At 64.6% G+C, this 55,388-nt stretch carries 53 protein-coding genes and 2 pseudogenes (2 of these 55 cut by a window edge); 22 read left to right on the top strand and 33 right to left on the bottom strand.

From position 1 onward, the window contains the following. From ACE103_RS35205 to ACE103_RS35195, 3 genes are all read right to left on the bottom strand, one after another. Window positions 1–69, bottom strand: partial view of an MFS transporter gene (locus ACE103_RS35205; RefSeq protein ID WP_375776760.1) — the 5' portion only. It extends 1,245 nt beyond the left edge of the window; the window shows 69 of its 1,314 coding nt (coding positions 1–69); its start codon is at window positions 67–69; the stop codon falls past the left edge of the window. A 121-nt stretch (window positions 70–190) separates the two neighbouring features. Then, entirely contained in the window at window positions 191–1,000 is an 810-nt protein-coding gene (locus ACE103_RS35200; protein ID WP_375776759.1) for an MBL fold metallo-hydrolase, read from the bottom strand. Next, window positions 997–1,371 (bottom strand): Crp/Fnr family transcriptional regulator, encoded by a 375-nt coding sequence (locus ACE103_RS35195; RefSeq protein ID WP_375776758.1) that lies wholly within the window; start codon window positions 1,369–1,371, stop codon window positions 997–999. The genes ACE103_RS35200 and ACE103_RS35195 overlap by 4 nt, the downstream gene beginning before the upstream one ends. Before the next feature lie 204 nt (window positions 1,372–1,575). Here ACE103_RS35195 and ACE103_RS35190 point away from each other — a divergent pair, with 204 nt between their 5' ends. From ACE103_RS35190 to ACE103_RS35180, 3 genes are all read left to right on the top strand, one after another. Further along, complete coding sequence (locus ACE103_RS35190; protein WP_375776757.1) at window positions 1,576–2,631, top strand: hypothetical protein; 1,056 nt, start codon at window positions 1,576–1,578, stop codon at window positions 2,629–2,631. A gap of 90 nt (window positions 2,632–2,721) precedes the next feature. Then, window positions 2,722–4,269 carry a hypothetical protein gene (locus tag ACE103_RS35185; protein ID WP_375776756.1) on the top strand — a complete coding sequence of 516 codons (1,548 nt, stop codon included), beginning with the start codon at window positions 2,722–2,724 and terminating at the stop codon, window positions 4,267–4,269. Between the two features lie 100 nt (window positions 4,270–4,369). Continuing rightward, window positions 4,370–4,534, top strand: coding sequence for a hypothetical protein (locus tag ACE103_RS35180; protein ID WP_198964611.1), 165 nt, complete (start codon window positions 4,370–4,372; stop codon window positions 4,532–4,534). Between the two features lie 61 nt (window positions 4,535–4,595). On the opposite strand, the pseudogene ACE103_RS35175 reads toward ACE103_RS35180, so the two are convergent. Further along, window positions 4,596–5,239, bottom strand: a pseudogene (locus tag ACE103_RS35175) (glutathione S-transferase family protein). A gap of 150 nt (window positions 5,240–5,389) precedes the next feature. Here ACE103_RS35175 and ACE103_RS35170 point away from each other — a divergent pair. Next, entirely contained in the window at window positions 5,390–5,941 is a 552-nt protein-coding gene (locus ACE103_RS35170) for a TetR/AcrR family transcriptional regulator (protein ID WP_375776755.1), read from the top strand. Window positions 5,942–5,962: 21 nt separating this feature from the next. Here the strand turns inward: ACE103_RS35170 and ACE103_RS35165 are convergent, their stop codons facing one another. After that, complete coding sequence (locus ACE103_RS35165; protein WP_375776754.1) at window positions 5,963–7,168, bottom strand: CaiB/BaiF CoA transferase family protein; 1,206 nt, start codon at window positions 7,166–7,168, stop codon at window positions 5,963–5,965. A 308-nt stretch (window positions 7,169–7,476) separates the two neighbouring features. After that, window positions 7,477–10,482: a bifunctional proline dehydrogenase/L-glutamate gamma-semialdehyde dehydrogenase PutA gene (gene putA / locus ACE103_RS35160; RefSeq protein WP_375776753.1), complete on the bottom strand. Its 3,006-nt coding sequence runs from the start codon at window positions 10,480–10,482 to the stop codon at window positions 7,477–7,479. Window positions 10,483–10,597: 115 nt separating this feature from the next. Between putA and ACE103_RS35155 the strand changes: the two genes are divergently transcribed. Both ACE103_RS35155 and ACE103_RS35150 read left to right on the top strand, forming a co-directional pair. Beyond that, window positions 10,598–11,062 carry an Lrp/AsnC ligand binding domain-containing protein gene (locus tag ACE103_RS35155; protein ID WP_223977468.1) on the top strand — a complete coding sequence of 155 codons (465 nt, stop codon included), beginning with the start codon at window positions 10,598–10,600 and terminating at the stop codon, window positions 11,060–11,062. A 90-nt stretch (window positions 11,063–11,152) separates the two neighbouring features. Continuing rightward, window positions 11,153–11,803: a hypothetical protein gene (locus ACE103_RS35150; RefSeq protein WP_375776752.1), complete on the top strand. Its 651-nt coding sequence runs from the start codon at window positions 11,153–11,155 to the stop codon at window positions 11,801–11,803. 168 nt (window positions 11,804–11,971) lie between these two features. Here ACE103_RS35150 and ACE103_RS35145 read toward each other — a convergent pair whose 3' ends face one another. The 5 genes from ACE103_RS35145 to ACE103_RS35125 all read right to left on the bottom strand — a co-directional run bounded on the left by ACE103_RS35145 (window position 11,972) and on the right by ACE103_RS35125 (window position 16,328). Beyond that, a complete protein-coding gene (locus ACE103_RS35145) occupies window positions 11,972–12,172 on the bottom strand; it encodes a cold-shock protein (RefSeq protein WP_163149424.1) in 201 nt (66 codons plus the stop codon). Window positions 12,173–12,456: 284 nt separating this feature from the next. Further along, window positions 12,457–12,768, bottom strand: coding sequence for a c-type cytochrome (locus ACE103_RS35140; RefSeq protein WP_375776751.1), 312 nt, complete (start codon window positions 12,766–12,768; stop codon window positions 12,457–12,459). Between the two features lie 11 nt (window positions 12,769–12,779). After that, window positions 12,780–13,979 (bottom strand): molybdopterin-dependent oxidoreductase, encoded by a 1,200-nt coding sequence (locus ACE103_RS35135; protein WP_375776750.1) that lies wholly within the window; start codon window positions 13,977–13,979, stop codon window positions 12,780–12,782. Between the two features lie 221 nt (window positions 13,980–14,200). Continuing rightward, window positions 14,201–14,428, bottom strand: a complete 228-nt coding sequence (locus tag ACE103_RS35130; RefSeq protein WP_176529489.1) for a hypothetical protein — start codon at window positions 14,426–14,428, stop codon at window positions 14,201–14,203. A 163-nt stretch (window positions 14,429–14,591) separates the two neighbouring features. Next, window positions 14,592–16,328 (bottom strand): adenylate/guanylate cyclase domain-containing protein, encoded by a 1,737-nt coding sequence (locus ACE103_RS35125; RefSeq protein ID WP_375776749.1) that lies wholly within the window; start codon window positions 16,326–16,328, stop codon window positions 14,592–14,594. A gap of 226 nt (window positions 16,329–16,554) precedes the next feature. On the opposite strand from ACE103_RS35125, the gene ACE103_RS35120 reads away from it, so the two are divergent. Beyond that, window positions 16,555–18,072 carry a glycosyltransferase family 39 protein gene (locus ACE103_RS35120; RefSeq protein WP_375781251.1) on the top strand — a complete coding sequence of 506 codons (1,518 nt, stop codon included), beginning with the start codon at window positions 16,555–16,557 and terminating at the stop codon, window positions 18,070–18,072. 60 nt (window positions 18,073–18,132) lie between these two features. On the opposite strand, the gene ACE103_RS35115 is transcribed toward ACE103_RS35120, so the two are convergent. Next, window positions 18,133–19,872, bottom strand: coding sequence for a sigma 54-interacting transcriptional regulator (locus ACE103_RS35115; RefSeq protein ID WP_375776748.1), 1,740 nt, complete (start codon window positions 19,870–19,872; stop codon window positions 18,133–18,135). 280 nt (window positions 19,873–20,152) lie between these two features. Here ACE103_RS35115 and ACE103_RS35110 point away from each other — a divergent pair, with 280 nt between their 5' ends. Genes ACE103_RS35110 through ACE103_RS35100 form a run of 3 tightly spaced genes read left to right on the top strand, consistent with a single transcriptional unit; the run spans window position 20,153 to window position 22,221 of the window. After that, entirely contained in the window at window positions 20,153–21,382 is a 1,230-nt protein-coding gene (locus ACE103_RS35110; RefSeq protein ID WP_375776747.1) for an acyl-CoA dehydrogenase family protein, read from the top strand. 12 nt (window positions 21,383–21,394) lie between these two features. After that, a complete protein-coding gene (locus ACE103_RS35105) occupies window positions 21,395–21,730 on the top strand; it encodes an EthD family reductase (protein ID WP_375776746.1) in 336 nt (111 codons plus the stop codon). After that, on the top strand, window positions 21,727–22,221 hold the full coding sequence (locus ACE103_RS35100; RefSeq protein WP_342726859.1) for a flavin reductase family protein: 495 nt from the start codon (window positions 21,727–21,729) through the stop codon (window positions 22,219–22,221). Before ACE103_RS35105 ends, ACE103_RS35100 begins: the two co-directional genes overlap by 4 nt. 198 nt (window positions 22,222–22,419) lie before the next feature. Here the strand turns inward: ACE103_RS35100 and ACE103_RS35095 are convergent, their stop codons facing one another. After that, window positions 22,420–23,451: a YcjF family protein gene (locus ACE103_RS35095; protein ID WP_375776745.1), complete on the bottom strand. Its 1,032-nt coding sequence runs from the start codon at window positions 23,449–23,451 to the stop codon at window positions 22,420–22,422. Then, a complete protein-coding gene (locus tag ACE103_RS35090; protein ID WP_375776744.1) occupies window positions 23,448–24,911 on the bottom strand; it encodes a YcjX family protein in 1,464 nt (487 codons plus the stop codon). Before ACE103_RS35090 ends, ACE103_RS35095 begins: the two co-directional genes overlap by 4 nt. Before the next feature lie 191 nt (window positions 24,912–25,102). Between ACE103_RS35090 and ACE103_RS35085 the strand changes: the two genes are divergently transcribed. Further along, the gene (locus ACE103_RS35085; protein WP_375776743.1) at window positions 25,103–25,798 is read left to right on the top strand and encodes a hemolysin III family protein; all 696 of its coding nucleotides are present in this window, start codon (window positions 25,103–25,105) and stop codon (window positions 25,796–25,798) included. A gap of 244 nt (window positions 25,799–26,042) precedes the next feature. Continuing rightward, window positions 26,043–26,837 carry an SDR family oxidoreductase gene (locus tag ACE103_RS35080; RefSeq protein WP_375776742.1) on the top strand — a complete coding sequence of 265 codons (795 nt, stop codon included), beginning with the start codon at window positions 26,043–26,045 and terminating at the stop codon, window positions 26,835–26,837. Between the two features lie 253 nt (window positions 26,838–27,090). Here ACE103_RS35080 and ACE103_RS35075 read toward each other — a convergent pair whose 3' ends face one another. Beyond that, window positions 27,091–27,711 (bottom strand): TetR/AcrR family transcriptional regulator, encoded by a 621-nt coding sequence (locus ACE103_RS35075; protein ID WP_092116509.1) that lies wholly within the window; start codon window positions 27,709–27,711, stop codon window positions 27,091–27,093. Window positions 27,712–27,792: 81 nt separating this feature from the next. On the opposite strand from ACE103_RS35075, the gene ACE103_RS35070 reads away from it, so the two are divergent. After that, window positions 27,793–29,340, top strand: coding sequence for a 4-hydroxyphenylacetate 3-hydroxylase family protein (locus ACE103_RS35070; protein WP_375776741.1), 1,548 nt, complete (start codon window positions 27,793–27,795; stop codon window positions 29,338–29,340). 120 nt (window positions 29,341–29,460) lie between these two features. Here the strand turns inward: ACE103_RS35070 and mdlC are convergent, their stop codons facing one another. From mdlC to ACE103_RS35050, 4 genes are all read right to left on the bottom strand, one after another. Beyond that, window positions 29,461–31,089 carry a benzoylformate decarboxylase gene (mdlC, locus tag ACE103_RS35065; protein ID WP_375776740.1) on the bottom strand — a complete coding sequence of 543 codons (1,629 nt, stop codon included), beginning with the start codon at window positions 31,087–31,089 and terminating at the stop codon, window positions 29,461–29,463. A 275-nt stretch (window positions 31,090–31,364) separates the two neighbouring features. Continuing rightward, the gene (blaBJP, locus tag ACE103_RS35060) at window positions 31,365–32,252 is read right to left on the bottom strand and encodes a BJP family subclass B3 metallo-beta-lactamase (RefSeq protein WP_375776739.1); all 888 of its coding nucleotides are present in this window, start codon (window positions 32,250–32,252) and stop codon (window positions 31,365–31,367) included. A gap of 125 nt (window positions 32,253–32,377) precedes the next feature. Continuing rightward, on the bottom strand, window positions 32,378–32,761 hold the full coding sequence (locus ACE103_RS35055; protein ID WP_223977514.1) for a tautomerase family protein: 384 nt from the start codon (window positions 32,759–32,761) through the stop codon (window positions 32,378–32,380). A 95-nt stretch (window positions 32,762–32,856) separates the two neighbouring features. Beyond that, window positions 32,857–33,363 (bottom strand): winged helix-turn-helix transcriptional regulator, encoded by a 507-nt coding sequence (locus ACE103_RS35050; protein ID WP_375776738.1) that lies wholly within the window; start codon window positions 33,361–33,363, stop codon window positions 32,857–32,859. Between the two features lie 114 nt (window positions 33,364–33,477). Here ACE103_RS35050 and ACE103_RS35045 point away from each other — a divergent pair. Then, a pseudogene (locus ACE103_RS35045) lies at window positions 33,478–34,082 on the top strand (VOC family protein). A gap of 59 nt (window positions 34,083–34,141) precedes the next feature. Here the strand turns inward: ACE103_RS35045 and ACE103_RS35040 are convergent. From ACE103_RS35040 to ACE103_RS35020, 5 genes are all read right to left on the bottom strand, one after another. After that, complete coding sequence (locus ACE103_RS35040; protein ID WP_375776737.1) at window positions 34,142–35,032, bottom strand: MBL fold metallo-hydrolase; 891 nt, start codon at window positions 35,030–35,032, stop codon at window positions 34,142–34,144. Window positions 35,033–35,126: 94 nt separating this feature from the next. Continuing rightward, window positions 35,127–36,179 (bottom strand): histidinol-phosphate transaminase, encoded by a 1,053-nt coding sequence (gene hisC / locus ACE103_RS35035; protein ID WP_375776736.1) that lies wholly within the window; start codon window positions 36,177–36,179, stop codon window positions 35,127–35,129. A gap of 103 nt (window positions 36,180–36,282) precedes the next feature. Next, entirely contained in the window at window positions 36,283–37,137 is an 855-nt protein-coding gene (locus ACE103_RS35030; protein ID WP_375776735.1) for a MaoC family dehydratase N-terminal domain-containing protein, read from the bottom strand. 28 nt (window positions 37,138–37,165) lie between these two features. Further along, complete coding sequence (locus ACE103_RS35025; RefSeq protein WP_375776734.1) at window positions 37,166–38,266, bottom strand: CaiB/BaiF CoA transferase family protein; 1,101 nt, start codon at window positions 38,264–38,266, stop codon at window positions 37,166–37,168. 11 nt (window positions 38,267–38,277) lie between these two features. Next, window positions 38,278–39,447, bottom strand: coding sequence for an acyl-CoA dehydrogenase family protein (locus tag ACE103_RS35020; RefSeq protein WP_092116491.1), 1,170 nt, complete (start codon window positions 39,445–39,447; stop codon window positions 38,278–38,280). 152 nt (window positions 39,448–39,599) lie between these two features. On the opposite strand from ACE103_RS35020, the gene ACE103_RS35015 reads away from it, so the two are divergent. Continuing rightward, complete coding sequence (locus ACE103_RS35015) at window positions 39,600–40,523, top strand: LysR substrate-binding domain-containing protein (RefSeq protein ID WP_223977529.1); 924 nt, start codon at window positions 39,600–39,602, stop codon at window positions 40,521–40,523. Window positions 40,524–40,536: 13 nt separating this feature from the next. Here the strand turns inward: ACE103_RS35015 and ACE103_RS35010 are convergent, their stop codons facing one another. Together ACE103_RS35010 and ACE103_RS35005 are read right to left on the bottom strand one after the other, a co-directional pair. Then, window positions 40,537–41,130 (bottom strand): thiamine pyrophosphate-dependent enzyme, encoded by a 594-nt coding sequence (locus tag ACE103_RS35010; RefSeq protein ID WP_375776733.1) that lies wholly within the window; start codon window positions 41,128–41,130, stop codon window positions 40,537–40,539. Continuing rightward, complete coding sequence (locus ACE103_RS35005; protein ID WP_223977533.1) at window positions 41,130–41,690, bottom strand: thiamine pyrophosphate-binding protein; 561 nt, start codon at window positions 41,688–41,690, stop codon at window positions 41,130–41,132. Before ACE103_RS35005 ends, ACE103_RS35010 begins: the two co-directional genes overlap by 1 nt. Before the next feature lie 365 nt (window positions 41,691–42,055). Here ACE103_RS35005 and ACE103_RS35000 point away from each other — a divergent pair, with 365 nt between their 5' ends. Continuing rightward, on the top strand, window positions 42,056–43,783 hold the full coding sequence (locus tag ACE103_RS35000; RefSeq protein ID WP_223977535.1) for an adenylate/guanylate cyclase domain-containing protein: 1,728 nt from the start codon (window positions 42,056–42,058) through the stop codon (window positions 43,781–43,783). 168 nt (window positions 43,784–43,951) lie between these two features. Further along, on the top strand, window positions 43,952–44,905 hold the full coding sequence (locus tag ACE103_RS34995) for an ABC transporter substrate-binding protein (RefSeq protein ID WP_375781250.1): 954 nt from the start codon (window positions 43,952–43,954) through the stop codon (window positions 44,903–44,905). Between the two features lie 63 nt (window positions 44,906–44,968). On the opposite strand, the gene ACE103_RS34990 is transcribed toward ACE103_RS34995, so the two are convergent. Together ACE103_RS34990 and ACE103_RS34985 are read right to left on the bottom strand one after the other, a co-directional pair. After that, a complete protein-coding gene (locus ACE103_RS34990; protein ID WP_375776732.1) occupies window positions 44,969–45,772 on the bottom strand; it encodes an isocitrate lyase/phosphoenolpyruvate mutase family protein in 804 nt (267 codons plus the stop codon). A gap of 69 nt (window positions 45,773–45,841) precedes the next feature. Next, a complete protein-coding gene (locus tag ACE103_RS34985) occupies window positions 45,842–46,741 on the bottom strand; it encodes an alpha/beta fold hydrolase (RefSeq protein ID WP_375776731.1) in 900 nt (299 codons plus the stop codon). A 64-nt stretch (window positions 46,742–46,805) separates the two neighbouring features. Between ACE103_RS34985 and ACE103_RS34980 the strand changes: the two genes are divergently transcribed. Beyond that, complete coding sequence (locus tag ACE103_RS34980; protein WP_375776730.1) at window positions 46,806–47,360, top strand: MarR family winged helix-turn-helix transcriptional regulator; 555 nt, start codon at window positions 46,806–46,808, stop codon at window positions 47,358–47,360. A gap of 33 nt (window positions 47,361–47,393) precedes the next feature. Here the strand turns inward: ACE103_RS34980 and ACE103_RS34975 are convergent, their stop codons facing one another. The 3 genes from ACE103_RS34975 to ACE103_RS34965 all read right to left on the bottom strand — a co-directional run bounded on the left by ACE103_RS34975 (window position 47,394) and on the right by ACE103_RS34965 (window position 50,556). Next, entirely contained in the window at window positions 47,394–48,668 is a 1,275-nt protein-coding gene (locus tag ACE103_RS34975; RefSeq protein ID WP_375776729.1) for a cytochrome P450, read from the bottom strand. 30 nt (window positions 48,669–48,698) lie between these two features. Beyond that, window positions 48,699–49,970: a cytochrome P450 gene (locus ACE103_RS34970; RefSeq protein ID WP_375776728.1), complete on the bottom strand. Its 1,272-nt coding sequence runs from the start codon at window positions 49,968–49,970 to the stop codon at window positions 48,699–48,701. 202 nt (window positions 49,971–50,172) lie between these two features. Beyond that, window positions 50,173–50,556: a hypothetical protein gene (locus tag ACE103_RS34965; protein WP_375776727.1), complete on the bottom strand. Its 384-nt coding sequence runs from the start codon at window positions 50,554–50,556 to the stop codon at window positions 50,173–50,175. A 283-nt stretch (window positions 50,557–50,839) separates the two neighbouring features. Between ACE103_RS34965 and ACE103_RS34960 the strand changes: the two genes are divergently transcribed. From ACE103_RS34960 to ACE103_RS34950, 3 genes are read left to right on the top strand one after another with little or no spacing between them, the layout of a single operon-like run. Continuing rightward, complete coding sequence (locus ACE103_RS34960) at window positions 50,840–51,988, top strand: DUF898 family protein (RefSeq protein WP_375781249.1); 1,149 nt, start codon at window positions 50,840–50,842, stop codon at window positions 51,986–51,988. A gap of 4 nt (window positions 51,989–51,992) precedes the next feature. Next, complete coding sequence (locus ACE103_RS34955) at window positions 51,993–53,117, top strand: M48 family metallopeptidase (protein ID WP_375776726.1); 1,125 nt, start codon at window positions 51,993–51,995, stop codon at window positions 53,115–53,117. 46 nt (window positions 53,118–53,163) lie between these two features. Continuing rightward, window positions 53,164–53,409 carry a hypothetical protein gene (locus tag ACE103_RS34950; protein WP_375776725.1) on the top strand — a complete coding sequence of 82 codons (246 nt, stop codon included), beginning with the start codon at window positions 53,164–53,166 and terminating at the stop codon, window positions 53,407–53,409. A 15-nt stretch (window positions 53,410–53,424) separates the two neighbouring features. Here ACE103_RS34950 and ACE103_RS34945 read toward each other — a convergent pair whose 3' ends face one another. Beyond that, the gene (locus tag ACE103_RS34945; RefSeq protein ID WP_375776724.1) at window positions 53,425–54,573 is read right to left on the bottom strand and encodes an ABC transporter substrate-binding protein; all 1,149 of its coding nucleotides are present in this window, start codon (window positions 54,571–54,573) and stop codon (window positions 53,425–53,427) included. A 404-nt stretch (window positions 54,574–54,977) separates the two neighbouring features. Between ACE103_RS34945 and ACE103_RS34940 the strand changes: the two genes are divergently transcribed. Further along, window positions 54,978–55,190 carry a hypothetical protein gene (locus ACE103_RS34940; protein ID WP_223977556.1) on the top strand — a complete coding sequence of 71 codons (213 nt, stop codon included), beginning with the start codon at window positions 54,978–54,980 and terminating at the stop codon, window positions 55,188–55,190. A gap of 9 nt (window positions 55,191–55,199) precedes the next feature. Here the strand turns inward: ACE103_RS34940 and lspA are convergent, their stop codons facing one another. Further along, window positions 55,200–55,388 carry the end of a signal peptidase II gene (lspA, locus tag ACE103_RS34935; protein ID WP_375776723.1) on the bottom strand. Its footprint extends 324 nt past the window's final position, so only the last 189 of its 513 coding nucleotides appear in the window; its start codon lies beyond the right edge, outside the window; the stop codon is at window positions 55,200–55,202.

Here is a 55,388-nt window from a genome sequence, read left to right as displayed (position 1 = left end):
GAGCGCATTGCCGATCGTGGAGGAGATCACCACTCGGCGGCGCATCTGCGCCATCGTGTCAGCCTGCATTGGTTTTGCCTCCCCGCTGTCGGCAACGGCTTGCATCGCCGAGCCCATGATTTTTGTCGTTGAGCCGATCCTAGTGCAAAGTGATGGCGGGCCACAACGGGCGGCTTGCCGGGGCCGAGCGTCAATCGTCGAGCTTGTTGAGATCGCGCACCGACTGCATGATCGGCTCGAAATTCGACCGCGCATCGAGCGCGTCGAACAGTTGCGCGGTGTCTTCCAGCAGGGCATGCGAGCGCTGGAGCGCGATCCGCACGTCGTCCTGCGGCGTGTCGGACAGCCGGCCATGACCCGACAGCAGGATCTTCGAATTGAGGCCCTTCAGCCGCTCCAGCGACTGGATGTAGTCGGCGATCGAGCCGGAGCCGAACACGCCGCCCATCACGCCGCCGGGCATCAGCGTGTCGGCGGCGAACAACAGCCCCTTGTCCTGATCGAACAGCGAGATGCAGGCCGAGGTATGGCCCGGCGTGTACAACACGTTGAGGCGGAAATTGCCGAGGTCGATCAGATTGCCTTCCTCGAGCCAGATGTCGATGTCGATCGGCACGTTCGGCTCGTTGAACATCTTGCGCAGCATCGAGAAGTCGTCGCGCAGCATGATCTTGTTGGCGGCGAGCCGGTGCGCGGCGATGTAGGCGCTGCGGTGGAAATGATAGGCCGCGCCGATATGATCGAGATGCTCGTGGCTCAGCACCACCATGTCGATCATCCCGGGCGTTATGCCGAGATGGTCGAGGCAGGCGACCAGCGACGGATAGTTGGTCGACAGTCCGACGTCGATCATGATGGTCCGCTTGCTGCCACGCACGAGATAGGCGTTCGCCGCACGGTTCTTGAAGCGGATCTGGTAGACGTCGTCGGCCGCCTGGATCAGCGTGGCGACGTCGGCCTCGAACAGCGTCTTGAACGGGCTCGGCTTGCGCTCGCTCATGGGGTGGCCGCCGCTCGGTAGGTGACGGCGTTGGACGCGCGCAGGCGTTTCGAGAGCGCATCCATCACCATCAGCGCGAAAGCCGGCTGCTGGCTGACCAGATAGACGAAGCGGGCGTGGTTGATCCGCATCACCCGCGTCGCGGGCGCGGAGGCAATCGCGGTTGCGGAGCGCGCCGAGCCGTCGATCACGGCCATCTCGCCGAAGAACTCGCCCTTGCCGAGGCTGACGATGACCGTCTTGTTTCCGCCATCGATCTTGGCGATGTCGACGGTGCCGTCGAGCACGACAAACAGCTCGCGGCCGGTCGAGCCTTCCTCAAAAATGACGTCATCGACATCAAATTCGTTGATGCACTTCTCGATCGTCATGGCGCTCTCCTGCCTTCTGGCTGGAAGACGGCGGTATGTTAGTCGGGAAAACGCCGCGCGCAAACGGAGCTGACGCAGATTGCCGCATGGCAACATCGCCCAAATCCGGCCCGGAAAACTCCCTAAAATTTAGGTAATGGCGGCGTGGGGTAACCATTTCGCAAGCAATAAAAGTTACCGAATTGTCAACCCAGTCTGGAGACTTTGAACGTGAGTGAGCAGCAGAGCGAGCCGGTCAGCGGTCAAGCCGGCGCCGAGACGGCGGCGAAGAGCGAGCCCGTGATGGCGGCGGCCGGTGTCGAGGCTCCCAGGCTTGCGCCCGAGCAGGAAGAGACCTCGCCAAAGGCCGACGCGCCGAGGATGGACGCGCCGAAGGTTGAATCCCCGAAGGCTGAGCCGTCCCGGCTCGATCCCATGATTGAGGCCAAGATCGACGCGAAGATCGAGCCGACCAACATGGACGTGCCCAAGGTCGAGACCGGCAAGCGGGAAGAGCCGCGTTTCCCGGGCAAGCTGATGATCATGGCGCCCGGTGACCGGACCTGGGACCACGAGGCATCCGCCTCCAAGCAGGGCGCCAAGACAGCAGGCAAACCGGCCGGCACGCGCCGGTTCGGGGCCATGGCCGCCGTGATTGCGCTGGCGACCGTGGCAGGGGCCATCGGCGGTGCGCTCGCTACCGCCGGGCTCGGCCATCTCGCCGCCCCCGCCGCTGCCTCCGTCAGGGATGTGGCTGCCAACGACGCTGCCAAGGACGCTGCCGCCAAGGAAGCGGCCGACGCCGCGCTCGCCCGGATCGAATCCGAGATCACGGCGCTGAAGGCCAGCGTGGAGCAGACCGCCAAGGCCGGCCAGGCCCAGTTCAGCAAGGCGAGCGACCGGATCGAGAAGGTCGAGAAGGCCCAGGCCGAGCCGATCGCCAAGCTCAACAAGCTCAGCGAGACCGTCGATAAGCTCCGAGCCCCGCAGACGACCGTCGCCGCCGCGACGCCGGCCCGCGAGGTGACCGGCTCGATCCCGCCGGCGACTGCCGCGGCAGCACCGGCCGCCCCCAGGCCGGAGGTCGGCCGTATGCCGGTGGTCGACGGCTGGTCGCTGCGCGACGTCGGCAATGGCGGCGCACTGATCGAAGGCCGCGGCGGCATCTACGAGGTTTACGCCGGCGATCCCGTCCCCGGCCTCGGCCGCGTCGACGCGATCCGCAAGCAGGACGGCCGTTGGGTGGTGGTCACCAGCAAAGGCTTGATCGTCTCCCGCTGATCTGCGAAACGCGACGATACCAAGGCGCTTCACCGCGATGTGAAGCGCCTTTTTTCTTGAATAGGGTTTGCCGTGCGGTGTTAGTGGGGCATGAGCCGCGTGCTGAAATGCCTCCTGGTGATGTCCGTTCTGCTCGGTGGCGCCGTGCCCGTACGCGCCGCGGATGATCGCGCGCTCGAGCGCGGCGCGGCGGTGATCGATCCCGCGATCCTGCGCGAGCTCGATCATGACCGCTTTGGCCTCGGCCGGATGCTCGCCCCGGAACGTTCCGCCGCCACGCCGCTGTCGAACCGCGATCTGTTCGGGTTGCCTGCGATGGTGCCGGTGCGCGAGGCGCTCGATCGCGAGTTCAATGGCTATGTCGGAAAGCACAAGGCAGGCCTGCCGAACGAGAGCATCGGCGTCGGCGACGGCTTTGCGTTCCAGCTGTTCGATCGCGCGCTGTTTGAATCCGCTGACGTTCGCTTCGTGCTGTCAGGCATCGTCAACCGCATGGATCGCGCCTATGTGGCGCCGAAAGATTGCGGCGAGATCCGGCTGATCTATCGGTTGACCCGCACCGACGTGCCGCTGATCGGCGAGAACGCGGTGTCGCAGCGGCTGCCGATGACGCTGAACCTGGTGCTGAAGGCGAAGGGTGACGGCAACGACGTGTCGCTGACCTGCCGCGACCTCGCGCGGCGCTGGCTCGCGACCGCAAGCGCACCGCCGGCGATGGACAGGCTGTTCGGCAAGGACGGCCCGCTCGACCTGATCGATGCCCGGAATATCGACCGCATCGAGACCAATCTGCAGATCGCTCACGCGCCGAAATCCGCGGTGCGCGACTTCCGCACCGACTATCTCCTGAAAGTGTTCGACTATGATGGCACGACAAAACGCTTTGCCGAGGCGCCGCTGGAGAACCAGATCGATCGCGATCGCATTCTGGCCGACGAGGCGCTGAAGCGTGACTTCAAGGCGTGGCTGCTCGATCCCAGGCATTTTGCCGAGCTTGATCGCGGCACCGTGTTGATTCCCGACAAATTCCTCGCGCGCGGCGCGGTCGCGCCGACGCCGACCGGTTTCGACGTCGGCGACCTGGAGCCGGAGTTCGGGATGGTGCAGGGCGAGGGCTCGGCCGGCACGGCGGTGTTCTCGGAGAGTGATGTTGTCGGCGCATTGCAGAAGGCCGCGGCGGACGGGACGAATCTGCAAAACATCAAGTCGCTGGCCGGCTTCGAACGCCGCCTCAACGACGTCACCTGCGCCGGCTGCCACCAGACCCGCGGCATCGGCGGCTTCCATTTCCCCGGCGTCGACTGGATGGCGGCAAAGCCGTCGAACTCCACCGTGGTGCCGGCCTCGCCGCATTTCTTCGGCGACCAACCACGCCGCCGCGATATTCTCGCGGGCTTCCGCGACGGCAAGGCGCCGGACTTCTCGCGCGGCTTCTCCAACCGGCCGCAACTGCGCGCCAGCGCCGAGCTTGCCGGCACCGAGTACAGCAACGGCTGGGGCGCGCACTGCTACCTGCCGGGCGACAGGCCGGTCGAGACCGACCGAAGCTTTCGCGGCTGGACCTGCGCCGAAGGCCTCGCCTGCCAGGTCGCGGGCAAGACCTCCCGGATGGGCATGTGCTTCGTGAAGGGGCGGTGATTCCAGCCGGAACCGAAGCGGCTGCGCGTCATTATTTGATGCTACATTGCGGTTCGCGACCACGACCCGAACAGCCCAGCCCTTGAGCGGAGACCGGCCGATGAGTGCTCCCGAGCAGGACAAGCAGCGCAACCGCGAGATCGCGGCCAACGAGGCCGAGCGTCAGGCGGTGAGCGCCGTCCGCGTCAGCAGCTGGGCGATCGGGCTCGCGGTCATCATCGGCATCGTCGTTGTGGCCGTTGTCTGGTCCTGGCTAAAGCGCTGATCCGCCATAGCGTTTTCAAGCGAAGTGGGCACCGGTTCGCGTGAAGAAAACGCGTCAAGACCTAAGCGTAGTGCTTCAGGCGCGCACCGGGCAGCAGGTCATAGGCCGATTTCCAGCCGGGCAGGGCGGCGATGCGGCCGAGCCAGGCGCTGATGTTGGGATGGCTGGTCGCAAAATCGTAGCCGGTCTCGTCGCCGGGATAATGCAGATAGGCCATCATCGAGAAATCCGACACCGTCGGCCGCTCTCCGATCATGCAGGCGTTGTTGCCGACGACTGGTCGAGGATGCCGAGGAAGTCGTCGAGCCGCGCGCGAAAATGCTTCAGCACCTTCGGATCGGCTGACGCCGTGAAGGTGCGCATGAAGCGATAGGTCGCCATGTAGCCGGAGAGCTTCTGGTTGTCCCAGAACAGCCAGCGCAGCAGCTCGAACGTCTCCGCCCGCGTTTCGCCGCCGAATTTTCCGTATTGCTCGGCAAGCTGCAGCAGGATCGGCGCGGTCTGGGTGCGGCGCTCACCGTCGACCTCGAGCACCGGAATCTCGCCCATCTCGTTGACCGTGGCGCGCCATTGCGCGGTCCGGGTCACGCCGCCGCCAAAATCGGTCCACACCGGCTCGAACGTCTCGCCGCACAGCGTGAGCATCAGCGCGAGCTTGTAGCTGTTGCCGGATTCCGGGAAGTAATGCAGGCGGTAACGGGGCATCGTCGAGGTCCTCAGATGCTTGTCGATTTGCTCGACGATACGTATAATCCGCAAAACAGAACATTTGTTCTGTCGATTCTGCATGGCAGGACTGAGCGGCAATCGATGAAGCGCAGCGAACCGGAGAGCGGAGGCCGAGAGCGTCCGGTGATGGAAGCGACGCTTCGGATCATCGGGCGCAAGGGCCTCGACGGCGTGACCCACCGGGCGGTGGCGGCGGAGGCGGACCTGTCGCTCGGCGCGATCACCCATCACTTCAAGACGCGCGACGCGCTGATCGATGGCGCCCTTCGTTTCGCCCTGGCCCGCGAGACCGGCCGCCTGCAGGCGCTGGCGCTCAGCCTGCAAGGCAAGGCGTTCGATCTCGAGGCGTGGCTGGAATCCCTGGTCGGCTGGTACGATCACGAGCTGAAGACGCGGGCCGAGATCCACATCGCCTGCTACGAAGCCTTCCTGGCCGCAGCGCGCAGCGAGCGCTACCGGACCGTGGTCGAGGCGTGGTTCGACGTCTGGCGGCAAAGCGCCGAGCTCGCCTTGCGCGCGGGCGGCTCAGCAGAGCCGCGCCGGCATGCGGAATTGTTCGTGTCCGCGCTGATCGGAATGCTGCTGCAACAACTCGCAAACCCCCGCCGCGGATTTCGGCGAGAGATGGCAGCGAGCCTGCTTGCGCTGATCAGGAGCCTGATCGGCGCAAAGGCCTAGCAGGCCGTCGCGTCGGGCGGCCTACGCCACCGCGCCGGAAGCGCGCAGCTTCTGGATCGTGGCCTCGTCGTAGCCGGCCTGGCGCAGGATCTCGTCGGAGTGCTCGCCGACTTCGGGCGGCTTGCGCGGCTGCACCTTCTTCGCGCCATCGATGAAGATCGGGCTGTTGACGGTCAGCATGGTGTCGTTCTCGAAGCGCACCAGCACCTCGTTCTCGATCATCTGCTTGTCGTTCGGGATGTCGTCGAGGATACCGACGACGCCGAACACCAGGCCGTTGCCGTCGAGGATCTTGCGCCATTCCGCGAGGTCCTTGCCGGCGAACACCTCGTCGAAGATCTTGATCAGCTCGACCGAGCGCGCATGGCGATCCGCCTTGGTGGCGAAGCGGGTATCGGCGAGGAGGTCCTCGCGGCCCATGCAGCGCGCCAAGGTCGGCCACTGCCGGTCCTCGTTGAGCAGCGACAAGATCAGCCAGCGGCCGTCCTTGCATTTGTAGTGGTTGGTGACGGCGTTGAGCGCCTCTTCGCGCGGCTTGCGCTTCTTGAACTTGGCGCCGGCGAGCTTGGCCTGCGCCAACACGCCGTTGGCCCAGACGCCGTTGGCCATCAAATTGGTCGAGACATGCGAGCCCTTGCCGGTCTTCTCGCGCTGGAACAGCGCGGTGACGATCGCGCCGTAGAACGCCATCGCGCAGGGGTGATCGCCCATGCCGGCCACCGAACGGGCCGGCGTGGTGTCCTCGTCGGCGCGCACCAGATCCATCAGGCCGGACCGGGCCCAATAGGCGTTGGAGTCGAAGCCGGGCTTGTTGGCCTCTTCGCCCTTCTCGCCGTAACCGGTGAACGAGGCATAGATCAGCCGGTCGTTGAGATGGGCGAGGTGATCGTGGGTGATGCCGAGCTTCGCCCGCACCTGCGGCGGCATGTTGGTGATGAACACGTCGGCCTCGGCGACGAGCTTGTAGAGCACTTCGCGCGCGTCAGGCTTGGTGAGGTCGAGCGCGAGGCTCTTCTTGTTGCGGGCCTCGAGCATCCACGCGAAATTGTGCTCGCTCGCGGGATAGCCGGGCAAATTGGGCAGATTGCGGTAGGGATCGCCGGCGCCGGGCGGCTCGATCTTGATGACGTCGGCGCCGAAGTCGGACAGCACGGTGGCGGCCGCGGGCGCCGCGATGAAACTCGCGCAGTCCAGGACCTTGAGCCCGTCAAAAATGCCTTTTTCCATCGTGCCGTCGCTCCCGTGGCGCTTGTTGGTGTTTTTCCGGTAGCTGGAATAATCGCAAGCGATGATCCCGATCGGACCGCCATTTGACCCATCTCAGGGGCACGATGCAACGGCACTTTCTTACCCTCGCTTCACCCTCCCCTGGAGGGGGAGGGTCGTATCGCATCGCGCGAAGCGAGATGCGATAGGGGTGGGGTGAAAGTCCCTCCACCGGTGCAGTGCCCGAGCTGAGAGATCACCCCACCCCGTCTCTCATTCGCTTCGCTCATTGTGAGCCGACCCTCCCCTTCCAGGGGAGGGTGAAGCGCCTACTCCACGCCCGCCATCAGCGCGGCGTTGCCGCCCGCGGCGGCGGTGTTGATCGTGACCGTCTGCTCGGTGGCGAAGCGCGTGAGGTAGTGCGGGCCGCCGGCCTTGGGGCCGGTGCCGGAGAGGCCGCTGCCGCCGAACGGCTGCACGCCGACGACCGCGCCGATCATGTTGCGGTTGACATAGATGTTGCCGACCTGGAGGCGGTCGATCACGTGCTCGATCGTGTCGTCGATGCGTGAGTGGATGCCGAGCGTCAGCCCAAATCCAGTCGCCTCGATCGCCGCCAGCACGTCGCCGAACCGCTCGGCGCGGTAACGCACGACATGCAGGATCGGGCCGAACACCTCCTCACGCAGCTGGCTCGCGGCGGACAGCTCGAAGATATGCGGCGCGACGAAATTGCCGGCCGGCGCCTCGCCGGCGAGATGCACCCGCGCTTCCTGCTTCATCCGCGCGATGTGCGCGTCGAGCCGCTGCTTGGCCTCGGCATCGATTACAGGTCCGATATGCGTCGACGGTTGCATGGGATCACCGATCTTCAGTTCGCGCGCGGCGCCCGCGATCATCTCGATCATGCGGTCGGCGACGTCGTCCTGCACGAACAGCAGCCGCAGCGCCGAGCAGCGCTGGCCGGCGGAACGGAACGCCGAGGTGACGACATCGTCGGCGACCTGCTCGGGCAGCGCGGTGGCATCGACGATCATCGCATTGATGCCGCCGGTCTCGGCGATCAGCGGCACGATCGGGCCGTCCTTGGCCGCCAGCGTCCGGTTGATCGCGCGCGCCACCTCCGTCGAGCCGGTGAAGACCACGCCGGCAATGGCGGGATGGCTGACCAGCGCGGCACCGGCCGTGCCGTCGCCCTGAACCAGATGCAGCGCCGATTTTGGCACGCCCGCTTGATGCAGCAGCGCGACGGCTTCGGCTGCGATCTGCGGCGTCTGTTCGGCCGGCTTTGCGATCACCGCGTTGCCCGCCATCAACGCCGCCGTCACCTGGCCGAGGAAGATCGCGAGCGGGAAATTCCATGGCGAGATCGCGACGAATGCGCCGCGGCCGCGCAGCTCTAGCATGTTGCTTTCGCCGGTCGGCCCGGGCATCGCCTCGCCCTGTCCGAACAGCTTCCGGCCCATCGCTGAATAGTAGCGGCAGAAGTCGATCGCCTCGCGCACCTCCGAGAGTGCGTCGTCGAGTGTCTTGCCGCCTTCGCTTTGCAGCAAGGCGAGGAAGTGCGCGCGGCGCTGCTCGAGCAGGTCAGCGGCCTTGTCGAGGATCGCCGCGCGTTGGGCGGCCGGCGTGCTGTTCCAGGCCTTGAAGCCACCGCGGGCGGCAGCGACCGCGGCATTCGCCTGTTCGACCGTCGATGTCGCGACCATGCCGGACGCCGCCTTGGGTTCGACGGCAATCGAAGACGTCAGCGCGTCGAGCGCCTTTCGTTCGCCGAATTCGATGCCGCGCGAATTCTCGCGCTGTGGCCGGTAGAGATCGGCCGGCAACGGAATTCCCGAGTGGGCCGCGTTGGCATCGGCGCCGATGATCTCGGCCGGGCGGCGCAACAGGTCCACGATGGAGACGCGATTGTCAGCCGCCAGCGCCACGAACGACGAGTTGGCGCCGTTCTCGAGCAGCCGGCGCACCAGATAGGCGAGCAGGTCGCGGTGGCTGCCGACCGGTGCATAGGTGCGATGGGCGATCTCCGGCCTGTCGTCGCCGAGCTGTGCGTAGAGCGCTTCGCCCATGCCGTGCAGCCGCTGGAATTCGAAGCTCGTGGGATCGTCAGCGAGTTCGAGGATGGTCGCAACCGTCAGCGCGTTGTGGGTGGCGAACTGCGGAAACAGCCGCGGCCGCAGCGCCAGCAGCTTTCGCGCGCAGGCGATGTAATTCAGATCGGTCATCGCCTTGCGGGTGAACACCGGATAGCCGTCGAGCCCGCGCTCCTGCGCACGCTTGATTTCGGTGTCCCAATAGGCGCCCTTGACCAGGCGCACCATCATCTTGCGGTCGAGCGCGCGCGTGAGCGCATCGATATAATCGATCACGTCAACGGCACGCTTCTGATAGGCCTGGACCGCAAGCCCAAAGCCGCTCCAGCCGGCAAGCGATGGATCGGCGAAGGCCGCGGCGATGACGTCGAGCGACAGCTCCAGCCGGTCGGCTTCCTCGGCATCGACGGTGAAGTTGAGGTCGAACGCCTTGGCGCGGCGCGCAAGATCGATCAGTTGCGGCACCAGCTCGGTCATCACCCGGGCGTGGCTCACCGCCTCGAAGCGCGGATGCAGCGCGGAGAGTTTGACGGAGATGCCGGGCCGGTCGGGCAGGGGCTGATCGCCGGCCGCCTTGCCGATCGCGTCGATCGCGCGGGCGTAGGATTCGAAATAGCGGCGGGCATCGTCGGCGGTGCGGGCGCCCTCGCCAAGCATGTCGAAGGAATAGCGCGAGCCGCGCGCTGTGTGCGATTGCGCCCGCGACAGCGCCGCCTCGATGGTCTCGCCGAGCACGAAATGGCTGCCCATCAGCCGCATCGCCTGCCGGGTTGCGGCGCGCACCGCCGGCGCGCCGAGCCGCTTGGTCAGCCGACCTATCGTTCCTTGCGGTGTTTCACCGGGCTGGATCACGCGGGCCGACATGCCGAGCGCCCAGGCCGAGGCGTTGACCATGAAGGCGGTCGATTTTGTCTCGTGGTTGACGAAGTCGCCCTGGCCGAGCTTGTCCTCGATGAACTGGTCAGCGGTGCGCGCGTCGGGCACCCGCAGCAGCGCCTCCGCCAGCACCATCAGCGCCAGGCCCTCCTTGGTCGACAGCGCGAACTCGCGCAGCATGTCCTCGACCCCGCCGAGCGGATCGTCGTTGGCCCTGATCGCCTCGATCAGGCGTCGCGCGGTGCGGTCGACCCTCGCCTCCTGGTCGTCGCCAAGCCTGGCGTCCTGGCGCAGGCGGCCGGCGATCGCGGTGTCATCAGGGGCGTAGGGCGCGCTGAACGGGGGCGGGGACGGGTCTGGCATGGCGGTTCCTCGAGGGTTGCACGGGATCTCCTACGTGCCCGTGGACCGCAGTTCGATAGACAAATTAACAGATTTGCCTTAGAAAATCCGGATCATCTCATGTATTGCCGTGGATATGACAGAGATAGACAAGATAGACCGCAAAATCCTCTCGATCCTGCAAGGGGATGGCCGGATTGCCAATGTTGAACTGGCCGAGAGGATCGGCCTGTCGCCGACCTCGGTCGGCGAACGGCTGAAGCGGCTGCAGCGCGACGGCTTCGTCGAGGGCTATGGCGCGCGGCTCAACCCGCATCGGCTCGGCCTCGGCCTCCTGGTGTTCGTCGAGGTGCTGCTCGACAAGACCACGCCCGATGTGTTCGAGCGCTTCGCCAAGGCGGTGCAGACCGCGCCGGAAGTGCTGGAGTGTCACATGGTGGCCGGTGGCTTCGACTATCTGGTCAAGGCCCGCGTCGCCAACATGACCGCCTATCGCAGGTTTCTCGGCGAGACCCTACTGGCGCTGCCGGGCGTGCGCGAGACGCGAACCTACGCCGTGATGGAGGAAGTCAAGCGCGACGCGCCGCTTCCGGTCGGCTGATAGGCTCCGATTTGATCCACAGCCATGCGCATGATGTATTGGCATCGCAACGCACCCGCGATAATTCTCCCCCCAATTGGGGGCCGCGACATGGACGATGCCAATCAGCCGATACGTGCGAAGCGAACTGGGCTTGCCGGCGCGTTATGCGCAGCCATCTTGTCGCTGTCCGCGATGGCGCCGTCTCGCGCGGCCGAGCTCAGCTCCGGCATTATGCAGCTCTATACGTCGGTCTCGATCTATCCGCCGTCAGCCTCGACGATGACGGTGTGCTACGGCTTCGTCTGCCGGCGCCGCGAGATGCTCGACTTCGGCGCGGCCGACAGGGCGGCCCTGACCAGGATCATGGCCACGGGCCGTGCCAACGCCGCCGCCGAACGCGCCGCCGTGCAAAAGGCCGTGATCTGGTTCGATCGCCGGATGGGGCCGATCCTCGGCACCGACAAGCGCGTGGCGAAAGCGGACTTCCGCGCCAACGACGACAAGCACAATTACGATTGCTGGGACACCACGCGCAACACCACCAGCCTGATGCTGGTGATGCAGTCGTGGAATCTGTTCAAGTTCCACGACGTCGGAGATCCCCACTACCGCGGATTTTCGTTGGGGCAGACGCCGCACAACACCGCCGTTCTGCTCGAACGCGCCACCAAGGTGGAATGGGCCGTCGATCTCTGGCCCCGCGGCTATCTGCAACCGCCTGACGTCATGACCGTCGCCAAATGGGTCACGGAAGACTGAACGGCTGAGCGTTCGTGCCGCGCGCGTTCCAAGGCGATCGAAAAAAGTTCAACGCCGTGGCGCGCGGGCGCCGTGCCCGCCCCGCCGAACGTCACGTCGTGTGATGTTGGATCGGCCCTCACTCCCGGATCGTGTCCGAGAGTGCGCCGCTGGATCTCGCGCGGTGCGCTAGACCTTGAGGTTCTCGGCTGATGTCTTGCCGCGATTGGCAATTTCTTCGTACTCAACAGACTGGCCTTCGTTGAGGCTCTGAAGACCGGCCTTCTGAACTGCTGAAATATGCACGAAAATGTCTTTGCCGCCCGATGCGGGCTGGATGAATCCGTAACCCTTGGTCGGGTTGAACCACTTCACTGTACCTTTGGGCATTCCAGTCGTCTCCGCGGAATCAATCGAAAACAGACCAGTCGGTCCCCGCACAAACCGGCTTGTCCGTACCGCACAGGATAGCAGTTTGAAAAAAGCTGGGTAGATCAAACCGCGGTGTGCTTTTGCCAGGAAACAACCTGCTTTGCGGGGTTTTGCTGCCGGATTGCCTGTTTCGTGGTCAATTGATGCGCTGCAAAAAAGATCGGTTCCAGTGAACCGAATTGGATCAAGGGCCCCCGCGCGCGGGCCTTCTGCCAGCGCGCGGGGGATCGATTGGCCGCGTCTCAATAGGTCGCGGAAAGATACTCGACGATCTTGCCGACGTCGGCCTGGTCAATCGGCGCGCCGTAGACCTTGATCATCTTGGTCACCTCGGCCTGCCAGAAGTCTTTCTTGAACTTCTCGCCCTGCGGCTGGGTCTTGATGTAGTCGGCCGAGTGGCAGGCGGTGCAGTTGTTCTGCACCACGTCGAGGTTGGGACCCGGCTTGAAGGCCGCGGTCTCCTCGGGAAGCGTATAGTTGACGGGCGCGGCCATCGTAGCTCCGATCGAGAGCACGGCGATCGCGGCGAGGGAGGCAAGCAGCTTGCTGGTCATGGTGCTTCTCCTCACGCCGCGGTGACGCGCACGGTTTCGACGACGTTGCGCAGATAGCCGGCCGGATTCCACAACGGGTCCATCGGTTGGGTGTCGCCGGCATTGTTGGTGGCGCGCACCTTCAGCTCCGAGGCGCCGGCCGGCAGCGCAACCTTCAGCTTCCATTCGCGGAAGGCGTATTTGCCGAGGTCCTTGCCGAGCTTGGCCGGTGTCCAGCTCTTGCCGCCGTCGGTCGAGACCACGACCTCCTTGATGCCCTTGCCGCCGTCGAAGGCGAAGCCGCGCAGCGTGGTGCGGCCGGCCTTCAGCTTGGCGCCGTCGGCAACGCTGGTGATGAACGAGCGCACCGTGAATCGATTGATCGGGATCGTCGCCTTTGGTGCGGTGCCGGGCTCGACCGCATTGTTCGGCGTATCCGGAATCCGGTAGGCCGACTTCATCCAGAAGCCCTCGAAGACGTTGTCGATCACGGTGATCTCGTTGAGGTGCTTCACCCAATAGGTGCCGTAACAGCCGGGCACCACGAGGCGGAGCGGGAAGCCGTTGAGGAACGGCAAATCCTCGCCGTTCATGCCCCAGGCCAGCATCACCTCACCGTCGCGCGCATGGTCGATGTCGAGCGCCTTCACGAAGTCAGGCGTGGTGTCCATCACCGGACCGTCCATGCCATTGAAGGTGACCTGCTTGGCGCCGGCCTGCACGCCGGCCATGTCGAGCACGGTCTTCAGCGGCACGCCGTGCCAGCGTGCACAGCCCATCGCGCCGTTGCCGAGCTGACCGCCGGCGACGCGCGGATTGAAGAAGCCGCGGCTGTTGCCTGAGCACTGGTTGACGGCGACAAGCTCGGTGGCTTTGAGCTTCCGGATCTCCTTCAGCGACAACTTCAGCGGCTTGTCGACCTTGCCCTTGATCTCCAGCGTGAATTTGTCCGGATCGAGATCGTAGGGGACACCGGCGAGGTGATAGCGGACGAAGAACGCGTTGTTCGGCGTGAGCGGACCGTCGTTGAAGACCGCAAACGGCGTTTCCAGCTGCGGCGGCCGGGCGGTCAGGCCGATCATCGGGCGCTTCTGCGGGTAGCGCACCAGCGGCCGTTCGCCATTTCCGAAGGGCAGCGTCACGGTGTCGAGGGCGAATGCGCCCTTTGATCCCAGCCCCGTCACCAAAGCGGCCAACCCGGCACGCTTCATCAAGTCTCGTCGATCGAGCATTCCGCTTCCTCCGAAGCTGTTCTGTCGTGAGCTGGTCATCACCAGGCTCACCTTGGCTTGCGCGCCTTCGCATCATGGAATGCGCGCGGCGACAAATGTCGCATCGGGCAACTGCAAGTCAATTGAGCTTTCGCAGCGTCCACCAGCGTTGCGACGCAACAACGAAAAGCCCCGGCCGCGTCAGGCGACCGGGGGCATTTCCATCCGGATCGAAGGTGCGATCAGTAGCAGACGTTCACGGTGCGATAGCGATAGCCGTAGGGCGTCATCACCAGGCGGGTGACGTAGCAGCCGGAGTCGACGAAGCCGACGGAGATGCCGGGGCCGCCCCAGAAGTGATGGTGGTACGGATGCCAGAAGAACGGCTTGGCCGAAGCCGAGGTCGGCGCCAGCGCGGCGGCAGCAAGCGTTGCAGCAGTCGCGAGAGCAAGCGTGACTTTGCGAAGCATGGTCGTCTCCTTCAGATGCGCGTTGAACTCTGTCGCGGCGCGGTTGCAGTGTTACCCATCGCCAGTCAGTCGCATCCGGCACCGGGCACGTTCGAGCATCTCTGCTGAGCGCAGCTTCGGATGTGCGGCAGGTCACATTGAGCGAAAGGGAAGGTGAACCCGGTCAGGCGGCGACGGCACGCCGGTCGTCGACCAGCGCGGATAGGACGCGCGTCGCCTCGACGGTACGCACGGTCATCGGCTCGTTGCGGCCGCGGATCGCGACCTCTTGCGCCGGCAGGGCATCGTCGGCGAGGCCCGCGGTGGCACGTACCTCGTCGGAGATCACCGCCTCGCAGGCCAGCGCTTTCGTCATGTCCTGCAGCCGTGCCGCGACGTTGACGGCGTCGCCGAGTGCGGTGAACACCATGTGGTCGCGATAGCCGATATCGCCGACGATCACCTCGCCGCCATGGATGCCGATGCCGAATCGGATCGGCTCGCGCAGATCGTGGCTGAGGAACTGGTTCAGCTCGTCGATATTGGCTGCGATCAGCGCCGCCGCGCGCAGCGCCTGTCGGCAGGCCACCTGCCGGTCGGTGCTGAGTCCGAACAGCGCCAGCATGCCGTCGCCGATGAACTGGTTGGGGCGGCCGCCGGCTTCCAGCACCGCCTGCGACACCGCACCGAGGAAGCGGTTGACGATGAACACGGTGTCGAACGGCAGCCGTTTCTCGGCAAGCTGCGTCGAGCCGCGCATGTCGACGAACATGCTGACCAGATAGCGCTCCTGGCCGACCCGCGTCGGATTGGCGGCGTGCGCGTTCGCCGACATCGTGTGCGGCAGGAACAGCTGGAAGAAGGTCAGGTCGCCGGTCGGCCGCAGCTGGCAGGCCAGCCGGATCGACGGATCGTCGGTGCCGACCCGGTGCAGCACGAAGGCTTCGCGCGGGGAGGGCTCCGGCAATTGCGCGTGATCGCCGATGATGCGGATGCGGCAGGTCGAGCAGCGCGCGCGGCCGCCGCAGACGCTGGCATGCGGCACGTTGTAGCGCAGGCTCGCTTCCAGCACGCTCAGTCCCTTGGGTACCCGCAGCGTGCGGCCGTTGCCGTAGGACAGCGCGATCATGCCGCCGCGGCGTTCCAGCAGCGCACGCGCGCCGCGCGCGAGCAGCACGAGGCAGAGCAGGCCGAGATAGCCGATCGTCAGGTCATCGGTGATCCTCTCGAGCGTGCTCCCCTGGGCAGCCGTGCCGAGCTTCTGGACCGAGAGCTCCTCGCGCCTCCAGTCCGGATCCTGATAGTCGGCGATGGTGGCGCGGCCGGCCTGATAGATGCCGAGCATCGCCAGCGTCGGGATCAGCACGGCCGTCGCGAGCAGGAACGGTGCGGCGCGCGTAAAGAATGCCCGCAGCCGCAGCCAGAAATACAGGCCGATGCAGCCATGCACCCAGGCGATTACCAGCACCGCCAGCATCGTCCAGAGCCGGTTCGGCGAGGCGATGAAGAAGGTGTACAGCTCCTGCGGATAGAGCTTCTCGTGTCCGTACAGGGTCTGGCCGAGCCGCACGCCGACGACGTGCGCGACGATCAGCATCGGGATGCTGAGGCCGAGCGTGAGCTGCAGCGGCTCGATCGCCTTCCAGTGGAACTCGCGGCGCTGATACAGCGCCCAGATGCCGAGGCCGGTATGTACCAGGCAGGCCGAGTAGAACACGATCGCGACCGGCAGGAACTGCCAGAACTCGGTGTGGTAATGCACCCCGATCGCCATCGCCTCGGTCGAGATATTGCCGAGTGCGTGGTTGAGGAAATGGCTGATCAGGTAGGCGAACATGATCGCCCCCGTGACCAGGCGAACCTGCCGCTGGCCGATGCCGCGGGCCATGTCCTGCAAATGTTCGCGCGAGGGGGAGGCCATGTGATTCATATCAGCAATTCTAGTGCTTAATTCCCGCGCTGAACACCACCGCGGGTCCGGGTGGGCCGTGGTAGCTGGCCGTGCGGCACGTTGACACTCCGTTAAGAGTCGAACAAAAAGCGCCGTGACGATAGCCCCAGCCCAATCCGGAGCCGATAACATCAGCGTCAAGCCGGCCCGTTCGCGCGCGCCGGATTGGCGTGGCGTCATCGCCGTGATCGTCGCCATGACCGCGATGCGGCTGGTCTATGCCCATGCGCTCGATCTGCGCACCGACGAGGCCTATTACTGGACCTGGTCGAAGGAAAACGTGCTGTCCTTCCTCGACCATCCCCCGATGGTCGCCTGGTTCATCCGTTTTGGCACAGCTGTTCTCGGCGACACCAATCTCGGCGTCCGCCTCGGTGGCATCGTGGCTATGCTGGCGACCCAGCTCCTGCTCGCCGATATCGTCCGCCGCGTGACATCGAACAATGTCCGCGCCGTGATGCTCGCGCTGCTGCTGCCGGAGGCGGCGCTGTATTACGGATTGTTAATGGCCAAGGTCGCGCCGGACACCGCGCTGATCCCGTTTTCGGTGGCGATGCTGTGGTCGCTGGTGCGGCTCGCGCAGAGCAATGAGGGGCGCTGGTGGCTGGCCGCGGGGCTGTTTGCCGGGCTGTCGCTGCTGTCGAAATTCACCGCGATCATGTTCGCGCCGGCGGTGCTCGCCTTCGCACTGGTGCCGGACTGGCGCTGGCGCTGGCTGCGCAGCCCGTATCCCTACCTCGCCGCGCTGATCGCGATCGTCGTGTTCTCGCCGGTGCTGATCTGGAACGCCGAGCACGACTGGGCCTCGTTCCGTTTCCAGGCGGTGCGCGCCTCTGCCGAGCGCGACCTCACCTTCCGCACGCTCGGCGAGTTCATCGGCATGCAGTTCGGCCTGGTCGGCTTCGTGTTGCTGCCGGTGACGCTGTTCGGGACAGTGCTGACGGCTTGGCGCGGCTATCTCAGGCGCGAGCCGGTCGCGATCCTGCTGGCGACTGCGGTGCTGGTGCCGTTCGCCTATTTCCTCTGGAAGTCGCTGACCTTGCGGGTCGGCGACACCTGGCCGATGTTCCTGTGGCCGGCCGGCTTTGCGGCGGTTGCCATCAACGTCACGAAGATGCCGTTCGAGGGCTGGTCGGTCGGACTCATCAAATCGACCGTGTCCTGGGCGCGGACTGCGATCACATCCGGCATCGTCTTCGTCGTCTGCGTCTTCCTCTATTACATGTTCGCGCCGTGGAATCTGATCGGCCGCACCGATCCGATCGGCACCGAGGCGGGCTATGATGTGGTGGCCGCGCACACCCTGGCGCAGGTGCAGGCGACCGGCGCGACCTGGGTCGCGACCACGGATTATCGCACCTATGCGATGCTGCGCTGGATGCTGCGCGGGCGGGTGCCTGTCATCGAGGTCAACGAGCGCGGCCGCTTCCAGGGCTTTGCCGATCCCGGCATGAGCAAGATCCGCGATCACGTCGGCATCTATGTCGGGCGCGAGCCCGAGAACAACCTGCCGCTCTGGAGCGAGACGTCAGCGGTGCGCCAGCCGCTGGAGCGCGTGACACGAAGCTGGCGCGGCATGGTGATGGATACCTACGCGCTGGAGAAGATCAGCGGCTGGACCCCCGATCTGTCGCCGCCGCCCGATACGACGTTCTTCCGCTGGCGCGTGTTGGCCTTCTCCTTGTCCCCGCGTGCGGGAAGAAGGTTGGGATAAGAGGGAGCCTCCGCGCGGACGGCGAGAGACGGTGACGCGGAGGCTCCCGCTCACCCGGAATCACTGAGACCGGCTCTGCTGCTTTTGAATGTAGTAGCGCAGCTTCGACCGAGAGATTCCCAAGGTTCGGGACGCTTCTGAGATATTTCCCTTACATGAGGCCAGCGCTTTCTGGATTGCTAACTTTTCGATTTCTCCAAGAGACAGTTTGCGAGGGATCACCAACTCGGTTGGATCGCCGGTTGCGATCCGCTCGTCTGCGTACGAAAGAGCGCCAAGCTTCCCCGTAGTTTGGGGCTTGAAGACCGTTCGATTGGATATCTGCGAGTGACTGAAAAGATGAAATAGACTTATGGGCTCCTCGTCATGAGTTAAGATCGCGGCACGCTCCACCATGTTCTCGAGCTCGCGGATGTTGCCAGGAAATTCGTAGACCAGAAGTGCCTCAATCGCTTCGGCCGTAAAGCCGGTCACGTGCCTCCCGGTCTTCTTGTTGAACCTATGCAGGAAATGACTGACAAGCAGGGGGATGTCGTCCCGCCTGTCCCTGAGAGGCGGGAGCTTTATCGGAAAGACATTCAATCGGTGCAGCAGATCCGCCCTAAACGTGCCCTTTGCCACTTCGGCATCAAGGTCCAGATTTGTCGCGCAGACCACACGCACGTTGACCTGCTTGGTCTTGGTGCCCCCGATACGGCTCAGTTGTCCCTCCTGTAGCACTCTCAGGAGCTTCGCTTGGGTAGTTGGGCTTAGCGTCCCGATCTCGTCCAGAAAAAGCGTGCTTCCATCGGCGGCTTCGAACCACCCTTCTCGCGCCTGGTGCGCGCCGGTGTACGCACCTCTCTCCACGCCGAAGAGCTCCGCATCGATCAGCGTTTCAGGAAAAGCCGCGCAATTGATGCTGTAGAGAGGCTTCTTTGACCTCGAGCTCGCGCTGTGCAGGGCGCGCGCGAAGATCTCCTTTCGGACCCCCGTTTCGCCAAGAAGGAGCACGGTTGTGTCCAGAGGCGCGACGCACCGTAGGAGATGCCACGCGCCGAGGAATCCGGGCGAAGTACCTACGACGTTGGAGCTGACCGGTTTTTCTGCCGCCCTCGCGTCGATCGAGGGGCCAACCCGCTTTCCCGTAAATGATCGGCGAGGCATGAATTGCGCCGCATAATCTTCCGGCCACTCCTCGACAGGCTTTCCAACGATCCGGCACTGTGGGGACCCACAGGCAATGCACTCCACCTCCCTGAACAAGATCGCCCGCTCCATGATGGCGCTCGTATAGCCGGACGCGTAGCCAATCTGCATCCAGCAAACCGGTTCAGAGCTTCCACCAAACGAGGCAGCATGAGCTTCAGCCTCGGCAGAATTGCGCCATGTAAGTTCGCTGAAATATTCTCCGGTTTCGACGTTTGCTTCTATGTTGACTGGCTCAACGAAGACTTCGCCACGCAACGCGTGAAGTTGCGGCCCTACAAGAAACGCATCAATCTGCGGGCGATCTACGCGAACCTTCATCGCGACCTGCGCTTCCCGCGTTCCCGCAGCATGCCCCATGCGAAACAGAATTTGCCTCGCTTTCAGGGGGCCGTTGGCCTCGATCAGTTCGCGGCGCAGCGCCACCATGGCGTCCAGATTCAGAAGCACGGCTCTTTGGTCAGCCAACCAGATCTGCCCGTCGTGAGGCGAGAAGTGGACGCACGCACTCAGATCGGAGATGTCGGGCAAGACGCTGCTTCGCGCGGATGAACCGGTGCCAGTCCGATCAGCGATGTTCTCTTTCAACGCGAAGCTTGTGAACCGCGACACTACGTTCTCCCTTCTCCCGACATTTACGCACTAGCCGCCAGGTATCTCGCCATGATCGATCTCCAACATGGCTGACTTCAGCCGATCGAGCCGTTGAGATTGGCTATTTTCAACCACCATCCGTCGACAGTCCAAGGGGACCACATTTCGAATCGCTTAGTAAACTCAAACGAGTACGAACAGTTTTCAGTGTTGGCACACCTTCTGCTTACGAGAGTTGTGCGCATCGTCACGCCGACGGGTCGCGCCACAATCAAAGCAACATCAGGAGGAGATGCCTGTGCACTCAGTCGCTCAACAGTCGAATGTTTCCGAGCCAACTGCCTCGTATATCGATCCGCTGGGACCTCAAAAGTCAATCGTCGAGCGCGCCACGCGATTGCAGTCCTTGGTCAAGGCGAACTCGCAAGCCGCCGAGGACGCGCGCCGCGTAGGTGATGAGACCATTGCTGCGTTGCAACGCGAAGGGCTGTTCCACATCGCGGTGCCGGAGCGTCTCGGAGGCGCCGGCGCGAACTTCCGAACCTTCATCGATGCCGTTTCGGAGATCGGTCGGGCGGACGGCGGCACCGGTTGGGTTGTCGCGCTTCTGAATGTCTGTACGTGGTTCGCGACGTTGTTCTCTGAACGCGCCCAAGCAGAGGTGTTTGGCAAGACGCCTGGCGCCAGGGTTTGCGGTGTGTTTACGATGCCGGTGCAGTCGGAGCGCGTTGATGGCGGATATCGGGTTAGTGGCGAATGGTGGTACGGCTCAGGTTCTCTGCATGCACAATGGGGTACCTTGGGCATCAAGATCGGAGAGAACGCCGATGGTTCGCCGATCACTGCGCTCGCCCTCATACCGCTAAGCGACCTCACAATTCGCGACACCTGGCATGTGGCCGGAATGCGAGCGTCAGGCAGCAATACGCTGGTTGCGGATAACGTGTTTGTCCCCGACCACCGGGTACAAGCTTTCGCTGACATGGCAGCCGAGAACTATGCGCGCGAGTGGGCCGAAGAGCCGAATTACCATGCTTCGTTCGTGCCGGTCGCCGAGATCGTTCTCGTGGCTGTCCAAATCGGGCTGGCGCGACATGCGGTAGATCTGACCCTCCAGAAGGGGGCCGGGAAGCCCGTCGCGTACACGGTGTTCAGCGAAGCCCGCCAATCTCCCGCGCACCAGATCAAATTGGCGGAAGCAATGTGCGACATCGACTCCGCCTATCTGCTCGTCGCACGAGCCTGCGCCGACATTGACGGCGCCGCGCTCCGGCGCGAGAAGCTCGACCTGATGACACGCGCACGGGTCCGTATGGACACGGGTCACGCCGCCAAGCTGTGCCGCGAGTCCATCAATAAACTCCTCAGCGTGAACGGTGCAGGAAGCTTTGCCCTTGCGAACCCGCTACAGCGGATCTGGCGGGACAGCGAGATCGCCAGCAGGCACGCGTTCGTCCACCCGGAAATGGCCAGCCTTATCTATGGCCGCGCGCTGTTCGGCATCGAAGAACTGATCCAGCCGTACTAGCAGGGGGATTCAATGCATAAGCTCATCGCGCTTTATCATCCGCCAAAGTCGGAAGAGGACTTTCGAAGTCACCTCGTGAAAGTTCATCTTCCGCTGGTCGCCAAGTTCCCCAAACTTCGATCTCTTCGGTACGGATTCGGCGTCGAAGCCGGATCCCAGCCGTCGCCATATTATGCGGTCGTTGAGTGCGAATTCGACGACGAGGCCTCGCTGCGGGCGGCGCTCGCCTCTCCGGAAGGAGAGGCGGCGGCGGCCGATGTGCCCAACTATGCGACCGCCGGCGTAACGATCATCACGTTTCCACTCGAACCGGGTTTTGTTGGCGGTTCGATCGGGAGGACGACATGAACGCACCTCTGGTCGATTTCAAATCAGCCATGCGGCGACTGACCGCAACCGTGTCTGTCGTGAGCTGCACACGGGACGGCGAGTGGTTCGGTATGACTGCGACTGCAATCACTTCCGTCTGCGCGGATCCTCCGACTGTTCTGGTCTGCGTGAACGGAGCGGCGGCCATCCACAATCCCCTGGTTGAGAGTGGACGCTTTTGCGTCAACGTACTCCGGATCGACCAACAGGAGATATCCGCGACTTTTGGCGGAAAGCTGAAGGGGCGGGACCGCTTCGGTGTGGGGGACTGGAGCCTCTCGTTCGACGGAATTCCCATTCTGACGGACGCTCAAGCCAACATAGTGGCGTCCGCGCAGAAGGTCGTTCCTTTTGGAACTCACTCGGTGATTATTGGCGCAGTCGATCGAGTTTTGGTCTCGGAGAAGATCGCTCCCCTTCTGTACGAGAACGGCCGCTATATGCGGTCGGCCGAGCTCGCAAGTGCCTGACCGCGCTCGGCGAAGATGGCGGGCTATCCGACATCGACCTTTGTCGAGGCTCTTTCCAGAGCCTTGACCTTTCTCAGCAGTAGATCAGGTCGATCTGCGACTACGTATGGTCGCGAGGATGATGTATCCTTCCGAACCAACAATGACCGTTGGGCGCTTCCCGCGTCGAAGTGCTCGTGACCCACATGGAAAGCAAAGCTATTCCTCTTCCTCGCGCTTACGGATCAGGTCTTTCGCCAGATCGGTCAGCGCGGGGCGCGGCAAAGCGTTGAAGGGGAGCGGGCGGGTGACGTCGATCGCGGCGAGGCCGAGGCGGGCGGTCAACAGGCCGTTGAGCATACCTTCGCCGAGCCGCTGCGAGAGTTTTGCCGCGATGCCGTGACCGAGCATCTGCTGGATCAGGCTGTCGCTCGCGGCCATGCCGCCGGTGATCGCGAGATGAGCGATGACGTGACGCAGCAGGCGGATCATGCCGAGCGCGCCGGGCCGGCCGCCATAGAGCCGCGCCAGCTGGCGGATCATCCGCAAGCTCGCCACGAACACGAACAGCACGTCGATCATCGCGCGCGGGCTGACCGCGGTGACGACCGAGACGCGCTGCGCGGCTGATGACACCAGCCGCCGCGCCTCCTCGTCGAGCGGCGTCATCAATTCGCGCTCGGCGAGGCGGATCATGTCGGCGCCGTCGATGATGTCGTCGGTGTGGCTCTGCAACGCGCTGCGGGCGCGTGCGAGCTGCGGGGTCTGGTGCGCGAGCTTGAGCAGGTCGGCTACGATCGCTCGGCTCGCGGCGCGGTCGTCGCTGATCAGCACTTCGGCGGCGCGCAGATGCAGTTTCTCGATGGTCGCCAGCCGTGCCAGGCCGACCAGCTCGCGCGTGGTGACCACCGCCAGCGCCACCGTGGCGATGACGGCGAGCCCGAGCCCGAGGACGCCGAGGCCTTCATTGCGTGCGAACAGATCCTCGACCAGGTTGAGGATGCCAAGCCCGGTGCCGAGCACCACGAGGCCTGCGATCGCGCTCCAGAACAGCGTGCCCCAGCGGAAGCCGCGGCGCGCCGGCAGCAGCGGCGTATCGACCGGCACCGGGAGCTGCGCGGGCTCGGCCTCGGGCACGATCTGGATCGGGCCGCGGGTGAGGCGGCCGCTGTCGTCCGGATCCATCACGACCACGCCGGGATCGTCGAGCTTGAACGTCGCCGGCCGCCGCGGGGGCGTCTTCTCGTTCATTGCAGTTTGTCTCCGATCAGGAACTGGAGGGCGCGGTCAAGGCGGATGTGAGGCAGCGCCGGTTCCGCATCACCGTTTCGTTCCAGCTTTGGCGGCCGGAAGCGCAGGAAGCGATAATCGGCGGCCTCGGCGCCTGAGCTCGAGAGGCCGCGGAATCCGCCGCTGAACAGCTCCTCCGGATTGTCGGGCAGGTCGCCCGGAAAGGTCGCGACCTCAGTCTTGCCATCCAGCGTCTCACCATTGGCGACCTCGCCCGGCGCCGGTGTGCCGAGGATCGATGGCAGCCGGTCGCGGCCGCGTGCGACCTGCGCCTCGCGCGTTGCGCGCACCGCGGCGAGCGCCACCACGTCGATGGCAGCGCCGGCATATTCGGCGCGCTCGGCTGCCCTGGCCACGATCCGCCGCAGCACGGCTTCCAGCCGGTCGTGGCTCTGGTGATGCAGATGGTCGGCCTTGGTCGCCGCGAACAGGATGCGGTCGATCCGCGGCCGGAACAGCGAACTCAGGATCGTGCCGCGACCGATCCGGAAGCAGTCGAGGATACCGGCCAGCGCCGCCTCGAGATCGTGCAGCGCCTCGGGACCGGCATTGAATGCGGCGAGCGCATCGGCGAGCACGATCTGGCGGTCGAGCCGCGCAAAGTGATCGCGGAAGAACGGCCGCACCACGACGTCCTTGTAGGCCTCGTAACGCCGCCGCATCATCGCCCACAGCGAGCCGTCGGGCGCGCCGCCGTCCACCGGCACGTCGAGCGGCGCAAAGGTCAGCGCCGGCGTATCGGCGAGATTGCCCGGCATCAGGAAACGGCCGGGCGGCAGCAGGCTCATTGCGAAGCGCTCGTCGCGGCAGGCGCGCAGATAATCGGTGAACAATCGTGCCTCGGTGCGCGCGGCCTGCTCGTCCTCCTTGGCCTCGGGCTTCAGCGTTGCGAGATGGGCATGCCAGGGCGCCGCGAGCTTTGCGCGCAGCGGCTCACGCGACAGCGCCAGGCTCTCCGTCGACCATTGCTCGTAGCTCTTGTTGAGCAGCGGCAGGTCGAGCAGCCACTCGCCGGGATAATCGACGATGTCGAGCGTCAGCTTGCGGTCCGCGCCATTTTGCCGCTGATACTCGATCACGAGGCGGAGCTCGGAGATGTCGGTGGTCGAGCTCGGCCAGCTCCGCTCCTCGATCAGGGTGCGGACATGGTTCTCGTAGGCGAAGCGCGGCACCGCATCGTCGGGCTGCGGGGCGAGATAGGCGCGCGCGATCCGTCCCGAGCCATAGGCCTCGAACACCGGGAAGCGGCCGCCGCGGGTCAGGCCATGCACCAGCGCGGTGATGAACACGGTCTTGCCGGCGCGCGACAGGCCGGTGACGCCGAGCCGCACCGTCGGCTTGAAAAGGCCCTCGCTATAGTCGAGCAGCGCCCGCGCCGACAGACGCGCTTCCTCGACGATATCAGAGAAGCGGGGGGGCATGGAGGGTTAGCGAAAAGATCCGGCAGGAGGAGCCAAAAGAGGCGGGCGATCACCCGCAAGGTGGCGATTATCGGGCCAAAATCAAGTTTCACATTTCCGGCGCCTTTGCAGGCGAGGGGAATACCAAGGGGATTGAACGCGTCACGCCACCCGCGTTACCCATAGTTCATCGGCCCACAGGAAAGCCCTGCATGACGGTCTTTCGCCTGAAGCAACTTGCCTCGAACTCGATCCACGCGGCCGGCGCCGCGCTGTGGAACTACGACCGCGCCGAGCTGATCGCCGACGGCGTGGTCCATCTGGTCGGCGTCTGCTTCGGACTGGTCGCCGCCACCGCGCTGATCGTGCTGACCGCGGTCTATGCCGGCCCGTTCGATATTGCCGTGGTCTCGGTCTATGTCGCGGGCCTGCTCGCGATGCTGACGCTGTCGGCGACCTATAATCTCTGGCCGGTGTCGCGCGCCAAATGGGTGCTGCGGCGCTTCGATCACTCCGCGATCTACCTGCTGATCGCCGCGACCTACACGCCGTTCATCGTGGAACTGAAGGACAGCTATTTTGCCATCGCGCTGCTGATCGGCGTGTGGTGCGTGGCGATCGTCGGCATCTGGCTGAAGCTCGCCTATCCCGGCCGGTTCGACCGGCTCGCGGTCGGGCTTTATCTTGCGATGGGCTGGAGCGGCATCATGCTCTACGACGCCGTCGTGAAGGCATTGCCGGCGAAGGCGCTCGGCTTCGTGCTGGCCGGCGGCATTCTCTACAGCTTGGGGGTGATCTTCCACTCCTGGCGGCGGCTGCGCTTCCAGAACGCGATCTGGCACGGCTTCGTGCTGCTCGGGGCCGCCTGCCACTATACGGCGGTGTTCGACGTGGTGCTGGCGAGCTGAAGTTCTCGCCATCCGCGGCGGATGGGCTATCATGTTTCGTGATACGCCCGTTCCGTTTGTCCCGTCATCCTGAGGAGCGCGTCTCGAAGGATGCACGGCCCGGCTGGTGGCCGTCGACCCTTCGAGACGCGCGTGCCGCGCTCCTCCAGCGACAACGGCTTCGCCGTTGCGCGGGGGGGACGGGACACGCAGGAGCAGGTGAGCAAAGCGACAGTGTGCAAGCAAAGATATCGGGAGGATAGCCATGCAGGTGGCAGGTAAAGTCGTGGTGGTCACCGGCGGTGGCAATGGCATCGGCAGGGCGCTGTGCGAGGCGTTCCACGCCGCCGGCGCATCCAAGGTCGTGGTGGTCGACCTCGATCATGCGGCGGCCGAGCACGTCGCGGCCTCGGTCGGCGGCGCCGCCTTCAAATGCGACGTCGGACAGGAGAAGAACATCCTGCACGTGATCGAGGAGAGCGAACGCATGTTCGGCCCGATCGCGCTGTTCTGCTCCAATGCCGGCATCGGCGGCGGCTTCGATCCGCTGTCGAAAAATGCCGGCGGCACCTCGGACGAGCCGTGGTCGCGGAGCTGGGCGATCCATGTGATGGCGCATGTCTATGCCGCGCGGCATCTGGTGCCGCGGATGAAGGCGCGCGGCGGCGGCTACTTCCTCAACACGATCTCGGCCGCGGGCCTGTTGTCGCAGGTCGGCAGCCCGGCCTACTCGACCACCAAGCATGCCGCGGTCGGCTTTGCCGAAAACCTCGCGATCTCGCACCGCGCCGACAACATCAAGGTCTCGATCCTCTGCCCGCAGGGCGTCGACACCAATATGCTGCGCTCGATCCCGAGGGGCCCGCAATCCGGCGACGGCGACCTCTCCGCGGATCAGGTCGCGCAGGATGCGCTCAAGGGCATCGAGCAGGAGACCTTCCTGATCCTGCCGCACCCGCAGGTGCTCGGCTACATGCGCAAGAAGACCGAGAATTACGACCGCTGGATCGGCGGCATGGCCAAGATCCAGGCCAAGATGCGGGAAGCGCAAGGGAAGTGACGGCTAGGGAATGCAGGTCGCTCATGTGAGGCGAGTACGCTAGTCGGGCTCCCTCTCCCCTTGTGGGAGAGGGTGGGGTGAGGGGTGGCCCCGGGCGAAATCGCTGATCGAAGCGTCGCTATCGCAACTTCGCTCGCGTGTCGTTAAGACACGATCGAGAGCGCACCCGTGTGGTACCCCTCTCCCTAGCCCTCCCCCACAAGGGGGGAGGGAACCCTCTCGCCGGTGCCCTCCTCACTTTGCGTGCGCAAGCTCACCCTTTGCCGAGTTGCGCGATCCTGTCGCGCAGATAGGCGTCCATCAAATCGGGCGCAGAGGCGCCGAACATCCTGATGCGGCCGGTGTGCAGCAACAGCAACAGGCCGGTGGCGTGCGCAAAGCAATCCACCATCACCGTGTTCGCCTTCTGCCTCGACGCGCCGAGCGCTTCGGCGGCTTCGGCGATCGGATGCAGCGCCGCCTCCAGCGCGGCGTTCAGCTCGTGGTCGCGGTCGTGGCCGAGCCCGGCCGGCTTCATGCCGCCGCGGAACAGGTAAAAGCCGAGATCGAGATCGCGCGGATGGTCCGCGTAGTAGCGGAAGAAGCCCATGCCCGCGGCATGTAGCCTCTGTTTGGCGCCGCGGGTCGTCGCGACCGAAGCGCTGACGGCTTCGCCGAGCGAGGCCAGCGATTGCCGCAGCACCTCGGCATAGATCGCTTCCTTGGAATCGAAGTGGAAATACAGCGCCGCCGGGGTGTAGCCGGCCCGCGTCGCGATGGCCCGCAGGCTCGCGCCCTCGAGGCCTTCCTCGGCGAACACGCTGCGCGCCGCATCGAGGATCAGCTCCCGCTTGTGGCGGCTGACCGCTTCCTTCCTGCTCTCGCGCATCTGCATCGGCGAATCCGTTCTTGACTCAATTCCAACAGCGTCAGATAATTTAACGCTGTTAGAATAAATGAGCAAGGGAGAAGCGCCATGCTGATGACGGCTGCGGACTACCGGGAATCCCTGCGCCGCTACAAGCCGCGGGTGTTCGTCAACGGCACGGCCGTGGCGAGCGTTGCCGACGAGCCGCTGCTGGCGCCCGGCGTGGCGGGTGTCGGCGTAACCTACGATTTCGCGCACCGGCCCGAGCATGTGCCGATCATGACGGCGCGGCAGGGCACTTCGGGCAAGACCGTCAACCGCATGCTCCACATCAATGAGAGCTCGCAGGACCTGCTCTACAAGCTCGAGGCGGTGCGGCTGGTGTGCAGGACATCGGGCTGCGCCCAGCGCTACCTCACCCACGATGCGCTGAATGGCCTTTATCAGGCGACCAAGCTGACCGACGATCGCAACGGCACCGACTACAGCCAGCGCTTCCTCAATTATCTGCACGAGGTGCAGGCCCAGGACCTGACGCTCGGCATCGCGATGACCGATGCCAAGGGCGATCGCTCCAAGCGACCCGGCCTGCAAGCCAATCCGGACGTCTATGTCCATATCAAGGAGCGCCGCCCCGACGGCATCGTGATCCGCGGCACCAAGGCGATCGTCACAGGCGCGCCCTACATGCACGAATTCCTGGTCATGCCCTGCCGCACTCACGTTCCTGCCGACAAGGATTTTGCGGTGTGTTGCGCCGTACCTGTTGATGCGCTCGGCGTCACCATCATCGCGCGCCCGGCGGGCCGGCCCGGCGATGCATCGGCGAAATTCTCGGCCAAGTATGGCCAGTCGGTCGGTGTCGTGATGTTCGACGACGTGTTTGTGCCGCATGACCGGGTCTTCCTCGCCGGCGAGACCGAGGAGGGCGGCTTCCTCACCACGTCCTACGCCACGCATCACCGGCATTCCTGCATCGGTGCGCGCGCCGGCTTCGGCGATCTGCTGATCGGCGCGGGCGCGCTGATGATCGAGGCCAACGGGCTCGATGCCGAGAAGCACGCGCATATCCGCGAGGCGATGGTCGAGCTGATCACCATCACCGAGAGCTTCTATGCCTGCGGCGTCGCGTCCTCGGTCTACTGCACCAGGGATCCGGCCGGCTCGGTGATGCCGGATGCGGTATTCTCCAACATCGGCAAGCTGCTGCTGGCGACCAAGATCTACGACATGCACCGCGTCGCGCATTACGTCTCGGGTGGGCTGATCGTCGCGCTGCCGGGGCCTGACGAGGACCACAATCCGGAGACGCGCGCCTCGCTCGCCGCCGTGATGGGCGGGCGGCCCGACATTCCGGCCGAGCAGCGCGCCGAGGTGGCGCGGCTGATCGAGGACCTCACGGTGTCGCACGAAGCCGGCTGGTACTCGGTGATCTCGCTGCACGGTGGCGGTTCGCCGGAGGCGATGAAACGCGAGATCTGGCGCAACTATCCGGTGATGGAGAAGGCCGAGCTGGTCGAGAATTTGCTCGGCCGCGGTCTTGTTGATGAAGGACAGCGAGTCTCGAAGCAGCCCGGCCGCTGCTGCGCCACCGGCTGCGAGGTGCCGACGCCGTCAGCGGCGGCGCTGGAACTGGAGCCAGTGCCCTCGCAGTAACGGGCGTGAGGCCATCCCGCCGTCATTGCGAGGAGCGACAGCGACGAAGCAATCCATATTTCCGCTTGCTGGACGATGGATTGCTTCGCTTCGCTCGCAATGACGTGGCGAGACCCGACTTCATCCCTTCTGCGTGTAGAGCAGCGGCACCGCGGAATCCACCATCACCTCGATCAGGCTGGCGCCGTGATGCGACAGCGCGCGCTTGAAGGCGCCCGGAAGCTCGGCCGATTTCGTCACCCGCATTGCATCGCAGCCCATGCCTTCGGCGAGCTTGACGAAATCGATGCCGGGCAGGTCGAGGCCCGGCACGTTGCGCACCTGCATCACCTGGCTGAACGAACGCATCGCGCCGTAGCCGGAATTGTTCATCACGACGACCGTCAGTGGCAGCTTGCGCTGCGCGGCGGTCCACAGCGCCTGGATCGAATACATCGCCGAGCCGTCGCCGATCAGGCAGACTGTGCGCCCTGTGCTGCGGCCGAGCGCCATGCCGACCGCTGCCGGCAGGCTGTAGCCGAGGCCGCCGCTTGCCATGGTGTAAAAGCTGTCCTGGCCGCGCATCGGCATCGCCTTCTGCATCAGTGGGCGATGCGACGGCACTTCCTCGACCAGCGCATCGTGCGGTCCCATCGCGGCTGCGAGGGCATGCAGCGCATATTCCGCAGGGATCGGGTCGCCGGCCGCAGGCGCCGGCGGCAGGACGCGGCCCGGCGATGCGGTGCGCCTGGTCTCGGGCAGCAGCTCGAGCAGTGCCGACAGGGCCGGCTTCATGGTGGCGATGATGCTGTGGCCGGTCGGCGTCATCGCGGCGGCGTCGGGATCGTCGGTGATCTGGAAGATCGTGGTCGCGCCGTCGAAGATCGCGGCATGGCCCTCGACATGGAAGGTGAAGACCGGCGCGCCGACCACGACGACGAGATCGTGATCGCGCAGCGCATCGGAGAGCTGGCCCGGTGCGGCGTGCAGGAAGCCGGCAAACTGCGGGTGCCGCTCGGGGAACGAGCAGCGCGCCGAGAACGGGCTGACCCAGACCGCGGCCTTGGTTTTCTCGGCGAGATCAACCATGAGGTCGACTGCCTCGGCGCGATCGACGGCGGGGCCGACGACGAGGGCAGGCCGCTTGGCCTCGCCGAGCGCGGCGGCCAGCGCCTGCATCGCGGCCGTATCAGGGCCGACCTCGCGGCTGACCTGGCGCGCGTCGAGCGGCTGCGTCGCATGCGCCCAGTCGTCGATCGGCACCGAGACGAAGGTCGGCCCGCACGGCGGCTGCATCGCGACGTAATAGGCGCGCGCGATCGCGGCGGGCACGTCTTCGGCGCGCGCCGGCTCGACCGCGAATTTCACGTAAGGCCGCGGAAATTCGGAGGCGCGCTCGGCATAGAGAAAGGCCTGCAGCGGCATGATCGAACGCGCCTGCTGGCCGGCGGTGATCACCAGCGGGGTCTGGTTGCGGTAGGCGTTGTAGATGTTGCCGAGCGCGTTGCCGACTCCGGCCGCCGAATGCAGGTTGACGAAACCGGCATTGCGCGTCGCCAGCGCATAGCCGTCGGCCATGCCGACGACGGAAGCCTCCTGCAGGCCGAGCACGTAGTCGATGTCGTCGGGCCAGTCGCTCAGGAACGGCAGCTCGGTCGAACCCGGATTGCCGAACACCTTCTTGATGCCCCACGCGCGCAGGAGGCCGAAGGTGGCGTCCTTGACGGTGACGGTCTTGCTTTTGCCGGCGGCGGGTTTGCGCGAGGACATCGGGCGGCTCCCATTGCTGTCTTGTTACGTTCCGTCATTGCGGGCGGCAAAAGCGGAAAAGCAATCCACCTCTCGATGGATTGCCTTGCAATGTCAAGCCGCGCTGCGCCCATAGTTGCCGCGGCAACGGCTGAAATTTGCGTGGGCTCGTCATCCCGAGGAGCGCGCTCTTACGCGCGTCTCGAAGGATCGACGGCCACCGGCCGGGCCGTTTATCCTTCGAGGCGCCGCTTCGCGGCTCCTCAGGATGACGGTATGACCTCTCGCTGTGCTCCCTAATTGGCCTTCTGCAGTGCAGCGGTCTGCTTGGCGAGCTGCTTGTCGAAATCCTGCTCAAGCCCCGCCACATAGCTGGCGTTTTCGCCCGGCTTGACGAACGGGTTCGGCGCGCCGTCCTTCATCTCCGCGCGCTTGGCCTGCATGTCGTAGACCTCCGGATGCGGCCCGAGCAGCACGTCGACCTTCATCGCCTTGACCTTGGCGAAGGTCGAGCGGTAGTCGTCGACGATGCCGGAATAGGTCGGGCGGCCGACCAGCCGGTTCAGCGCCACTGTTCCGCTGCAGAAGAACAGCACATTGCGCTCCTGGCTGCCGTCTTTCACCGTCATCTCCCAGCTGGTGCAGCCGGGCGAATGGCCGGGCGTGGTGTGCGCGGTCAGCGTCACGTCGCCGAGCGTCACCTTGTCGCCTTCCTTGACGGTGCGGTCGACCTTGACCGGCGCAAAGGCAAGATCGGCGTTGTTCTCGTCGCCCGGATAGTAACCGCCCTCGAGCAGCGGCTTGTCGCGTTCGCCCGCGATCAGCTGCGCGCCGGTCTCTTGCTTGATCTCGGCAAAGCCGCCGGTGTGATCGAGATGGGCGTGGGTGTTGAGGATGATCTTGATGTCGCCTTCCTTGAAGCCGAGCTTGGCGATGTTGTCCTTGATCATGCCGGTCGACTGCTGCATCGCCGTATCCATCAGGATCAGCCCTTGCGACGTCTTGATGATGTAGACCGCGATCCCGTCAGTGCCGACGTAATAGATATTGTCGATCAGCTCGTACGGTTCGAACGGCGCAGTCCATTTCTTCATGACAACAGCCATGAAATCCTTGAGCGTCTGTGCTTGCGCCCCGGTTGTGATCAGCGCGAGTGCGCACAGCACGGCTGCGATCGTCCTCATGGCTGCCTCCCCATTTGTTGTTGTTTGCGGGAGCGCACTATGCGTGTCGGCAACGCCGATCGCAAGCCACGGACGGCTAGCCGCCGGACATGCCACTGCCTGTCCGGCGCATGCCTGTTCCGCGTTCAGCTCGCGTATTGTGCGATGCCGTTGCCGAACGACCAGTTTTCCTTGGCGACCTCGACCAGGTTGATGAAGATATCGTCCGGACGTCCCTGCAGCTGGCTCTGGAAATCATCCACGATCCGCTTGTAGAACGCCTTCTTCATCTCGACCGTGCGCCCCGCATTCAGCGTGATCTGGATCAAGATTAGATCGTCGCTGTAATTGTTGCCGAGATAGTTGTCGGCGTAGTTGAGGTCGCCGCGGTCGTGCTCGGTGATGACCTGAAACTTGTCATTTTCGGGCACGTTGATCAGCTCGCGCATCGCCTTGTAGACGATCTCGCCCAGGGTCTTGCGATATTCGGCGGACTTGCCGCGCTTCAGGTCGATACGAACGAATGGCATGGTGGTCTCCTGTGTTATGCGGGGCTCGGCCCCGCGTGATCGAAACGCTGCGAATGGCTTCGCGTCGTCGGCTTGCGCCGGCGCCGTCGGGGAATTCAGCGGGTCGCCTTGAAGGCCTCCCAGCGCGCATCGCGCTCTCTTTGATATTTCGGCATTCGTTCTGCGACCATGTCCGCCCATTGCAGCGGTTCGCCGCAGGCCTGGCAGACCGGACCGAGCCCGGCCGGCTTGCCGCAGGTGAGGTGCGTGTAGTTCATAGAAAGACCGTCTCGGGGCGACTTGCACCAGGTCTCGCCCCAGGCGCGCAGCGCGAACATCACCGGGAAGAACGCCTCGCCCTTTTCCGTGAGATGATATTCGTGGCGCAGCGGATGCTTGTTGTAGACGCGCCGCGTCACCAGTCCGTCGGCCTCCAGCGTCTTCAGCCGCGCCGCGATCATCTGCGGGGTCGCGCCCGTATAGGCCTGTATCTCCTCGAAGCGGTGATTGCGCGCGAACAGCTCGCGCAACACCAGCACGGTCCAGCGATCGCCCACCACGGTTTCCGCGCGGGCCACTGGACAGAGCGTTTGGTCAGCAGGGGTCCCCTTTGACTTTGCCATCACGCTTTCTTCATCTGGCATTGTTGCTATGATTTTCATAGTAATATGCGTTATCGTTGGTCCGGGTGCAACGGGCGTCTTTGGCCCGGTCCCTTACATTTCAAGGAGCGAACCATGAGTGGCGAAAGCAAGGGTCCGAAGCCGGGTGTCGACATGAAGCTCGAGGTCGTCGTCATTCCGGTGTCTGAAGTAGATTGGTCCAAGCGCTTCTACGAAAACCTGGGTTGGCGGCTCGACGCCGACTTCGTCAGGGCGGACGGATCCCGGGCGCTGCAATTGACGCCGCCGGGCTCACCGACCTCGGTTCATCTCGACAGGGGCCGCCGCTGCCGCGCTTCTTGATCGTGAACGACATCGAGGCGGCGCGCGCAGAGCTGATCGCGCGCGGCGTCGATGTCAGCGAGGTGTTTCACCGTGGCGCGGAAGGCCGCATCAAGGGGCCCGACCCGGAGCGGCCGAGCTACGGTTCGCTCGCGACGTTCAGCGATCCCGACGGCAATGTCTGGCTGCTCCAGCAGGTCACGCAGCGCCTGCCGGGCCGCGTCGATACGGACAGCACGACCTTCAGCTCGGTTGCCGATCTTGCCGCCGCACTCCGCCGCGCGGCGGCCGCGCATGGCGAGCACGAGAAGCGGACCGGCGGCCACGATGCGAACTGGCCGGACTGGTACGCCGACTACATCGTCCGCGAGCAGGCCGGCAAGCCGCTGCCGGAGTGAACAGTCAAACAGGAGTATCCTCATCATTGCGGCAAGTCACATGGCCGCGCATCGCAGCCTCACCGAGGTCCGGCGTCGAACACTGGCGCGTAGCTGTGGCCGTCCGCCCGGATATGGGCGCAGCGTGAGCCGCGGAAGTGGGCGGGGATGACGAGGCGGCCGCTGTCGGCGGCCTCTGCCAGGATACTCGTGCGCGTTTCGCACGCCAACTGCGGGTCGGTACAGGATGACGTCGACAGGCTGGGCTGGAAGATCTGCACCGGATTGTGCACGGCATCTCCGCAAAAGATCGCGCGATGCTGCGCATAGTCTACCATCAATCCCATCTGGCCGCTGGTGTGGCCCGGCAGTAGCACGAGCCGCAAGCCGGGACCGAGTTCATGGCCATCGTCGACCAGATCGACACGGCCGGCCTCGACGATCGGGATGACGCTCTGCTCCAGCGCGCGGGCGTGGATCGGCGGCGCGCGGCCGGCATCATGCTGGGCCATCCAGTCGGCAAGCTCGCGGCGGCCGAACAAATAGCGCGCGTTGGGAAATGTCGGTTGCCAGCGGCTATCGTCCTGGCGCGTATTCCAGCCGACGTGATCGACATGCAGATGGGTGCAGAACACCAGATCGATGTCGGCCGGATCGACACCGCTCGCGCGCAGCCGATCGAGGAAGCCGCTGCCGCGCCGCCGATGCCAGGCCGGAATCTCGGGGATGTCCTTGTGCTCGCCGATGCAGGCGTCGATCAGCAGCGTCCGCCCGCCGGTTTGCACCACAAAGCTCTGGATCGCGTGCTTCGCGACGTCCCGCGCGAGATCGATGAACACCGGCTCCAGTGTCTTCCGATGTGTCTCGATCAGGCCGCGATCGTATCCGGGCAGGAATTCAGACAGCGGAAGCCCGAAATCATCGTCGTCGACGATGACGTCGACCGTGGCGTCGCCGATCGCAAATCGCATGACCACTCCTTCCCGGAGAACCGTGCATCTTGCCGCGCGGTCACTATGCAGGTTGGGAGCATCGATCGCAAGTTGCGTGGTTTGCCGACCGCGGTCAGACCATGCCGCGCAGCAGGCTGATCAGGCGGCCGCACTCGTCATCCGTGCCGACCGTGATGCGCAGGAAATCCTCGATCCGCGGCTTCTGGAAATGCCGAACCAGGACGCCGCGCTCGCGCAGTTTTGCGGCGAGATCCGCGCCGCGATGGGCGCCATGGCGGGCGAACACGAAATTCGCGTGCGACGGCAGCACCTCGAAGCCGAGCTCGGAGAGGCCGCGGACCAGCGCCTCGCGACTGGCGATGATGCGCCGCCGCGTCTCCTCAAACCAGGCGTCGTCCTCGATCGAGGCGATCGCGCCCGCAATCGCGAAGCAGTCCAGCGGATAGGAGTTGAAGCTATCCTTGACGCGCTCCAGCGCCTCGATCAGCGGGCGCTGGCCGATGGCGAAGCCGACGCGCAGGCCCGCCAGCGCGCGCGACTTCGAGAGCGTCTGGATCACCAGGAGATTGTCGTGGCGCGCGACGAGCGGCACGGCGCTCTCGGCGCCGAAATCGACATAGGCCTCGTCGACCACCACGAGACGGTCGGGATGTTCGGTGACCAGCGCCTCGATCGCTGCACGCGGCAGCGCGATGCCGGTCGGCGCGTTAGGATTGCACAGCAGGATGGCGCTGCCGGGTCGCCGATAGTCGCCGAGGTTGATCCGCATCGCGGCATCGAGCGGAATCGTCTCGTAGCCGACACCATAGAGGCGACAATAGACCGGGTAGAAGCTGTAGGTGATGTCGGGGAACAGCAGCGGCTTGTCGTGCTTCAGCAGCGCCGGAAAGGCGTGCGCCAGCACCTCATCCGAACCGTTGCCGACGAACACCTCGTCTGCCGTGACGCCGTAGCGCGCCGCGATCGCCTCGCGCAGGGCGGTCGCGCGCGGGTCCGGATAGAGCCGCAGCCGATCGGTGGTCGCCGTGATCGCCGCTACCGCGCGCGGCGACGGCGGGTAGGGATTCTCGTTGGTATTGAGCTTGATCAGGCCATCGATCTTGGGCTGCTCGCCGGGCACGTAGGGCGACAGATTGTGGACGACCGAACTCCAGAAGCGACTCATGATCTCAGGTCCAGGGATGAATGCGATCACAATACGGAAAACGAGGCGCTGATGAAAGCGCCTCGTTGTCCCGTCGCATTCTGATGTGTTTCGCGCTCGCGACTTACCAGGTCGCCGTGCCCTTCATGGTCGGCTGGCCCTCGGCATTCGCGGTCCACAGCTCCAGGCCGCCATCCTTGTCGTTGGCGTTGATCGAGAACTCGCTGCCCTCGAACAGCGGCTGCACGCCGCGATAGCTGAGCTTCTTCGGCGGCTTGCCGCCACGGAGTTTCGCGGCGAGCTCGACGATGAAGGAGGCCTGCAGCGGGCCGTGGAAGATCAGGCCCGGATAACCCTCGACCTTGGTGACGTAGTCGCGATCGTAGTGGATGCGATGGCCGTTGAAGGTCAGCGCCGAATAACGAAACAGCAGCACGGGATCGGAGACGTGGCTCTCGCGATGCTGCGCGACCGGGGGAGGCGGCGGTGCCTTGGCCGGCGCCGAGCTCTGCGTGGTCGTCATCTCGCGATAGACGATGTCCTGCCGCTCGCGGACCGCAAGCCCGCGCGAGGTCGTCACCTCGTGATTGACCGAGACGAAGCACAGCGTGCCGGTCGAGCCGGATTTCACGGTAACGTCGGCGATCTTCGAGCTGCGTTTGGCTTCATCGCCGATGCGCAGCGCGTCGAAGAATTCGAGCTCGCCGCCGGCCCACATCCGGCGCGGCAGCGGCACCGGCGGCAGGAAGCCGCCGCGGGTCGGGTGGCCGTCGGGGCCAAGCTGCGACATCGGAAACACCGGCTGCGCCAGGCACCAATGCGTGGTCCACGGCGCGGCGTCGCCGGCCTTCGGCTCGCCGATCTCCTGGAACAGCGTCGCGCGCAGCCCCATCACGAGATACTTGGTGACGACGTCGGAGGCCTCCGTGGTCTTGCCGATCCACTGGCGAAGATGATCGAGGTCGAGTTTATCGGTCATGTCTGTGTTGCCTGGGGCAGGAGGGATCTCAGGATCGTTTGATGCGCTCACCGATCGCAGGCACCTTGCCGTAGTGCCGGTCCTCGCCGACGACGATCGCGGCCGGCGCCGGATAGCTGACCTTGCCGTTCGGCGTGTCGACCTCGATGCGGCGCAGATGCGGGTGCCTGGCGAGGTCGTCCATGCTGTTGACCTCGGCAAAGGCGATGTCGGCCTCGGCGAGCTTGCCCAGCAAGTCCTCGCGCGTCAGCTTGCCAAAGCTGTCGCTGACGATCTGGTCGGTCACCGCGCGGTTGCGCACGCGCTCGACCATGTTGGCGAAGCGCGGATCGTCGGGCAGGCCGGGCTGGCCCAGCACCTTGGCGCACAGCGTCTTCCACTCGCGCTCGCTCTGGATCGAGATCAGGATCTCCTTGCCGTCCTTCGAGCGGAACACGCCGTAAGGCGCGATCGAGGGATGGGCGAGGCCGATGCGTTTGGGCGACTTGCCGTCCTCGGCATTGAGCAGCGGCACGGTGAGCCAGTCGGCCATCACGTCGAACATCGAGATCCGGATATCGGCGCCCTGGCCAGTGCGGCCGCGGCCGATCAATGCTTCGAGAATGGACGCATGCGCGGTGGCGCCGGTCGCGACATCGACGATCGACATGCCGACGCGCGAGGCACCCTCGGGACCGCCGGTGATCGAGGCAAGGCCGCTCTCGGCCTGGATCAGCAGGTCATAGGCCTTGCGGTCGGCGTACGGGCCGGTGTCGCCATAGCCGGTGATGGTGCACATGATCAGCTTCGGATAGGCCCTGCGCAGCCGCTCGCGCGAGAAGCCGAGCTTGTCCATCGAGCCCGGCTTGAGGTTTTGCAGCAGCACGTCGGCGCCCGCGATCAGCTCTTCGAGCTGCGCGCGGCCTTCCTTGGTGGCGAGGTCGACCACGGCAGAATCCTTGCCGCGGTTGAGCCAGACGAAATAGCTGCTCTGGCCCTTCGCCGCGGCGTCGTAGCCGCGGGCGAAATCGCCCTCGGGCCGCTCGATCTTGATGACATGGGCACCGGCATCGGCCAGGCGTGACGAGCAGAACGGCGCGGCAACCGCCTGTTCGACGGCGATGACGGTCAATCCCTCAAGCGGTAGCATGATCTAAGAACTCAGTAGGAGCGGGGCATGCCGAGCACGTGCTCGGCGACGAACGACAGGATCAGATTGGTCGAGATCGGCGCAACCTGATAGAGCCGCGTTTCGCGGAACTTGCGCTCGACGTCGTACTCCTCGGCGAAGCCGAAGCCGCCATGGGTCTGCACGCAGGCATTGGCCGCTTCCCAGGACGCATCGGCCGCCAGCATCTTGGCCATGTTGGCTTCGGCGCCGCAGTCGAGCCCGGCCTCGTATTTGCGGGTCGCTTCCTTCACCATCAATTCGGCCGCGCGCATCGAGGCGTAGGCTTTCGCGATCGGAAACTGGATGCCTTGATTCTGGCCGATCGGCCGGCCGAACACGCTGCGCTCCTTGGCGTAGTTGGTCGCCTTCTGGATGAACCACTTGGCATCGCCGACGCACTCGGCCGCGATCAGGATGCGCTCGGCGTTCATGCCTGAGAGGATGTAGCGAAAGCCCTTGCCTTCCTCGCCGATCAGGTTCTCCGCCGGCACCTTCATGTCGGTGAAGAACACTTCGGTGGTGGCGTGGTTCATCATGGTGCGGATCGGGCGGATCTCCAGACCCTTGCCCTTCACCTCGCGCATGTCGACGATGAACACCGAGAGGCCGTCGGTGCGCTTCTTGGACTGCTCCTTCGGCGTGGTGCGCGCCAGCAGCACCATCAGGTCGGAATATTCGGCGCGGCTGGTCCAGATCTTCTGGCCGTTGACGACGTAGTGGTCGCCCTCGCGTCGTGCGAAGGTCTTCAGCGACGAGGTATCGGTGCCGCTGGTCGGCTCGGTGACGCCGAACGCCTGCAGCCGCAACTCGCCGGTCGCGACCTTCGGCAGATATTTCGCCTTCTGCGCATCGTTGCCGTGCCGCAGCACGGTGCCCATCGTGTACATCTGAGCGTGGCAGCCGCCGCCGTTGCAGCCGGCGCGCTGGATCTCTTCCAGGATCGCCGCCGCCGCCGACAGCTTCAGGCCCGCGCCGCCATATTCCTCGGGGATCAGCACCGAGAGATAGCCGGCCTCCGTCAGCGCATCGACGAACTCCTTCGGATAGGCCATCTGGCGATCGAGCTTGCGCCAGTATTCGCCGGGAAACTGCGCGCAGAGCTTTGCGACGGCGTCGCGGATGTCTGTGTGGTCGTCGGTGTGCTGTTCGTGTGCGGTCATGATTTCGTTTTGCCGAGAGGTTGCGCCAGAGCGTTTTCGGGCGAAGCGGAAGCCGGTTCGCGTGAGGAAAACGCCCGCTGTTGTGGGGTCCCGGTAAACTCCCTATGCTGTTTTGTTATAGCGTATGAACCTGCCTTCCAGGATTGGCAAGTATGGATTTCCGCCAGCTTAGGACCTTTGCGTGCGTCGCGGAACTCGGGAGTCTGAGCAAGGCATCCGATACCTTGCGGGTCGCGCAGCCGGCGCTGAGCCGACAGATCAAGCTCTTGGAGCACGAGCTGCGCACCGAATTGTTCACGCGCAACGGCCGCGGCATGGTGCTGACCGATGCTGGCCGGCTGCTGCTGGCGCGCACCGGCGGTATCGTGCGCCAGATCGACCAGATCCGCGACGACATCCAGTCCGCGGGCGGCGCGCCGTCCGGGCGGGTCGTGCTCGGGCTGGTGCCGACGGTGAGCTGCGTGATCTCGGCGCGGCTGGCGCGGCGTACGGTGGAACGCTATCCCGGCATTTCGCTCTGCATCGTCGAAAGCTACAGCGGCCATCTGATCGAGTGGCTGCACCGCGGCGAGATGGACCTTGCGGTGATCTACGGCCCGTCGGTCGATCTGCATTTGGCGGTGCAGAGCCTCGGCCGCGATAGCATCGTCGCGGTCGGCCCGCGCGGCAGCGGGCTGAAGCAGAAGAAGCAGGTCGATATCGGCTGGCTGCTGCGCCAGCGCCTGGTGCTGCCAAGTCATTCGCACGGGCTCCGCGCCATGATCGAGCATGCGGCGGCGAAGAAGAAGGTCACGCTCGACGTCAAGCTCGAGGCGGATTCGTTCCGGGTGCTGACGAGCCTGGTGGAGGAGGGGCTCGGATACACCATGCTGCCGCCGTCCTCGGTGCGCGGCGAGGTCGCCGACGGCCGACTGGAGACCGCGCCGATCGCGCGGCCAGCGCCGCGGCGCGAGCTGACACTAGCCTCGCCGGTCGAGCATCCCGGCTCGAATGCCATCACACTGATCGCCAAATTGCTGCGCGACGAGGTCACCGCGTGCCGCGCCGAGGGGCTCTGGGATATCCAGCTCGCCTGAGCGCGGCTTCGCATCATCTCACCTGGAAACCGAGATGACCGCGGAAGCGGTTCTTGAGGTAGGTGCCGTCGCGCGGCGGCAGCGCGCGCTCGACCTCGCCGGCTGCGATGCGGATCCGCGCCAGCCGCGGGCCGCCAGCGAGATCGCGCAAGCTATTCCGGAAGCGTTCGATGCCGGCCATGTCGGCGATGTCGGAGACATTGCCGATGCCCGCGCCATCAGCGATCACCTCGAGCTTGGCCCCCAAGCCGGAGTGACTGAGCTGCATCCCGGTCTCGCCGAAATGGCCGTTGTCGAGAACCGCGATCGACAGATTGCCGGGCTGCTTGGTGGCGATGGTCAAGAGGCTGCCGATGCCCATCAGCTGCTCGCCGTCGCCGGTCACGACCAGCACCGGGCGCTTCGGCTGCGCCAGCGCCAGCCCGAGCCCGACCATCGCGGCGCCGCCCATCGCGCCCCAGAGATAGAAATTGCCGGGATGCTCGCCGGCGTCGAACACATCGTAGGACGAGGAGCCGAGCCCGGAGATCACGAGCAAATCGCCGCGGTCGGCGAGCAGCGCCTTCACGGCGGTGCGGCGATCGAGAGTGCCTGTTGGCGCTGACATCAATGCGTCTCCTTCGTCCACTTCTTGCGGCCGATCATCCGTTGCGAGATCAGCACCGCGACTTGCTGGTCGCCGTCATAGGCGAGCGAGGCAGCGGCCGAGATCACCTCCTCGGTGTCGTCGGGGTTCTCGAGCCGCAGCACGGTGGCGCCCATGATCTCGAAGGCCTGCGGCGTCGCGCGGCCCATCGGGATCTGCCAGGGATTGAACTCGGCCCATTCGCCGCGCATCGTCACCAGCGTCAGCAGCGGGAAGCGGCAGCTCGCCATCAGCGACAGCATGTTGACGCAATTGCCGACGCCGCTCGATTGCATCAACAGCACCGCGCGATCGCCGCCGAGCCAGGCGCCGGCGGACAACGCGACGCCCTCTTCCTCGGTGGTCAGTACCGTGGTCTTGATGTCGGCATCGGCGTGCGACAGCTTGATCAGCTTGGAATGTCCGGCGTCGGGAACGTAGGACACCTGCGCCACGCTAAAATCCTTCAGCGTGCGGTAGATCGCAACCGGCCAGTCCTGGCTGGTCGCGCTGTCCTGGTGGGTGGCAATCTGGTCCATCATGGCCTCGGCTAGAGCGCTTTCAAGCGAAGGGGGTATCGGTTCGCGTGAAGAAAACGCGTCAAACAAGGGACGCGCATTGGCGCGTCCTCACCAAGAGCATTAGCGTGCGAACGGACCTGGCTCTCTTCGCATCTGTCTTGCGCAGCTATGCCGGAATTCTATAGCACACGCCAAAGTGAACGAATGGCGGCTGGAGCAACTGCGTCTTTTGGCCGGATCGGCAACGGCCGCATTGCAGCCTAAACCCGGCTTCCTATGTGTCAGGGCGCAGATAGTGGCAGTGCCGGGCCGCAAGGCAAGGCTTCATTTCAAGCCTTCATTTTGGGGCTTATTGATATTTCAGTCGCATTTTCAGGTATCGGAGCATGATTGTCCGAGATCGATTTCGTGGCCTCTTTCCCAAATATTTTCTCGCGCTCTTTCTGGCCGTCGCGTTTCCGCTTGTGATCAATGGGACGATTGAAGCCTGGTTCGGTTACCGCGATCAGCGCGCGAGGCTCGACCAACTGCTCGGCGTTCAGGCGACGTCCGCTGCCGCTGAAATACATAACTTCATCTCCGACATAGCAAGCCAGCTTGGCTGGCTGGTCCAACAGCCATGGTCCGACGAGGTGGACGAGGAGCGGCGGACCGATGCCTTACGTCTGTTTCGCCAAGCGCCTGCCATCGTCAGCGTGACACTCATCGACAACAATGGATTGGAGCGCCTCCACGTCTCGCGGGTCGGCCTCAATCGCATTGAAAGCCGTACCGACCGCTCGGCTGAACCTGCGCTGGTCGGTGCTCACGCGCGCCAGGTCTGGTTCAGCGATGTCAGCTATAACCGAGGCTCAGAACCCTATTTGACGATTGCGCTGGTGGGTAACCGGTCCGCGGTCGGCGCAGTCATCGCCGAAGTCAATCTCAAGCTGATCTGGGATGTCGTCTCGGCGATCAAGGTCGGAGAGACCGGCCTTGCCTTTGTCCTGGACCGGCCGGGCCGTCTCATCGCCCATCCTGACATCAGCCTCGTCCTCCGCGGCGTGGAGGAGACGACTTCGCAGCCATTTCGCGCCATACGCGACGCGATCGGCCCCAGAGCCGGTTTTGCAACGAGCCGTGACGCACAGGGGCGTCAAGTTGCTGCCAGTGAGGCTCCTGTGGCGGGGCCCGATTGGACCGTTGTGGTGGCACAGCCGCTCTCCGAGGCTTACGCCCCGATCTACGCCGCGTTGCGGCGGACCACAGTGCTTCTCGCAGGCAGCACCATATTCGCAGGACTTCTCGCCTATGCGTTTGCGCACCGGATGATGGAGCCGATCAAGCTGCTTGAGGAAGGGACGGAACGGATCGGCGCCGGGTCCTTCGAGCACCGCATTTCGATTCAGACCGGAGACGAGTTTCAGCGGCTCGCAAACAGCTTCAACAGGATGGCCGGTGAGCTTGCGCTTGCACAGCAACACCAGGAGCGTATCGCGAAGCTCAAGCGGTTTCTCGCGCCTCAGGTCGCCGATCTCGTCGATCGGACCGGTGACGACAGCGTGCTGGATGGCCGCCGTACCGATGTCGTCGTGGTGTTCTGCGATTTGCGAGGGTTCACCGCGTTTTCCGCGGGCGTCGCACCTGAGGAAGTCATGAGCGTGCTGTCCGAATACTATGAGGTTCTGGGCAGGGTCATTGCGCAGTTTGAAGCGACGCTCATCAGCTTCTCCGGAGACGGGCTGATGGTGCTGGTGAACGCGCCCGTTCCGGTCGAGGAGCCTGCGTTGAGAGCCGTTGACCTTGCGATCGAAATGCAGAAGCGCGTGCAAGGGCTGATCGGCGGTTGGCGGTCGCGAGGCTACAATGTTGGCTTCGGAGTTGGGCTCGCCAGCGGACCGGCGACCGTCGGCCGGATCGGCTATGATGATCGGCTCGATTACACAGCCATTGGCAGCGTCGTAAATCTCGCGGCGCGCCTGTGCGCATCTGCCGCAGATGCGGAAATCCTGATGGATGCCGGCACCGCCGCCAGCGTGAGAGACAAGCGTGCCCTGGAGGATATCGGGAGCCGACAAATCAAGGGCTTCGACGAGGCAATTCCGGTATTTGGAATTTCCTGCGATGCGCTCTAGCCGAACCGAGCGGCGGTGCCCGGCGCAATCCACCGGCGACTGGCCTAGCATCGTGCGATATGCTGTGCCAGATGCGGAACGGCAGCGGGTTGGCAGCGCGTGAGTTACGCTCATTCCAGTGCAGCAACGTCGCACGGACGCTCCAGGCGGCGTGATTTCCTTCTGATGATGGCGGGTGCGGCCGCGTGGACCACATCCTCGCACGCGCAGAAGCCGTCTTTGCCGGTCATCGGCTATCTCTGCCCGGAATCGCCGGATCTGTTTGGCAGCCGGCTGAGGGCCTTTCACCAGGGACTTCGCGAAGCTGGCTTCGTCGAAGGCCAAAATGTTGCGATCGAGTACCGATGGGCCAACGGGCAATATGCAAGGCTTCCGGCATTGGCACGCGAATTGATCGAGCGCAATGTCGATCTGGTGGTTGCGCCCGGCGGCGCTCCTGTTGCGCTCGCCGCGAAAGCCGCCGGTGCCACCAAGACAATCGTCTTTGAGATGGGCGGCGATCCTGTTCAACTCGGTGTGGTGGACAGCCTGTCGCGGTCGGGAGGCAATATCACGGGAGTCTCGAGCCTGAGCGTCGATGTGTCGCCGAAGCGGCTCGAGTTGATGCACGAACTCCTGCCGGCGGCGACCACATTGGGAGTCGTTACCAACCCGACAAGTCCGACCGCGCCTTCACAATTGCAGAGGCTTCGCTCCGCTGCGGAAACCCTGGGAGTCCATCTGCAGATCATGAGTGCAAGCAAGGAAGATGAATTTGAATCTGTATTCGCTTCCGTGGCGAAGGAGTCGGCGAACGCACTCGTTTTCACCTCCGATCCGTATTTCGCGTTTCGCAGTAAGCGATTGGCCGACCTCGCGATGGAATATGGCGTTCCAGCAATTACGCAAACCCGAGACTTCCCGATGGCCGGAGGGTTGATGAGCTACGGAGGAGATTTCATGCAGTCGCATCGGCGGACGGGCATCTACGCCGGCCGGGTGCTGAAGGGCGAAAAGCCGGCCGATCTTCCAGTGCAACTGGTGACCAAGGTCGAGTTCGTCATCAACCTGAAGACCGCCAAACTGCTTGGCCGCGAGTTCTCTGCTTCAGTCGTCAGCGGCGCAGACGAGGTGATCGAGTAAGCCACCATGGCCGAACAGGACGGCCGGACGGTCAGCCCCTGTTCGGCCTGGCAACGTCCCGTGTCACGCATTCGGCTGCAAAAACGTGCCGTACTGCTTACTCGCGACGACCGCGGCGGCGGCCTCTCCGATGACGCGCATCGCCGCCATCATCGGCCACGGCCCAAGGCTGACCCGGCGCACGCCGGCGCGGGCGAGTTGGCCGATTTCGGGAACGCCCCGCGTCACCATGATGTTGACCGGCAGCGGCGTCAGTTGAACGAGCCGCTCGATCAGCGGAAGGTCGGTCAAGCCCGGTACGAAGATGCCATCGGCGCCGGCATCGGCATAGAGTTTCGCGCGCCGCACCGCTTCATCCAGGCATTGCTCCGGCGAGCCGAACTTCAGCAGAAACGGATCGGTTCGCGCGTTGATGAAGAGACGAATGCCGAGCTGTTGCGCGGTGTCCCGCACCGCCCTGATCTTCGCGGCATGATGCTCGGGATCGACGAGCTGCCGCTTGCCGCCGGCAAGCCCGTCCTCGATATTGATGCCGATCGCGCCGGCCTTCAGGATCCTCGCCGCCGAACGCGCGGCGGCATCTGGAGTGTCGCCATATCCGGCCTCCAGATCGATCGATACTGGAACAGAGACCGAAGCGGCCATCCGCGACACCAGGCCTTCCACGATGTCGAGCGGGGCATTTTCGCCGTCGGCAAAGCCGAGCGCGGACGCCACCGCGCCGCTGCTGGTCGCGATGGCCGGCGAGGTCTTGGCGATCGCCTTGGCGGTCGCGACATCCCAGGCGTTGAACAGGACCAGTGGATCGCCTGTCCTGTGAAGACCATGAAACGCTTCGGCGTATTGCTGCTGTGTCGTGGCGTCCATTGCGCGCACTCCTGTTCAGAGAGAATTTGAAAGACGTCGTGACGTGGCGGCTGGTTGCGGCACGGCTGTTCAGCCGGCGGCGTGGGTCTTGAACCAGTCCATGATCAGGCCGGTGACCTCGGCCTCACGCTCGAGGTGCGGGAAGTGTCCGACATCGGGCAGAACAACGCGCTGATGGGGCCCCTTGAACAGCGGCTCTTCCTTGATCGAATACCGCACTGTCGGATCGTTGCCGCCATAGATCGTCAGCGTCGGCGTATGCATGTCGTTGATCGGCAGCCGGCCCGCAACTCCCGCATCGACCAGGCCGTTGTAGTATTTCAGCGCCGCCTTCATGGTGCCGGGCGAGCTGAGCGTCTCCTTGACCGAGCGGAGATGCGCGTCGTTCTCGAAGGCTGGCGACCACAACTTCCAAAGGTAGTCGACGAAGGGCAGTCCCTCGATGTTGACCGCCGAGTGAGCGCCAGGCACCGTAAAGAAATAGACATGGAAGACTGATCGAACGGCATCGGGATCGCTCCTGAGGCTTGCGATCGTGATCGGGTGCGCGGTGTTCATCACAACCGCAGCCTTGATCGCCGACGGCGCCGTGGCCAGCACCTGGAATGTCGACGTGCCGCCCCAATCCATGCCGACGACACGCGCTTGTCCGTCGTCACTGAGCGCCGCGATCAGCGCTTCGAGATCCTGGCCCAGCGCGATCGGATCGAAGATGCCGTCGGCCGGAATCTCGGTCGGCGCATAGCCGCGCAGGAACGGCGCGACCGCGCGATAGCCGGCATCCGCGAACACCTGCAGCTGCTTGCGATACGACCAGGCATTGTCGGGAAAGCCGTGCAGGAACATCACGAGCGGTCCGCTGCCCTGTTCGAGATAGGCAAACCGCACGCCGTTGGCGTGGACGTATTTCAGGGTGGGCTCGCTGCCGGCGGCGTCAGGCGCGGCCAATGCGGTGCTTCGGATCGTCATCGCTCTCTCCATCTTTTTCGTCGTTTGTTGCTCTCCCGGATAAATATGTGCGCAGCGCACATATATGGTCAAGTTGTTTTTTGTGCGCAGCGCACATATTATTCCCGGCATGGAAAACGGAATCGCCAATCTGCTGGGCGCGCTGTCGCTCGCCGTCATGGATCGGATCGAGCAGGGCGCGCGCGAGGTGGTCGGCCGCGGCGGCGAGACGCCTGCCGCCCTCATCGTCATCGGCTATGGCCAGGGCATGACCAATGACAAGCTGAGGCGGATCCTCGGCCTGTCGCATTCCGGAACGGTCCGGCTGGTCGATCGTCTGGTTTCGGATCGGCTGGTCGAACGCCGTCCGGGCAAGGACGGCCGCGAGGTCGCCTTGCACCTGACGGCGACCGGCGCTGCATCCCGGAACGAACTGCTGGCGTCGCGGATTTCGGCCGTGACGTCGCTGCTCGACGTGCTGTCACCGGCCGAACGCAAGCAGCTCGCGACATTGATCCGCGAACTGCTGGCAAGGCAGGACACGTCAGAGATGGATCGCTTCACGATCTGCCGGATGTGCGACGACCGGGTCTGCACCAATTGCCCGCTGCCGACCAACAAGGGCCAGCACGGTCACTAATACCTGACAGGACTAGCGCGAATAGGGCGAAGCTCAGCCCGGGATCCGCACCGGCAGGTTCTCGATGCCGCGGACGAAGCTGGAATAGACGCGCTTCGGCTCGCCGACCACCTCGATGCGGTCGAAGCGCTTCAACATCTCCTGCCAGACGATCTTGAGCTGCAGCTCGGCGAGCCGCATGCCGACGCAGCGGTGGATGCCGAAGCCGAACGACAGATGGATGCGCGGCCGGGCGCGATCGATGATGAATTCGTCGGGACGGTCGATCACCTCGTCGTCGCGGTTGCCGGAGACGTACCACATCACGACGCGGTCGCCCTTCCTGATCGTCTTGCCGCCGACCTCAGTGTCTTGCAGCGCGGTGCGCCGCATATGTGCGAGCGGCGTCTGCCAGCGGATCACCTCCGGCACCATCGTGTCGATCAGCGCGGGGTTCTCTTTCAGCTTCTGGAACTGGTCGGGATGCTCGTGCAGCGCCAGCACCGAGCCGCTCATGGTGTTGCGCGTGGTGTCGTTGCCGCCGACGATCAGCAGGATGATGTTGCCCATCAGATTGTCCGGGTCCATGTGCCGGGTGGCGTCGCTATGCGCCATCATCGACAGCAGGTCGTTCCTCGGCGGCCCGTTGACGCGCTCGTTCCAGAGCTTCGAGAAATAGGCGTAGCATTCGTCCATTTCCTGCCGCCGCTCTTCCGGCGAATTGACGATGCCGCTCTTCGGCAGCGCGGTGGAAACGTCGGACCAGCGCGTCAGCTTGCGCCGCTCTTCCCAGGGGAAGTCGAACAGCGTCGCAAGCATCTGGGTGGTCAATTCGATCGAGACACGTTCGACGAAATTGAAGGTCTCGTTGCGCGGCAGATTGTCGAGCACGCTGGCCGAACGCTGACGGATCAGCTTCGCCAGCTCGTCGAGATGGGTCGGCGTGAACATCGGCGACACGGTCTTGCGCTGATGGGCGTGCTTCGGCTGGTCCATCGCGATGAAGCTCGGATAGTCGTAGCCGGGCGGCACGTCGCGGATCGAGATGCCGCCGAGCGTGGAGTCCGAGGAGAAGATGCCGGGGCTGGTGTCCACATGCATGATGTCGTTGTACTTCACGACAGACCAATAGGGCTCGATCGGCGAATTGGTGCAGTAATGCACCGGCTCTTCCTTGCGCAGCCGCTCGAACCACGGCCACAACGTGTCGTTCTGGAACAGCCGCGGCGCGCCGGGATGAAAATCCTTGAGCGGCGTCGCATAGGCTTCCTCGCGGGCGAGGCGCTGCAACTCGGCCTTGTCGGCACGGATGGCGGTTTGGACGTTCATGATTCTTGATCCCGGTTGGCCGGCGAGCCCTCAGGCGGCGATGCGCACTGGCAGCGTCTCGTAGCCCTTGATGAAGCTGGAATACACCCGCTGCGGCTCCTCCACCACCTCGATCGTGTCGAAGCGCTTGAGGATCTCCTCCCAGATGATCTTGAGCTGCAGCTCGGCGAGACGCAGGCCGACGCAGCGGTGGATGCCGAAGCCGAACGAGATGTGGGTGCGCGGCCGGGCGCGGTCGATCAGGAACTCGTAGGGCTTCTCGATCGCCTCTTCGTCGCGGTTGCCCGAGACGTACCACATCACGACCTTGTCGCCCTTCTTGATCTGGCGGCCGCGGAACTCGAAGTCGGCGAGCGCGGTGCGCCGCATATGGGCCAGCGGCGTCTGCCAGCGGATCACCTCGGGCACGAAACTGTCGATCAGCGCCGGGTTCTCCTTGAGCTTGCGGTACTGCTCCGGATGCTTGCTGAGCGCGTAGATGCTGCCGGACAGCGTGTTGCGCGTGGTGTCGTTGCCGCCGACGATCAACAGGATCAAATTGCCGAGGAAATTCTTCGGATCCATGTTCCGCGTGGCGTCGCTGTGCGCCATCATCGAGAGCAGGTCGCTCTTCGGCGGCTGGTCGGCCCGCTCCTTCCACAGCCTTGCGAAATAGGTCGCGCATTCCATCAGTTCGGCCTGCCGCTCGTCTTCGGTGGCGACGAGGCCGCCGGCGCCGGGCAGGGTGGTCGCAACATCGGACCAGCGCGTCAGCTTGCGGCGGTCTTCCCACGGGAAGTCGAACAGCACCGCGAGCATCTGCGTCGTCAGCTCGATCGAGACCTTGTCGACCCAGTCGAACACCTCGCCGCGCGGCAGATTGTCGAGGCACTCGGTCGAGCGGTTGCGGATATTGGTCGCGAGCTCGTCAAGGTGCGTCGGCGTGAACATCGGCGCCACGGTCTTGCGCTGCGCGGAATGGCGCGGCCGGTCCATCGCGATGAAGCTTTCGCGGCGCAGGTCCGGCGGCACGTCGCGGATGGTGATGCCGCCGAGCGAGGCGGCCGAGGAGAACACCGCGTGGTTGGTCTCGATGTCCATGATGTCGTTGTAGCGGGTGATCGACCAGTACGGACCGAACATCGAATCCTTGCAGTAGTGCACCGGATCCTCGCGGCGCAGCCGGTCGAAATACGGCCAGAAGGTATCGGTCTTGAACAGCTCGGGATGGCCGGGATCGTAATCCGCGAGCGGAAGCGTGTTGGCGCGTTCGCGTGCGGCATCCAGATTGCTGTCGTCGACCAGATCGATGGTCCCGTGCATGAGCGGCTCCTCAACCGTTTCGCTGCCGGGGCATCGCCGGCGCGGCATGTTTTACCGAATTACATTCTCATTCCGCGGTTTGCGCAAGGGCTCTCAGCGCGCATTTGGCCGCATTGATGTCAGGTCAAAGCGGCCGAATCCGGGCTTTTCCCGCGATGGACGGGCGGGGCGGCGATCATGCCCGTTTCAAACGGCGTTTGATTCAATCGGGCGGTGCCGGCGCCGTCTGTTGGCTGGCGGGCTTTTCGCAGGGGTAGGTGTCCTGCAAGCCCCAGAGCAGCAGGAGAGCGACCACCATCTCGCCTTTCGCGGACCGCTTGTCGGCCGACTTGAGCATGATCTCTTCGGCTTGTTCGCTGGTCAGCGCGAGGTCGCCCGGCATGCAGAACAGCAATTGTCCGCCGTGCCGTGTCAACCAGGCATTGGAGGCCATCAGGCCGCCCCGCACGCCATCCAGGTACATATGATTGAAGATGCGAAAGTTCTCATTCTTCGGATTGCGATAGGAATCCAGCCGCACATCGACGGCAGCAGCGGGAGCTGCCGTCAGCGCCAGGAAGCACGCCGACAATATCCATTTGATCATCGCTGGGATTTCCTCGCTCCTGCGGCGGCCGTTCGGCCTGTCGGTTAAGTCGGCAAATTGCCGCTTTGGGTTCGAAGCTCGTGACCCCGGGGACGGGAAAGGGGCGGCAGTTCGGCTAGCGGCCGATCTCCACCAGTCCCGTTAAGGCAACGCCAACCGCACCCCGCCAAATCCGGCGCCCGCGCTCTCGACCTCCTGTGAAACCTGGATCACACTCGCAGCGACAAACCTGTGCTTTTGATGCGCAGAGATTGTCCCGTCCTGGAGCTATCCCGTGAACGACATGAGCTGGACCCCGCCGGGGCCGCCGCAGCCGCCCCCGCAACCGGTTCCGCCGCCGATGCCGGTGGCGTTTTCAGGGAGCCGGAACGAGTTCTTCCGCCTGGTCGCGCGTGGCGCCGGGCTCGAGCTCGCCACGCTCGGCTTCTACCGGTTCTGGCTCACCACCGACATCCGCCGTCACCTCTGGTCGAACACCCTGATCGACGGCGATGGGCCGGAATATACCGGCCGCGGCAAGGAGCTCATGATCGGCTTTCTGGTCGCGTTGGCGATCCTGATGCCGATCTATCTCGGATACTTCCTGATCGGCATCGAGGCCGAGCATCTCAAGGCGTTTGCCTCGCTGCCGCTGGTCGCCTTCTTCTATTTGTTCGGCCAGTTCGCGATCTACCGGGCGCGGCGCTATCGGCTGACCCGCACGGTGTGGCGCGGCGTCCGCTTCTGGATGAGCGGCTCGGGCTGGATCTATGCGCTGAAGGCCTCGCTATGGGGCCTGCTGGTCGTGATCACGCTCGGCCTCGCGCTGCCGTGGCGCGAGGCGGCGCTCGAGCGCTACAAGATGCGGCATTCCTATTACGGCGATCTTCAAGGCTCGTTCGAAGGCCGCGGCTGGGATTTCTTCAAGCGCGGCTGGTGGCTCTGGCTCCTGATGCCGTTCGCACTCGTCACCGTGTTCGGTCCGTTCGCCTATGCCGCGTTCAAGGCGATCGAGTGGCGCTGGTGGCTGTCGGGCATTCGCTTCGGCGAAGTCAGGCTGGAATCCACCATGCGCCGCAGCGCGCTGATCGAGCTGTACTGGAAGGTGATCGGCTGGGCCATGCTGCTCGGCACGCTGTTCTCGGCCTATCTCGCGCTCTGCATCTTCCTGGCCGCCAGCATCAACGGCTCCTCGATCGCGGACTTCTTCAGGACCGAGGCGTTTGCCAGGAGCATTCCCCTGATGGTCCTGCTCGGCGTCGGCTATCTTGCCCTTGCGCTCGCGATGAACGTCGTGATGCGGGTCTATCTGATGCGCGATCTCTGGGTCCGGGTGCTGTCGTCGACCATCGTGCACAACATCGAGGCGGCGGCCAACGTCACCGCGCGCGGCGAACTCGCCAATGCGCTCGGCGAAGGCTTTGCCGACGGCCTCGACGTCGCGGGATTCTAGCGCAATGGAAGCCGATGTCAGCCAGGCCAATTCCGCGGCGCCGCCGGTCCCGGGCGCGGTGTTCTTCGACGGTGCATCGAGCCGCCGGCGCTTCGTCGCGCTCAAACTCTCCGATGCGCTGGAGATCAGGGAAGACGGAACGCTGCTCGCGCGCTGGGCGTTTGCCGACATCCGCCGCTCCGACAGCCCGTCCGGTCTGTTGCGGCTGAGCTGCCTGACTGCACCTAGTCTGGCGCGGCTCGAAATCCGCGACGCGCAGCTGATGGCGGCGCTGGTCGCGCGCTGCGACAGGCTCGCGCAGGATCTGCCGAACCGCAAGGGCGTCGCCGGCATCGTCGGCTGGTCGCTCGCGGCCGCGGTGTCGATCGTGCTGGTGGTGCTGTTCGGCGTGCCGCTCGCCGCCGAGCGGCTGACGCCGCTGGTGCCTGATTCCTTCGAGCGGCGTCTCGGCGACGTCGCGGAGGCGCAGGTCAAGGTGGTGTTCGACGGCAAGCCGTGCAGCAACGCGGCAGGACAGGCGGCATTCGAGAAGCTGGTCGGCAAGCTGCGCGAGACCGCGGGCCTCGACAATTCGGTGCAGTCGGGCGTGCTGGCGACCTCGGTGCCGAACGCTTTCGCGCTGCCGGGCGGCAAGGTCTATCTCTTCGAGGGGCTGCTGGAAAAGGCCGAGAATCCCGACGAGATCGCCGGCGTGCTGGCGCATGAGCTCGGCCATCTCCGCCATCGCGACAGCATGCGCGAGCTGATCCACAATGGCGGCACCTCGTTCCTGATCGGGCTGCTGTTCGGCGACATCACCGGGTCCGGCGCGCTGGTCTTCGCCTCGCGCTCGCTGGTGACGTCATCCTATTCGCGCGACGCCGAGACCAATGCCGACACCTTTGCGATCGAGACCATGCACAAGCTCGGCCGTCCGGCCAAGCCGATGGGTGAACTGATGTTCCGCGTCACCGGCAAGGAAGGCGGCAAGGGGCTCTCGCTGGTCTCCAGCCATCCGCTGACCGAGGACCGCCTCGCGCGCATGGACAAGGCCGATGCCGCCGGCCCGGCCAACGGCCAGCCGCTGCTGTCATCAGCCGAATGGCAGGCGCTGAAGAGCATCTGCGGATCGGGCAAGGGCAAGGTGTGAAGCCAACGATTTTCGGAATTGGGATTTCGAGACTGGAGCAATTCCCATGCCGCGTAACGACGGATACTGGTTTCCCGCCAAGCGCTACGGCTGGGGCTGGGGACCTCCGAACAATTGGCCGGGCTGGTCGGTTCTGGCAGGATTCGTGGCGCTGGTCGCGGTCGGCGGCGCGGTGAACCTGCCGCAGTCTCCGGCGCGCTTCATCGCCTATGTGGCCGTGCTCAGCATGTTGCTCTTCGCGGTGTGCTGGTGGAAAGGTCAGCCGCCACGCTGGCGCTGGGGCGGCGACTGACCCATTTTCCAACCGCTACTTCACCAGCCTGAACTTGCCGCCCTCGACCTTGATCAGGAACGCCGACCGCTCGTCGTAGCCATTGTGGTCGGTCGGGCTCATCGTCGAGAGGCCGTTGTTCAGATAGACATCCTTGCCGCGCTCGAGCTCGTCGCGCAGCGCGGCGCGGAATTCCGGCGTGCCGGGCTTTGCCGTCTTCAGCGCGCTTGCCGCCGCCCGCTTGAACAGCGTCACGGCATCCCACAGATGCGCGCCGAAGATATTCGGCTTTTGCCCGTTGACCTTCTCGTAGGACGACACGAACTCGTCGCGCGCCTGGCGGAACGGATCGCCCGCCGGCAGATCGTCGGCGATCGTGAAGGCCTCGCCGGTGAAGATCGCACCCTCGACATTGGCGCCGCCGAGCTTGATGAACTCCTCCGACGCAACGCCGTGGGTCTGGAAGATCTTGCCTGCGTAGCCGCGGCTGCGCAGCGCCTCCTGCGGCAGCACCGCCGGCGTGCCGGCGGAGGCGATGAACACCGCCTCCGGGTTGGTCGCGATCACCTTCAGCGCCTGGCCCATCGCGCTGGTGTCGGCGCGCGCATAGACCTCATGGGTCGTGACGGTGAGGCCGAGCGTGGGAGCCAACCGCGACACCTCATTGTAGTAGCCTTCGCCGTAGCCGTCGGACACGCCGATATAGCCGAGCGTCTTGATGCCGGATTTCGCGATGTATTTCAGGATCGCCGCCGCCATCAGGTCGTCATTGGGCACCACCTTGAATGCCCAGCGGCGGCGCTCGTCCATCGGCCGCACGATCGCGGTCGCTGCCGCGAGCGAGATGATCGGCGTCTTGGATTCGAAGGCGACGTCGAGCATCGGCATGGTGACGGGGGTCAGCGAGGAGCCGATCAGGATGTCGACGCCGTCCTGGATCACGAGGCGGCGGGCATTCTGCGTGCCCTTGGTCGGATCGGACTCGTCGTCGAGCGCGATATAGACCACCTTCTCGCCGCCGATCTCCTTCGGCAGCGCAGCGATGGTGCGCATCTGCGGCTGGCCGAGCGCCGAGCCCGGCCCGGATCCGGACACCACGACGCCGACCTTGATGTCGGCACGCGCGTCCGGCGCAACCAGCAGCGCGCCCGCAAGTACCCAGAGTCCGGCCATGGCCAGCTTCATTGCAATTCCTCCCAGCAGGTTCTTTTTGTGTCAGTGCGGCCGATGATAGCCGACCGGCGTCCGGTTTCGCATCATATTGATTCCGCTTGCTGCGTCTGTCCCCCTGATTGGGGACATCCGGGCGGCGCCTTGGAAGGGCGCGCGCCGCCAGGCCCGGATGGCCGCGCCACCAGCGGCTGCGGCGCACTTCTGAACCTCGCGTTTACCAATCCCGTAAAGGTCGCGGGAACCAGTTTCCCTAATCGGGCGGCAATGTCCTCCTGTTATTGAAGGACGGGAAAAGGGAGTACGAACCATGTTCAGCATTGTTCGGATCCTCGTCTTGATCGCATCTCGGCATGCGGGATCCGTGGTTGCAGGCGTGCAGTTGGACGGCGCGCGCTCGTCGCAAGCGGTGCACGTCCATGATTGAGCATCATCAAATCGCGGCGGAGCACGCGCGCGCCATCTGCGAAGAGATCGGCGAGCGGCTGCGCTACGTGCTGCGCGGCGATTACGCCGATTTGCCGCCAAAGCTGCGCCAACTCGTCAACGAGCTCGCTCTGCAGGATTGCGAGGCGCCGTCGCTGGTGCCGGCAATGGCGGAGATGATTCGGCCGCTGGTCGCCGCAGCCTAGGATTTCAGCCTAGCTGTCGCCGAGGCCTGCTGCCTCTGCCTTGGGCGCTTCCGGCGGCGGCAGCAGCATAGCAAGCAAAATGAGCGCGATTCCCAAATCGATTGAAACGTCGGCGACGTTGAAGATCCAGACAAATCGAAGTTTCGAGGCATCGAACAGATCGACGACGGCACCCAATCGAAGACGGTCGATCGCATT

Source organism: Bradyrhizobium sp. ma5 (assembly GCF_042258955.1).
Classification (GTDB): Bacteria; Pseudomonadota; Alphaproteobacteria; order Rhizobiales; family Xanthobacteraceae; genus Bradyrhizobium.
This window is presented reverse-complemented; position numbering and strand designations above follow the sequence as displayed.

Bases quoted from the DNA above. Each gene is read 5' to 3' on its own strand.
- ACE103_RS35170 (WP_375776755.1), top strand. From the start codon at position 5,390: ATGGAAGCGACGCTTCGGATCATCGGGCGCAAGGGCCTCGACGGCGTG.
- ACE103_RS35145 (WP_163149424.1), bottom strand. From the start codon at position 12,172: ATGCCCAAAGGTACAGTGAAGTGGTTCAACCCGACCAAGGGTTACGGA.
- ACE103_RS34980 (WP_375776730.1), top strand. From the start codon at position 46,806: ATGGTCAAGTTGTTTTTTGTGCGCAGCGCACATATTATTCCCGGCATG.
- ACE103_RS35120 (WP_375781251.1), top strand. From the start codon at position 16,555: ATGACCGCGATGCGGCTGGTCTATGCCCATGCGCTCGATCTGCGCACC.
- ACE103_RS35185 (WP_375776756.1), top strand. From the start codon at position 2,722: ATGAGCCGCGTGCTGAAATGCCTCCTGGTGATGTCCGTTCTGCTCGGT.
- ACE103_RS34960 (WP_375781249.1), top strand. From the start codon at position 50,840: ATGAGCTGGACCCCGCCGGGGCCGCCGCAGCCGCCCCCGCAACCGGTT.
- ACE103_RS35100 (WP_342726859.1), top strand. From the start codon at position 21,727: ATGAACGCACCTCTGGTCGATTTCAAATCAGCCATGCGGCGACTGACC.
- ACE103_RS35075 (WP_092116509.1), bottom strand. From the start codon at position 27,711: ATGCAGATGCGCGAGAGCAGGAAGGAAGCGGTCAGCCGCCACAAGCGG.
- putA (WP_375776753.1), bottom strand. From the start codon at position 10,482: ATGCCAGACCCGTCCCCGCCCCCGTTCAGCGCGCCCTACGCCCCTGAT.
- ACE103_RS35085 (WP_375776743.1), top strand. From the start codon at position 25,103: ATGACGGTCTTTCGCCTGAAGCAACTTGCCTCGAACTCGATCCACGCG.
- ACE103_RS35005 (WP_223977533.1), bottom strand. From the start codon at position 41,690: ATGATGGACCAGATTGCCACCCACCAGGACAGCGCGACCAGCCAGGAC.
- ACE103_RS34975 (WP_375776729.1), bottom strand. From the start codon at position 48,668: ATGAACGTCCAAACCGCCATCCGTGCCGACAAGGCCGAGTTGCAGCGC.
- ACE103_RS35055 (WP_223977514.1), bottom strand. From the start codon at position 32,761: ATGCCATTCGTTCGTATCGACCTGAAGCGCGGCAAGTCCGCCGAATAT.
- mdlC (WP_375776740.1), bottom strand. From the start codon at position 31,089: ATGTCCTCGCGCAAACCCGCCGCCGGCAAAAGCAAGACCGTCACCGTC.
- ACE103_RS34970 (WP_375776728.1), bottom strand. From the start codon at position 49,970: ATGCACGGGACCATCGATCTGGTCGACGACAGCAATCTGGATGCCGCA.
- ACE103_RS35090 (WP_375776744.1), bottom strand. From the start codon at position 24,911: ATGCCCCCCCGCTTCTCTGATATCGTCGAGGAAGCGCGTCTGTCGGCG.
- ACE103_RS35015 (WP_223977529.1), top strand. From the start codon at position 39,600: ATGGATTTCCGCCAGCTTAGGACCTTTGCGTGCGTCGCGGAACTCGGG.
- ACE103_RS35150 (WP_375776752.1), top strand. From the start codon at position 11,153: ATGGACGATGCCAATCAGCCGATACGTGCGAAGCGAACTGGGCTTGCC.
- ACE103_RS34985 (WP_375776731.1), bottom strand. From the start codon at position 46,741: ATGACGATCCGAAGCACCGCATTGGCCGCGCCTGACGCCGCCGGCAGC.
- ACE103_RS35180 (WP_198964611.1), top strand. From the start codon at position 4,370: ATGAGTGCTCCCGAGCAGGACAAGCAGCGCAACCGCGAGATCGCGGCC.
- ACE103_RS35130 (WP_176529489.1), bottom strand. From the start codon at position 14,428: ATGCTTCGCAAAGTCACGCTTGCTCTCGCGACTGCTGCAACGCTTGCT.
- ACE103_RS35125 (WP_375776749.1), bottom strand. From the start codon at position 16,328: ATGGCCTCCCCCTCGCGCGAACATTTGCAGGACATGGCCCGCGGCATC.
- ACE103_RS35025 (WP_375776734.1), bottom strand. From the start codon at position 38,266: ATGCTACCGCTTGAGGGATTGACCGTCATCGCCGTCGAACAGGCGGTT.
- ACE103_RS35135 (WP_375776750.1), bottom strand. From the start codon at position 13,979: ATGCTCGATCGACGAGACTTGATGAAGCGTGCCGGGTTGGCCGCTTTG.
- ACE103_RS35095 (WP_375776745.1), bottom strand. From the start codon at position 23,451: ATGAACGAGAAGACGCCCCCGCGGCGGCCGGCGACGTTCAAGCTCGAC.
- ACE103_RS35080 (WP_375776742.1), top strand. From the start codon at position 26,043: ATGCAGGTGGCAGGTAAAGTCGTGGTGGTCACCGGCGGTGGCAATGGC.
- ACE103_RS35105 (WP_375776746.1), top strand. From the start codon at position 21,395: ATGCATAAGCTCATCGCGCTTTATCATCCGCCAAAGTCGGAAGAGGAC.
- ACE103_RS34995 (WP_375781250.1), top strand. From the start codon at position 43,952: ATGGCGGGTGCGGCCGCGTGGACCACATCCTCGCACGCGCAGAAGCCG.
- ACE103_RS35000 (WP_223977535.1), top strand. From the start codon at position 42,056: ATGATTGTCCGAGATCGATTTCGTGGCCTCTTTCCCAAATATTTTCTC.
- ACE103_RS35040 (WP_375776737.1), bottom strand. From the start codon at position 35,032: ATGCGATTTGCGATCGGCGACGCCACGGTCGACGTCATCGTCGACGAC.
- blaBJP (WP_375776739.1), bottom strand. From the start codon at position 32,252: ATGAGGACGATCGCAGCCGTGCTGTGCGCACTCGCGCTGATCACAACC.
- ACE103_RS34990 (WP_375776732.1), bottom strand. From the start codon at position 45,772: ATGGACGCCACGACACAGCAGCAATACGCCGAAGCGTTTCATGGTCTT.
- ACE103_RS35140 (WP_375776751.1), bottom strand. From the start codon at position 12,768: ATGACCAGCAAGCTGCTTGCCTCCCTCGCCGCGATCGCCGTGCTCTCG.
- ACE103_RS35030 (WP_375776735.1), bottom strand. From the start codon at position 37,137: ATGACCGATAAACTCGACCTCGATCATCTTCGCCAGTGGATCGGCAAG.
- ACE103_RS34945 (WP_375776724.1), bottom strand. From the start codon at position 54,573: ATGAAGCTGGCCATGGCCGGACTCTGGGTACTTGCGGGCGCGCTGCTG.
- ACE103_RS34965 (WP_375776727.1), bottom strand. From the start codon at position 50,556: ATGATCAAATGGATATTGTCGGCGTGCTTCCTGGCGCTGACGGCAGCT.
- ACE103_RS34955 (WP_375776726.1), top strand. From the start codon at position 51,993: ATGGAAGCCGATGTCAGCCAGGCCAATTCCGCGGCGCCGCCGGTCCCG.
- ACE103_RS35165 (WP_375776754.1), bottom strand. From the start codon at position 7,168: ATGGAAAAAGGCATTTTTGACGGGCTCAAGGTCCTGGACTGCGCGAGT.
- ACE103_RS35200 (WP_375776759.1), bottom strand. From the start codon at position 1,000: ATGAGCGAGCGCAAGCCGAGCCCGTTCAAGACGCTGTTCGAGGCCGAC.
- hisC (WP_375776736.1), bottom strand. From the start codon at position 36,179: ATGAGTCGCTTCTGGAGTTCGGTCGTCCACAATCTGTCGCCCTACGTG.
- ACE103_RS35050 (WP_375776738.1), bottom strand. From the start codon at position 33,363: ATGGCAAAGTCAAAGGGGACCCCTGCTGACCAAACGCTCTGTCCAGTG.
- ACE103_RS35155 (WP_223977468.1), top strand. From the start codon at position 10,598: ATGACAGAGATAGACAAGATAGACCGCAAAATCCTCTCGATCCTGCAA.
- ACE103_RS35020 (WP_092116491.1), bottom strand. From the start codon at position 39,447: ATGACCGCACACGAACAGCACACCGACGACCACACAGACATCCGCGAC.
- ACE103_RS35070 (WP_375776741.1), top strand. From the start codon at position 27,793: ATGCTGATGACGGCTGCGGACTACCGGGAATCCCTGCGCCGCTACAAG.
- ACE103_RS34950 (WP_375776725.1), top strand. From the start codon at position 53,164: ATGCCGCGTAACGACGGATACTGGTTTCCCGCCAAGCGCTACGGCTGG.
- ACE103_RS34940 (WP_223977556.1), top strand. From the start codon at position 54,978: ATGATTGAGCATCATCAAATCGCGGCGGAGCACGCGCGCGCCATCTGC.
- ACE103_RS35195 (WP_375776758.1), bottom strand. From the start codon at position 1,371: ATGACGATCGAGAAGTGCATCAACGAATTTGATGTCGATGACGTCATT.
- ACE103_RS35010 (WP_375776733.1), bottom strand. From the start codon at position 41,130: ATGTCAGCGCCAACAGGCACTCTCGATCGCCGCACCGCCGTGAAGGCG.